Source organism: Hymenobacter sp. DG25B (genome assembly GCF_000801315.1).
In the GTDB taxonomy this organism is placed as follows: Bacteria; Bacteroidota; Bacteroidia; order Cytophagales; family Hymenobacteraceae; genus Hymenobacter.
Genome location: NZ_CP010054.1, coordinates 1608561 through 1665205, shown reverse-complemented (window position 1 = coordinate 1665205; position 56645 = coordinate 1608561). Strand labels below are relative to the sequence as shown.

The 56645-nt window shown below is 58.3% G+C and carries 52 protein-coding genes and 1 pseudogene (2 of these 53 cut by a window edge); 23 read left to right on the top strand and 30 right to left on the bottom strand.

What is annotated here, in order from left to right; translation table 11 throughout:
- The 3 genes and pseudogenes from PK28_RS07140 to PK28_RS07130 form a co-directional block, all read left to right on the top strand.
- A protein-coding gene (locus PK28_RS07140; protein WP_044512853.1) for a T9SS type A sorting domain-containing protein crosses the window boundary here: on the top strand, window positions 1-1603 show its 3' portion. Its footprint begins 95 nt before the window's first position; 1603 of the gene's 1698 nt are visible here — the last part of the coding sequence; its start codon lies beyond the left edge, outside the window; it ends in the stop codon at window positions 1601-1603.
- Window positions 1604-1721: 118 nt separating this feature from the next.
- Window positions 1722-3004 (top strand): annotated as a pseudogene (gene dctA, locus PK28_RS07135) (C4-dicarboxylate transporter DctA).
- Window positions 3005-3071: 67 nt separating this feature from the next.
- Window positions 3072-3620, top strand: a complete 549-nt coding sequence (locus PK28_RS07130) for a hypothetical protein (protein WP_044512851.1) — start codon at window positions 3072-3074, stop codon at window positions 3618-3620.
- A 117-nt stretch (window positions 3621-3737) separates the two neighbouring features.
- Here PK28_RS07130 and PK28_RS07125 read toward each other — a convergent pair whose 3' ends face one another.
- Window positions 3738-4199 (bottom strand): energy transducer TonB, encoded by a 462-nt coding sequence (locus PK28_RS07125; RefSeq protein WP_082017003.1) that lies wholly within the window; start codon window positions 4197-4199, stop codon window positions 3738-3740.
- Between the two features lie 189 nt (window positions 4200-4388).
- Between PK28_RS07125 and PK28_RS07120 the strand changes: the two genes are divergently transcribed.
- Together PK28_RS07120 and PK28_RS07115 are read left to right on the top strand one after the other, a co-directional pair.
- On the top strand, window positions 4389-4685 hold the full coding sequence (locus PK28_RS07120; protein ID WP_048825708.1) for a hypothetical protein: 297 nt from the start codon (window positions 4389-4391) through the stop codon (window positions 4683-4685).
- A 204-nt stretch (window positions 4686-4889) separates the two neighbouring features.
- Window positions 4890-5138 carry a hypothetical protein gene (locus PK28_RS07115; RefSeq protein WP_044512846.1) on the top strand — a complete coding sequence of 83 codons (249 nt, stop codon included), beginning with the start codon at window positions 4890-4892 and terminating at the stop codon, window positions 5136-5138.
- A gap of 69 nt (window positions 5139-5207) precedes the next feature.
- Here the strand turns inward: PK28_RS07115 and paaN are convergent, their stop codons facing one another.
- Window positions 5208-6875, bottom strand: a complete 1668-nt coding sequence (gene paaN / locus PK28_RS07110; protein ID WP_044512844.1) for a phenylacetic acid degradation protein PaaN — start codon at window positions 6873-6875, stop codon at window positions 5208-5210.
- 132 nt (window positions 6876-7007) lie between these two features.
- On the opposite strand from paaN, the gene PK28_RS07105 reads away from it, so the two are divergent.
- The gene (locus tag PK28_RS07105) at window positions 7008-9869 is read left to right on the top strand and encodes a S8/S53 family peptidase (protein WP_082017002.1); all 2862 of its coding nucleotides are present in this window, start codon (window positions 7008-7010) and stop codon (window positions 9867-9869) included.
- A gap of 6 nt (window positions 9870-9875) precedes the next feature.
- Here PK28_RS07105 and PK28_RS07100 read toward each other — a convergent pair whose 3' ends face one another.
- Complete coding sequence (locus tag PK28_RS07100; protein ID WP_044512841.1) at window positions 9876-11171, bottom strand: Y-family DNA polymerase; 1296 nt, start codon at window positions 11169-11171, stop codon at window positions 9876-9878.
- Window positions 11172-11184: 13 nt separating this feature from the next.
- Complete coding sequence (locus PK28_RS07095) at window positions 11185-11625, bottom strand: LexA family protein (RefSeq protein WP_044512839.1); 441 nt, start codon at window positions 11623-11625, stop codon at window positions 11185-11187.
- Window positions 11626-11844: 219 nt separating this feature from the next.
- Here PK28_RS07095 and PK28_RS07090 point away from each other — a divergent pair, with 219 nt between their 5' ends.
- Window positions 11845-12093, top strand: coding sequence for a hypothetical protein (locus PK28_RS07090; RefSeq protein ID WP_044512834.1), 249 nt, complete (start codon window positions 11845-11847; stop codon window positions 12091-12093).
- 109 nt (window positions 12094-12202) lie between these two features.
- Here the strand turns inward: PK28_RS07090 and PK28_RS07085 are convergent, their stop codons facing one another.
- A complete protein-coding gene (locus tag PK28_RS07085) occupies window positions 12203-12892 on the bottom strand; it encodes a TIGR02117 family protein (RefSeq protein ID WP_044512831.1) in 690 nt (229 codons plus the stop codon).
- Between the two features lie 61 nt (window positions 12893-12953).
- Entirely contained in the window at window positions 12954-13487 is a 534-nt protein-coding gene (locus PK28_RS07080; protein ID WP_044512828.1) for a metal-dependent hydrolase, read from the bottom strand.
- 57 nt (window positions 13488-13544) lie between these two features.
- Between PK28_RS07080 and PK28_RS07075 the strand changes: the two genes are divergently transcribed.
- Window positions 13545-13973 carry a hypothetical protein gene (locus tag PK28_RS07075; protein WP_197070489.1) on the top strand — a complete coding sequence of 143 codons (429 nt, stop codon included), beginning with the start codon at window positions 13545-13547 and terminating at the stop codon, window positions 13971-13973.
- A 36-nt stretch (window positions 13974-14009) separates the two neighbouring features.
- Here PK28_RS07075 and PK28_RS07070 read toward each other — a convergent pair whose 3' ends face one another.
- Both PK28_RS07070 and PK28_RS07065 read right to left on the bottom strand, forming a co-directional pair.
- The gene (locus PK28_RS07070; RefSeq protein ID WP_044516501.1) at window positions 14010-14564 is read right to left on the bottom strand and encodes a cupin domain-containing protein; all 555 of its coding nucleotides are present in this window, start codon (window positions 14562-14564) and stop codon (window positions 14010-14012) included.
- Between the two features lie 180 nt (window positions 14565-14744).
- Window positions 14745-17027: an aconitate hydratase gene (locus PK28_RS07065; RefSeq protein WP_044512823.1), complete on the bottom strand. Its 2283-nt coding sequence runs from the start codon at window positions 17025-17027 to the stop codon at window positions 14745-14747.
- 216 nt (window positions 17028-17243) lie between these two features.
- Here PK28_RS07065 and PK28_RS07060 point away from each other — a divergent pair, with 216 nt between their 5' ends.
- Window positions 17244-18545 carry a TlpA family protein disulfide reductase gene (locus tag PK28_RS07060; RefSeq protein WP_082017001.1) on the top strand — a complete coding sequence of 434 codons (1302 nt, stop codon included), beginning with the start codon at window positions 17244-17246 and terminating at the stop codon, window positions 18543-18545.
- Window positions 18546-19017: 472 nt separating this feature from the next.
- Window positions 19018-19887 (top strand): universal stress protein, encoded by an 870-nt coding sequence (locus tag PK28_RS07055; RefSeq protein ID WP_156126287.1) that lies wholly within the window; start codon window positions 19018-19020, stop codon window positions 19885-19887.
- Window positions 19888-19939: 52 nt separating this feature from the next.
- On the opposite strand, the gene PK28_RS07050 is transcribed toward PK28_RS07055, so the two are convergent.
- Window positions 19940-20509 carry a GNAT family N-acetyltransferase gene (locus tag PK28_RS07050; RefSeq protein WP_044512817.1) on the bottom strand — a complete coding sequence of 190 codons (570 nt, stop codon included), beginning with the start codon at window positions 20507-20509 and terminating at the stop codon, window positions 19940-19942.
- Between the two features lie 123 nt (window positions 20510-20632).
- Between PK28_RS07050 and PK28_RS07045 the strand changes: the two genes are divergently transcribed.
- Complete coding sequence (locus tag PK28_RS07045; RefSeq protein WP_044516495.1) at window positions 20633-21757, top strand: MBL fold metallo-hydrolase; 1125 nt, start codon at window positions 20633-20635, stop codon at window positions 21755-21757.
- 75 nt (window positions 21758-21832) lie between these two features.
- Here the strand turns inward: PK28_RS07045 and PK28_RS07040 are convergent, their stop codons facing one another.
- Genes PK28_RS07040 through PK28_RS07025 form a run of 4 tightly spaced genes read right to left on the bottom strand, consistent with a single transcriptional unit; the run spans window position 21833 to window position 26591 of the window.
- Window positions 21833-23218: a cytochrome P450 gene (locus PK28_RS07040; protein WP_044512816.1), complete on the bottom strand. Its 1386-nt coding sequence runs from the start codon at window positions 23216-23218 to the stop codon at window positions 21833-21835.
- Window positions 23219-23229: 11 nt separating this feature from the next.
- On the bottom strand, window positions 23230-24282 hold the full coding sequence (locus PK28_RS07035; protein WP_044512813.1) for a UDP-glucose--hexose-1-phosphate uridylyltransferase: 1053 nt from the start codon (window positions 24280-24282) through the stop codon (window positions 23230-23232).
- A 27-nt stretch (window positions 24283-24309) separates the two neighbouring features.
- A complete protein-coding gene (galK, locus tag PK28_RS07030) occupies window positions 24310-25503 on the bottom strand; it encodes a galactokinase (RefSeq protein WP_044512811.1) in 1194 nt (397 codons plus the stop codon).
- Between the two features lie 41 nt (window positions 25504-25544).
- Window positions 25545-26591 carry an aldose epimerase family protein gene (locus PK28_RS07025; protein WP_231576233.1) on the bottom strand — a complete coding sequence of 349 codons (1047 nt, stop codon included), beginning with the start codon at window positions 26589-26591 and terminating at the stop codon, window positions 25545-25547.
- A 437-nt stretch (window positions 26592-27028) separates the two neighbouring features.
- On the opposite strand from PK28_RS07025, the gene PK28_RS07020 reads away from it, so the two are divergent.
- Entirely contained in the window at window positions 27029-27340 is a 312-nt protein-coding gene (locus tag PK28_RS07020; RefSeq protein ID WP_044512806.1) for a hypothetical protein, read from the top strand.
- A gap of 142 nt (window positions 27341-27482) precedes the next feature.
- Here PK28_RS07020 and PK28_RS07015 read toward each other — a convergent pair whose 3' ends face one another.
- Window positions 27483-28463, bottom strand: coding sequence for a polyprenyl synthetase family protein (locus PK28_RS07015; protein ID WP_044512803.1), 981 nt, complete (start codon window positions 28461-28463; stop codon window positions 27483-27485).
- 123 nt (window positions 28464-28586) lie between these two features.
- On the opposite strand from PK28_RS07015, the gene PK28_RS07010 reads away from it, so the two are divergent.
- The 3 genes from PK28_RS07010 to PK28_RS07000 all read left to right on the top strand — a co-directional run bounded on the left by PK28_RS07010 (window position 28587) and on the right by PK28_RS07000 (window position 31295).
- Window positions 28587-29474 (top strand): alpha/beta hydrolase family protein, encoded by an 888-nt coding sequence (locus PK28_RS07010; protein ID WP_044512801.1) that lies wholly within the window; start codon window positions 28587-28589, stop codon window positions 29472-29474.
- Window positions 29475-29731: 257 nt separating this feature from the next.
- Window positions 29732-30217, top strand: coding sequence for a 2-amino-4-hydroxy-6-hydroxymethyldihydropteridine diphosphokinase (gene folK / locus PK28_RS07005; RefSeq protein WP_044512799.1), 486 nt, complete (start codon window positions 29732-29734; stop codon window positions 30215-30217).
- A gap of 142 nt (window positions 30218-30359) precedes the next feature.
- Window positions 30360-31295 carry a sodium:calcium antiporter gene (locus PK28_RS07000; RefSeq protein WP_071885093.1) on the top strand — a complete coding sequence of 312 codons (936 nt, stop codon included), beginning with the start codon at window positions 30360-30362 and terminating at the stop codon, window positions 31293-31295.
- 65 nt (window positions 31296-31360) lie between these two features.
- Here the strand turns inward: PK28_RS07000 and fabD are convergent, their stop codons facing one another.
- The 3 genes from fabD to PK28_RS06985 all read right to left on the bottom strand — a co-directional run bounded on the left by fabD (window position 31361) and on the right by PK28_RS06985 (window position 35639).
- Window positions 31361-32248 (bottom strand): ACP S-malonyltransferase, encoded by an 888-nt coding sequence (gene fabD, locus PK28_RS06995; RefSeq protein ID WP_044512793.1) that lies wholly within the window; start codon window positions 32246-32248, stop codon window positions 31361-31363.
- A gap of 119 nt (window positions 32249-32367) precedes the next feature.
- The gene (locus tag PK28_RS06990; protein ID WP_156126286.1) at window positions 32368-32676 is read right to left on the bottom strand and encodes a hypothetical protein; all 309 of its coding nucleotides are present in this window, start codon (window positions 32674-32676) and stop codon (window positions 32368-32370) included.
- 71 nt (window positions 32677-32747) lie between these two features.
- On the bottom strand, window positions 32748-35639 hold the full coding sequence (locus PK28_RS06985) for a T9SS type B sorting domain-containing protein (RefSeq protein ID WP_048825704.1): 2892 nt from the start codon (window positions 35637-35639) through the stop codon (window positions 32748-32750).
- A gap of 227 nt (window positions 35640-35866) precedes the next feature.
- Between PK28_RS06985 and PK28_RS06980 the strand changes: the two genes are divergently transcribed.
- The 8 genes from PK28_RS06980 to PK28_RS20385 all read left to right on the top strand — a co-directional run bounded on the left by PK28_RS06980 (window position 35867) and on the right by PK28_RS20385 (window position 42870).
- Complete coding sequence (locus PK28_RS06980) at window positions 35867-36634, top strand: succinate dehydrogenase cytochrome b subunit (protein ID WP_044512789.1); 768 nt, start codon at window positions 35867-35869, stop codon at window positions 36632-36634.
- 44 nt (window positions 36635-36678) lie between these two features.
- The gene (locus PK28_RS06975) at window positions 36679-38613 is read left to right on the top strand and encodes a fumarate reductase/succinate dehydrogenase flavoprotein subunit (protein ID WP_044512786.1); all 1935 of its coding nucleotides are present in this window, start codon (window positions 36679-36681) and stop codon (window positions 38611-38613) included.
- Window positions 38614-38737: 124 nt separating this feature from the next.
- Window positions 38738-39493, top strand: coding sequence for a succinate dehydrogenase/fumarate reductase iron-sulfur subunit (locus PK28_RS06970; protein ID WP_044512783.1), 756 nt, complete (start codon window positions 38738-38740; stop codon window positions 39491-39493).
- Window positions 39494-39610: 117 nt separating this feature from the next.
- Window positions 39611-40138, top strand: coding sequence for an NADPH-dependent FMN reductase (locus PK28_RS06965; RefSeq protein ID WP_044512780.1), 528 nt, complete (start codon window positions 39611-39613; stop codon window positions 40136-40138).
- A 58-nt stretch (window positions 40139-40196) separates the two neighbouring features.
- Entirely contained in the window at window positions 40197-40577 is a 381-nt protein-coding gene (locus PK28_RS06960; RefSeq protein WP_044512778.1) for a hypothetical protein, read from the top strand.
- 103 nt (window positions 40578-40680) lie between these two features.
- Window positions 40681-41433 (top strand): MbnP family protein, encoded by a 753-nt coding sequence (locus PK28_RS06955; RefSeq protein ID WP_044512775.1) that lies wholly within the window; start codon window positions 40681-40683, stop codon window positions 41431-41433.
- A gap of 3 nt (window positions 41434-41436) precedes the next feature.
- Window positions 41437-42465, top strand: coding sequence for a hypothetical protein (locus PK28_RS06950; RefSeq protein WP_156126285.1), 1029 nt, complete (start codon window positions 41437-41439; stop codon window positions 42463-42465).
- Between the two features lie 240 nt (window positions 42466-42705).
- Entirely contained in the window at window positions 42706-42870 is a 165-nt protein-coding gene (locus PK28_RS20385) for a hypothetical protein (RefSeq protein ID WP_156126284.1), read from the top strand.
- Window positions 42871-42936: 66 nt separating this feature from the next.
- Here PK28_RS20385 and PK28_RS06945 read toward each other — a convergent pair whose 3' ends face one another.
- The 13 genes from PK28_RS06945 to mraY form a co-directional block, all read right to left on the bottom strand.
- The gene (locus tag PK28_RS06945; RefSeq protein WP_044512771.1) at window positions 42937-44271 is read right to left on the bottom strand and encodes a sensor histidine kinase; all 1335 of its coding nucleotides are present in this window, start codon (window positions 44269-44271) and stop codon (window positions 42937-42939) included.
- Window positions 44272-44277: 6 nt separating this feature from the next.
- Complete coding sequence (locus PK28_RS06940; protein WP_044512769.1) at window positions 44278-44952, bottom strand: response regulator transcription factor; 675 nt, start codon at window positions 44950-44952, stop codon at window positions 44278-44280.
- A gap of 14 nt (window positions 44953-44966) precedes the next feature.
- Window positions 44967-45827 (bottom strand): hypothetical protein, encoded by an 861-nt coding sequence (locus tag PK28_RS06935; protein ID WP_044512767.1) that lies wholly within the window; start codon window positions 45825-45827, stop codon window positions 44967-44969.
- Window positions 45828-45942: 115 nt separating this feature from the next.
- Window positions 45943-46239, bottom strand: a complete 297-nt coding sequence (locus PK28_RS06930; protein WP_044512763.1) for a hypothetical protein — start codon at window positions 46237-46239, stop codon at window positions 45943-45945.
- Window positions 46240-46314: 75 nt separating this feature from the next.
- Complete coding sequence (locus PK28_RS06925; RefSeq protein WP_044512759.1) at window positions 46315-46791, bottom strand: hypothetical protein; 477 nt, start codon at window positions 46789-46791, stop codon at window positions 46315-46317.
- A 180-nt stretch (window positions 46792-46971) separates the two neighbouring features.
- Entirely contained in the window at window positions 46972-48489 is a 1518-nt protein-coding gene (ftsZ, locus tag PK28_RS06920; protein WP_044512756.1) for a cell division protein FtsZ, read from the bottom strand.
- 129 nt (window positions 48490-48618) lie between these two features.
- The gene (gene ftsA / locus PK28_RS06915; RefSeq protein WP_044512752.1) at window positions 48619-49974 is read right to left on the bottom strand and encodes a cell division protein FtsA; all 1356 of its coding nucleotides are present in this window, start codon (window positions 49972-49974) and stop codon (window positions 48619-48621) included.
- 86 nt (window positions 49975-50060) lie between these two features.
- The gene (locus tag PK28_RS06910) at window positions 50061-50774 is read right to left on the bottom strand and encodes a cell division protein FtsQ/DivIB (RefSeq protein WP_231576232.1); all 714 of its coding nucleotides are present in this window, start codon (window positions 50772-50774) and stop codon (window positions 50061-50063) included.
- Between the two features lie 34 nt (window positions 50775-50808).
- The gene (gene murC, locus PK28_RS06905; RefSeq protein WP_044512745.1) at window positions 50809-52233 is read right to left on the bottom strand and encodes a UDP-N-acetylmuramate--L-alanine ligase; all 1425 of its coding nucleotides are present in this window, start codon (window positions 52231-52233) and stop codon (window positions 50809-50811) included.
- On the bottom strand, window positions 52230-53366 hold the full coding sequence (murG, locus tag PK28_RS06900; protein ID WP_044512742.1) for an undecaprenyldiphospho-muramoylpentapeptide beta-N-acetylglucosaminyltransferase: 1137 nt from the start codon (window positions 53364-53366) through the stop codon (window positions 52230-52232). The genes murC and murG overlap by 4 nt, the downstream gene beginning before the upstream one ends.
- A gap of 47 nt (window positions 53367-53413) precedes the next feature.
- On the bottom strand, window positions 53414-54592 hold the full coding sequence (locus PK28_RS06895; protein WP_044512740.1) for an FtsW/RodA/SpoVE family cell cycle protein: 1179 nt from the start codon (window positions 54590-54592) through the stop codon (window positions 53414-53416).
- 55 nt (window positions 54593-54647) lie between these two features.
- Window positions 54648-56012 (bottom strand): UDP-N-acetylmuramoyl-L-alanine--D-glutamate ligase, encoded by a 1365-nt coding sequence (gene murD / locus PK28_RS06890; protein WP_044512738.1) that lies wholly within the window; start codon window positions 56010-56012, stop codon window positions 54648-54650.
- A gap of 1 nt (window position 56013) precedes the next feature.
- Window positions 56014-56645, bottom strand: partial view of a phospho-N-acetylmuramoyl-pentapeptide-transferase gene (gene mraY, locus PK28_RS06885; protein ID WP_044512736.1) — the 3' portion only. Its footprint extends 589 nt past the window's final position; 632 of the gene's 1221 nt are visible here — the last part of the coding sequence; its start codon lies off the right edge, out of view; it ends in the stop codon at window positions 56014-56016.

Genomic DNA, 56645 nt, shown 5'->3' with positions numbered 1-56645 from the left:
CCTGCTAAGCTTGATAGTTTTCTCCTCCATTACCGCCTCAGCCCAGATTTTAGGTACTTACTGTGATGGTGACCCATCAGACTGGGCTAATTTCCAGACTACGTATCCCATTCATGGCTATAAGCTGGATTCAGCAAATGCAGCTAGCAACGTCGACAACCAGTTTACGCAGGGCTCTAAAGATGGCAGCACCATTGCTTCCTGGCGCTGGAGCTTGGGCAATGCCAATGCCAAAGGCGACATTACGAATGCCGGCGCTGTGTTAACAGGAACCGGTAACTGCATCCTGCGCTTCTTTGGCGACCGTACCTCCGATAATGGCGACGCCTCTATTGGCTTTTGGTTTTTTAAGAGTGATGTCAGTACAAATTCTAATGGCACCTTTAGTGGCGTCCACACGAATGGGGACTTGCTGATTCTGAGCGACTTCACCTCCGGAGGTACCAAGCCTACTATTAAGGTGTATGAATGGCAGAATGGCAAGCTCGTGTTGCAGTCGGCCTCGTCCGATAACTATTGTGCTGATGTAAACCACTCCAAAGCTGATGTGCCGGCAGGATTTACCTACAAGGCCAGCAACGGGGATACTTTTTATGCTCCCAACCTATTCTATGAAGGCGCCATTGACCTTTGCGCCCTGGACATTTCTACCTGTTTTGCGGCCTTCATGGTTGAAACCCGCAACTCGCAGTCCATCACGGCTTCGCTCCAGGATTTTGCCCTGGGCGGTTTTAACGCAACGCCTGCCAGGCCAGCAGCTACCGTAGATCAGCCCACTTGCTCAGTAGCCACCGGTACAGTGTATGTTACCGCTCCGATAGCCGGTTATACTTATACTCTTACCGGTCCCAGCCCCGCCACTACCACCCGCACTACCAGCGCTGCTCCCTTTAGCTTCACTGGCGTGGCCCCAGGTACTTACGGCCTCACCGCCTCGCAAGGTGACTGCGTCTCAGGTTCCACATCAGTAGTGGTGAATGCACAGCCATCAAATCCTGCCAGACCTGTTGTAACAATTCAGGATGCCCTCATCTGCGGAACAAACACTACACCTACTGTAACGGTATCCTGCCCGGTAGTAGGTAAGTACATCTTAACGCAAACTGGTCAAACTGCTCAGACATTCACCTATACTGGTTCAAATGGCCCGGTTGTATTCACCGTTGTGCCTGGCTTAGGCGGCTTTAGTATTACCGTCACTACGGGTATTACCACTGCGGATCCTGCCGGTTGCACATCACCTGCTACCAATTGCACCAACTATACTTCGAACTCCTGCCCAACACTTGTTCCCTTGGCACCAGCCGGTGAAGCCAAAATTTCCGCTCCGACTGAGCAGCGCAGCATTCGCACTGAGGCCTACCCCAACCCCACGGGCCGGGATGCTACCATCAACTTCTCGGTTCCGCGCAGCGGCCATGTAAAGGTAGAGCTCTACAACGCCATGGGAAGCCGCGTAGCTACCATCTTCGATGGCGAGGCCAAAGGCGGGGTGAATAACTCTATTCTGCTGAGAGGCGCCCAACTGCCCACCGGCACTTACTACTACAAGGTAATGGCCGATGGTAAAACCAAGTCCAACCGCATCAGCTTAGTTAAATAAGGCTTTCCGTTAATACATATGCAAAAAGGCCTACCCAAACGGGTAGGCCTTTTTTGTATGCCGCTGGCCAGCACCACTGCCACACGGTGTAGGGCTTTTTACCTACTTTGCCGCCCGCATGAAGCACCTCTCCCGCAACCTTACTTTTCAGGTACTCACGGCCATTGCGCTGGGCATTCTGGTAGGGGCGCTGTTCCCCACCGTGGGCGCGGCGCTCAAGCCCATCGGCGACGTTTTTATCAGCCTGATAAAGATGCTGATTGCGCCCATCATCTTCCTCACGGTGGTGCTGGGTATTGGCAGCATTGGCAACCTGAAAAAGTGGGCCGGGTGGGCGGCAAGGCGCTGCTTTATTTTGAGCTGATTACCACGCTGGCCCTGGTCATTGGGGTGGTGGCGGCCAACCTGGTGCAGCCCGGCGCGGGCATTGATACCAGCCAGGTAGCTGCTAAGGCCGCCGAAACCCAGCAGTACAGTGAAAAGGCTACGCAAATGGATTGGGTGGCCTTTTTCACCCACATTATACCGGAGAATCTGGTGGGCGCTTTTACCGGCGGCGACGTGCTGCAGGTGCTGCTGGTGGCCGTGCTGTTTGGGTTTGCGCTTTCCCGCGTGAGCTACACCGTAAGCGGGCCGCTCATGGCCACTTTTGAACGCCTGAGCCACGTGCTGTTCGGCATGCTGGCCATGATTATGAAGCTGGCCCCGCTGGGCGCTTTCGGGGGCATGGCTTACACCATTGGCAAATACGGCCTGCACACGCTGCTGCCCCTGGCCAAGCTGATGGGCGCCGTGTACCTGACCATGGCTTTGTTCATTTTTGGCGTTCTGGGCACGGTGGCGCGCTACTACCAATTCAGTTTGTGGCGGCTGCTGGGCTTCATTAAGGAAGAGCTGCTGATTGTGCTGGGCACGTCGTCGTCGGAGTCGGCGCTGCCGCGGCTGATTGACAAGCTGGAGGCGTACGGCTGTTCCCGCTCCGTGGCGGGGCTGGTTATTCCTACGGGGTATTCCTTTAACCTGGATGGCACTACCATTTACCTCTCCATGGCCAGCATCTTTCTGGCGCAGGCATTTCATATTCCGCTCACACTGGGGCAGCAGCTCACTATTATTGGTATTCTGATGCTGACCAGCAAGGGCGCGGCCGGCGTTACGGGCTCGGGGTTTGTGGTGCTGGCCTCCACACTGGCGGCCACCAAAGTTATTCCGGTAGAAGGCATGGCCCTGCTGCTGGGCGTAGACCGGTTTATGTCGGAGGCGCGGGCCATTACCAACATCATCGGCAATGCGGTGGCCACGGTGGTCGTCGCCAAAAGCGAAAAGGAGTTTGATGAAGTGAAGAACCGCGCCGCGCTGGCCGGGCGGGTACACGCCGAGTCGGACGTGCTAGTGAGTTAACAAGGCCCTTTTGCCGGGAACTTGTGTGGGGCTGCTCAGCGTAACATATAGTCCATCTAACTCCCCTATGCCCGCTCTCTCGCCCGACCTGCGCAAAGCCCTGCTCAACCTGCCTCAGAAAGAAAAAGACCAGCTCCTTACGCGCCTGGTAGCTCAGGACGCCGTGCTCACCGAGCAGCTGGCCTTCCGTCTGCTGGAAGGCGACGATGCCCTGGAAGAGCGCCGCCACCGCCTGCGCACGCAGGTAGACGACCCCGTGCGCGGCTACCACCAAACCCCCAACGACCTGCTGGTGGTAGTGCGCCAGCTGCAGGCCCGCCTTACTTACCACACCAAAATTACCGGCGACCTAATGGGTGAAGTGGAACTGAGCGTGCGGCTGCTGATCAACGTATTCCGGCACCAGCCCGCCGCGGTAGCGCGCCTGCACGGGCCCACCCAGCCGCTGCTCACCCATTTGGCCCGGCGCACTCAGGAAGCCTTGAAACAGACCGCCAAACTGCACGAAGACTACCTGGTGGAGCTGGCCCCGGCCGTGGATGAGCTGCTGCAGCACCTGTATCAGTCGGCGGCGGCCCCGCTGGCCCGGGAGCTGGGGATACCGGTGAAATGGTGAGATGGTATTCCGGTGAGGTGGTGAGATAGTGAGATGGTGAGTTTGTTGTTCAATACGCGCGGTTTGCGCAAGCGGAACGTCAAACTCACCATCTCACTATGTCACCACCTCACCCCCTTAATTCATGGCCCGGAAGGTAATAGGCATGGTATAGCTTACCCACACGGCTTTGCCTTTAATAGTGCCCGGCGTCCACCAGGGCATAATACGCACCAGGCGCAGTGCTTCTTCATCCAGGCCATAGCCCAGGCCCTTTATTACCTGCGCGTCGCGGATGCGGCCTTTATCATCTACCACAAACCGGACGTGGACCTTGCCGGAAATGCCTTGGGCAAGGGCTTTTTCGGGATACTGGGCCTTGTCCCGGATAAACTGCTGAAAGCCCGCCTCGCCGCCCGTAAAAGTGGGCATCTGATCGGCCAGCAGATACACCACGGGGGCGGCGGCTGGCTGGGCGGCTTCTTCGGGCGGCGCCAACGGCGTGTTGGTAGCCAGCGTCACCATCTGTTTTGATTTCTGAGCGCGCAGCTTCCCGACAAAGCACAGCAGTAGTAAGAGCAGAATAGTAGACCGATTCATACGCCCAGGTGGTTGGTTTAGAGACGGGGCAAAGCTAGAAGCCAACTCCGGGGCGGGCGTTACCGGGAAATTATGGTTGTGTTGCGCTTAAGTTGGCCGGCATTCAGGCATCTTTTCCACCGCAAATACAGTACGTGCAGTAACGGTCCATATTCTGCTGCCATGTCTTATCCGCCCTCCCCCAGCCATATGCGCGTACCCGAAAACCTCTCCGACGCCGACCTGCGCCAGGCGCTGGAAGAGCTGAACGGCAAGATCAAAACCCTGCGCAACCGCGCCCACGCCACCACCGCCAACTCTCCCCACACCTACCACGAGCATATTGCCGCTCTGGAGGTGAAACGGGCCAAGCTGGCGGCGCAGCTGGGTCCCACCCCGAACTCCGGCACCACTGCTCCGGCCACCAACGATACCGACCGGAGCACCTGGGACGAAATCTGGCGCGGCATAGAAAACCTGCGCGACGATTTGCGCCATATCATCTAGTAAACCCGCTGGTTTTCAGCTAAAAAGCCTCTGCTCTTCCGTGGAAGAGCAGAGGCTTTTTTATTTGCAATGCACTGACAATCAGAAATAATACAAAATAATGAATACTAAAAAAGCGAGCCAAACAACATCTTTTCTGCCTGCATATCAGTACAAAGTCTAACTATCCGCCACTGTCGGCGCTCCATTTAACTTCCCACTGCTATGCGTTATACCGCTTACTCCCTCCTGGCCGGAATGCTCTTATTGGGCGCTTCCTGCACGCAGGATAAAGTCCTGCAGAACCCCCGCAACTACGCCACCGACTCACCGCCGCGGCGGGATAACAATAAAGCAAAATCTAAGAAAGACCCCGTTACCATTGGGTTGGGGCTTGATCTGAATGCCAAGAACCCGCAGAAGTTTAAAACCGTGAAATCCCCCCACAAATACAAGTATGGGAAAGGCAACTAGCGCTATTCTCCAGCAACAAAAAGGCCCTGACTTAACAGTCAGGGCCTTTTTTGATTAGCACCAGCTATATTACACTACCGGCTCGCGGAAGCCCACCCAGGTGAAGCGCTTAATCACGAACTCGGGGTTGGTGAAGGAGGCGTTGCCGGCGGGGTTGCCGCCCGTTACGTGGAAGTCGGAGAAGCCCGCGTTCTGGTTCACGTAGATGCCGCCGGTGAGGTTGAAGCTGACGGGCGTACCGGCCAGGCTCATCTCATCCATAATCTGCTCCTTTATCTCGGGGTCGGTGGTGTAGGCGCCGCAGGAAATAGCGCCGTGCTCCTTAGCCAGCTTCGCGGCCAGGTGGATGCTTTCCTGGGTGTCTTTGGTCTTAATCACCAGCATGATAGGCCCAAACAACTCCTGGCTGAACTGCTCCACTTTATCAGAAGTCGTTTCGTGGATGCTGGGCGAGCAGGTGCGCGCGTTCTGGAACATGGGGTTGTCTACCGAGCCATGGGCCAGCACTTTGCGTCCACCATCGAGGCTGAGCTGCTCCACCCGCTCCTGCGTGGCCGGGTTCTGAATGGCGCCAAACACGTGCGGCCCCACTTTGGGGTTGGTAGCCAGGCCGGTTACGGCGCCGGCCAGCTTCTGTACCACCTCCTCGTAAGGCACCAGCTGGTCGCCTACTTTCACGCCGGCGGCCGGCACAAAGAAGTTCTGCGGGGCCGTGCACATCTGCCCGGAGTACAAACTCACGGAGAAGGCCAGGTTCTGGGCCACCTTGTCCAGGTCGTCGCAGCTATCCAGGATAATGCTGTTCACGCCGGTTTTCTCGGTGAAGACAGTTTTACCCTTCAGGCTTTCGATATAATCGCCAAACTGCGAGCCGCCGGTATAGTCAATCAGCTTCACAGCCGGGTTTTCGGCCAGGTCCTTCGTAATGAGACGGTCGTTGGCATCTACGGCCAGCTGGCAGATGTTGGGGTTCAGGCCGTGCTCTTTCAGCACTTTCTGCACTTCGGCCACCACAATAGCAATGGGCAGCACGGCTTTGGGGTGCGGCTTAATGATAACCGGGTTGCCGGTTACCAGGGAGGCAAACATGCCGGGCACCGTGTTCCAGGTAGGGAACGTAGAGCAGCCAATAACCAGGGCTACGCCCTTGGGCACGGCGCGCCAGGTTTTGTGCAGGGTGAGGTTGTATTTGCCCATGGGCTTCTCCCAGCGGGTTTCCTCGGGAAAGCGGGTCTGCTCCTCGTAACCGGCGGCAATGGCCTCCAGGGCGCGGTCGGCGGCATGCGGGCCGCTGGCCTGGAACGACATCATATAGGCCTGGCCCGTGGTGTGCATGGTGGCGTAGGCAATTTCAAAGAAGCGCTGGCGCATGCCGTCCAGGCTTTCCGTGAGCAGGGCCGCACGCTGGGCGGGCTTCAGCTTGCGCCACTCCGTAAAAGCGGCTTCGGCGCGCTGCACCAGGGTTTCCGGGGCAAAGTATGGGTAGGTGATGCCTAGCGGCTGCTGCTCGTAGGGCGACTCCTCCTGGCCTACCCACTGCTCGGGCTCCTCTTGCAGCAGCTCAGTAAAGCGCTGGCCGCGCAGGGCCTGGAACTTCTCCCGGCCCTGCTGGTCGGCATCGGCCCCGTAGATTTCGGGGGAAGGGTTTTCGGGAAATGCGGCGAAGAACGTGCGGCCGTGGAGGGCCTTCACGGCCGTGTCGAGGGTAGCTTGGTGTTTGCGGGTGGTTTCCGTCATAATACAGGTGGGAAGAGGCAGGAAATAGATTGGTCGGGTGGTTTACCGGGTTGGTCGAAAACCCCGTATAGCAGACGCAAAGTACTGCTCCGAAAGGTTAAATTTACAAATCCCCCCGAACCTGCCCCGCTTATGTTCCCACCGCTACGCTTACTATTGCTGGTCCTGTTGCTGGGCGGTGGCTTATTGGCCCCCATGGCCGCCCCGGCGCAGCCGGCCCGCCTGGGCCCCACTACCCAGCCGGGGGTATGTGTAGTGCGCCTGAAAGCACCCGCCAGCGCCCGGGGTATGGTCCCCGCTGACCTGCTCCAGAGTTCCCCGGTGCAGAAAGCCCTGCAGCAGTTGGGCGCCACCCAGCCCCGGCAAAAATACCCGAAGGCCCTGCTCCCCCGCGCCGGGCAGACCCGGGGCGTAGACCTGCGCCAGATTTACCAGATGCGCTATCCAGCCGGGGTGCCGTTTGAGAAAGTGCGCCAACAGCTGCTGCAAACCGGCGCTTTTGAGTACGTGGAGCCGCTGTACCAGCGCCAGCCCCTGTACCAGCCCAACGACCCCTTTGCCGACTCTACCCGGACCGCTAATCCTCGGCAGTACTACCTGAAAAATATCCGAGCCTACCGGGCTTGGGATTTTTCCAAGGGCGACTCTACCATCGTCATCGGCATTTCGGATACCGGCACGCGTTTCACGCACCAGGACCTGAAAGGCAAGGAACAGCGCAACTACGCCGACCCTATCGATGGCATCGACAACGACAAGGATGGCTACGTGGACAACTTCCGCGGCTGGGACCTGGCCGATAACGATAACGACCCTACCGCGGATAATCTGCCCGGCTATGGGCACGGCACCCTGGTAGCCGGCGTGGCCGCCGCCCGCACCGATAATGGCCGGGGTATTGCCGGCATGGGCTTCCAGTGCAAATACCTGCCCCTGAAAGTATACCCCAGCACGCCCACCGGCTTTTTTGCGGGCTTTGAGTCCATCGTATACGCCGCCGACCACGGCTGCCAGGTGCTGAATCTTTCCTGGGGTGATGTAGGCGGCCGCTCCCAGTACGAGCAGGATATTATTACCTACGCGGCCGTGAACCGCAACATGGTGATTGTAGCCGCCGCCGGTAACACCAACGCCGACCTCGACTTCTACCCGGCCAGCTACGACCATGTTATTTCCGTATCCGGCTCCGATGTAAATGACCGCAAGGGTAAGAACATTTCTTACAGCTACTTCGTGGACCTCACCGCCCCCAGCGAAGCCATCCTTACCACCAGCTTCGACCATGATAGTGCTTATTCTTCCGGCGTCTGGGGGTCCTCATTTGCGGCCCCGTTAGTAGCGGGGGCGGCCGCTTTGGTGCGCCTGCGCTTTCCGCAGTACACCGCCGAGCAGGTGGCCGCCCAGCTGCGTCAAACTACCGACTCCTTATATACCATCACTAGCAACGCCGTTTACCGCCATAAGCTGGGCACTGGCCGCCTGAACGTGGCCCGTGCGCTGACTCTCACTGACCGCCGCGAGGCCCGCGTAATGCGGGAGGACTACCTCCCGGTCCGCTCCTACTTTCAGCCGGGCGACACCGTGCGCCTCACCGTGCAGGTACAGAGTCTGCTGAACCCCATTACGGGCCTTTCGGTCAGCCTCACGTCTCTTTCGCCGTACCTTACGGTGCGGAACCAGACCTTTCCTGTCCCCGCTCTTAATACCCTGGCGGTGACCTCTAATGCGGAAAACCCGTTTGAGCTGATTATCAGCCCGGAAACACCCATGGCTACTACGGCAGTATTGCGTTATCATTTTGTGGGTGATAATGGCTATCAGGATGATCAGTACCTTAAAATAGTACTAAACCCCGGCTACGTCACCCTCACGGCCGGCGACCTGGACCTGAGCCTGACCAGCCAGGGCAATATTGGTTACGAAGCAACCGACCCTTCCTTGGGCGACGGGGTGATGTACCGCACCAAGCTTCCGATGCTCTCCATCGGAGGGCTGGTGGTGGCTACCTCGGCCCGTCGGGTATCAGACCGGCTGCCCAACGCGCAGAATAAAATAAACACGGATTTTACGGTCGTTAGCGCTGTGCAGCTGTTGCAGGCCCCACGCCGCGCCACCGAGGAAGCCACCGGCGTATTTGCTGATACCCTGCAAAATACACGGCCCGCTACCCGGACCGGCGTGCGGGTACGGCAGCACGCCTACGCCTGGGCCGAGCCTACTGAGCGGCGTAATTTTATCGTGCTGGAATATCGGCTGACCAACATCACGCCTGATACGCTGAAGCCCCTGCATGCTGGTTTGTATATGGATTGGGACCTGCTGCCCAACCCGGCCGGCAACGAGGCGGCCTGGGACGAGGAGCGCCGCCTGGGCTATGTAACCGAGCGCAAGAACCCGAAGCATTACGCCGGCGTAACCCTGCTGCGGGGCGGGGCACCGTCCTTCTATGCCGCCGACAATGCGGCCCCGGCGGATTCGGCAGTGCGTATTTATAACGGGTTTAGTGATGCCGAGAAGTTTCGGATGCTGGCAACCGGCACCCGCAACCGCGCAGCCGGCCAAACCTCCACCGGCGCCGATGTGTCCTATATGCTGGGCGCCAAAATACCCCAGCTGGCCCCCGGCGACTCGGTTATGGTAGCGTTTGCGGTGCTGGCAGCCGGCACGCTGGATAGCCTGCTGACCACCGGCAACACCGCCCAGGACTGGTACAACACCCTGGCCCTACCGGTACAGCCGGCGCAGGCCACGCTATGGCAGCTGTTCCCCAACCCCACTACGGGCCTGCTGTATGTGTCGGTTCCGGCTGGGTTTGCGGCGGAGCGGGTAATCGTGCTGGACGGGGTGGGGCGCGTGGTGCGGCAGCAAAGCTGGCCGGCGCACCAGACCAACGCTACCCTCCAACTGCAGGGCTTGAAGCCAGGGGTTTACATTGTACAGCTACAAGGTAAGGAGGCGTTGCTCACGCGCAAAGTATTGGTAACCCAACCATAGTCTGGGTTAGCCAACCGTCCAAAGCTCATCCCAGCTGGTAGTGAAGGCCGGAGAGCGGCGGGCCTGCCGCCCGCCCCAGACCTGCCGGCTTTGGGCAGTGCCTGCTGCGGCCAGCTGCACCATGCTGCGCCCAAAACGCTGGTTTAGCCCGTCCAGGGTAGCCATCAGCTGCTGGCGCTGCTCCTGGTCTTTGGCGGAGGCCCCGAATAAATCCAGCTGTGCACACCCGGCCGGCTCCAGCCCACTCAATAGCACCCCAGCTCGCTGGTAGGCTACGCCCGCCTGTCGCAGCTGGCGCAGCGCACGCAGGGCGGTTTTGGTAAGGGCAGCGGTATCATTAGTAGCCGTAGTGAGGGGTAGCACCAGGGTTTGGGTGTGCGGCCCGCCAGCCGTAAACCGGTTTGTACCCAGAATAATGGTGAGCAGATGCGCCGACAGCCCTTGCCGGCGAAGGCGCTCGGCGGCCCGCTCCACAAACATAGCCATGGCCTCGGCCAGCGGCCCCAGCCCGGTTTGCGGCCGACCAAAAGAGCGGGTACAGGTTACGCTGTGGCGCACCGGGGCAGCAGTGGCCTCTTCTCCCCCGCCGGCATGCAGCGCCAGGCACACTTCGCCGCGCAGCTCCCGCCAGAGGCGCACGCCCACTACCCCGCCCAGGTGCCGCCGGGCCCAGGCTTCGGGCATAGCCACTAAATCGGCGGCGGTCTGAATGTTCTGGGCCAGCAGCTTGGGCGCGTAGCGGCGGCCAATGCCCCATATCTTCTCTACCGGCGTAGCGGCCAGGGCCGCGGCGCGCTGCTCGGGCGTGTTCAGCACCAGCACCCCCGTAGAGGTATGGCGGGCTAAACGATTGGCCAGCTTAGCCAGGGTTTTGGTGGGCGCTACGCCCACACAGACCGGAATACCGGTTTGCTGGCGCACGGCGGCGCGCACGGCCGCAGCACAGTCGGCCAGATCCGGGAACAGATAGAGCTGCCCGCTCAGGTCCAGAAACGACTCATCAATGGAATACACTTCTACCTCGGGCGAAAACTGGGTCAGCACCTGCGTGACGCGCCGGCTCATATCACCATAGAGCGGATAATTGGAGGAAAATACCTCTACATGGTGCTCCTGCAGCCGGGCCCGCGCCTGATAGTATGGCTCGCCCATTGCAAACCCCAGGTTCTTGGCTTCGTCGGAGCGGGCTATCAGGCAGCCGTCGTTGTTGCTGAGCACTACCACGGGCACGCCCTCCAGCTGCGGCTGAAATACCCGCTCGCAGGACACATAGAAGTTGTTGCAATCAACCAGAGCAAACATAGGCCAGGAAAACTCAGCAGGTGGGTGGCAGGGCGTGAATGACGTGCGTGACTACCCCGCGCACGGTAAAGCTCATGTCGCCGGTTATTTCCACGTTTTGGTAGTGGGCATTGGCGGGCTCCAGCCACAAGCGCGGGCCCTCCTGCCGCAGGCGCTTAATGGTATACTCGCCCTCTACCACGGCTACTACCACGTGCCCGTCGCGGGGCGTGAGTGCGCGGTCAATGGCAATCAGGTCGCCATCATGAATGCCGGCTTCCAGCATGGAGTTGCCGCGCACCCGGGCCAGAAAGGTGGCGGCCGGGTGCCGGAACAGGTGGCGGTTTAGGTCGAGGGGCGGGTCGAGGTGGTCGTCGGCGGGAGAAGGGAAACCCGCCGAAAGCGTGCTGCCAATGACCGGCAGCTGTAGCGGCCAGGGCTTATCGGGCAAACGGTATAGATGCAGCAGACTCATGCCGGGGTAGGTTAATGCTTGACGGCTGCTATTTACTAATTAATTTAGCAAATCCACAAATCACCCGGTTTCGTATGTAAAGACTTATCAATTATCCATGCAATGCCAAAATTTTATAAGTTCTATTAAAACCACATTAAAAGCATTATTTAACCCGAAAAATCATATAAAAATTTAGGCTAAACTTTTTAGTTATCTCAAATATCTGTATCTTTGGATATGTCGAAAGTAAAGCTTCCCGTTCCGCTTCCGGTCCAGCAGTTTGCCCGCTGCGTAGATGCCACTCGTCGTCCTGCTAACTATGTGGGCGAGTGGCCAGAGGATGGCCGGGTTTACCCGGTTCGTACCTTACCCAACGCCCACACCGGCCAGCCCCAGGTGCATATCCTCGGGTTTTATGTGGAGGCGCCGTATGGTGCTTTTGCCGCCCGGCGCTTTGAGCCCGTGGCCGATGTGTGGCTGAATTAACCGGTTAGTCGTTTTCGCCCACCCCTTATTCCCGGCTGTAGTCTGCTTTCCCGGCAGCTACAGTCGGGCTTTTTATTTCCTTTTAGTCCACCAGCCTGTGCTGCTGGCTCTAGCGGCCGTACTGGTAGAAAATGCCGGTATCGGCGGGCGTCCAGAGGCTGGCTTTCTGGCCGCTGGCTTTCAGGGCGTCGTTGGCCCAGGTGTTGCAGGTATAGAACAGGTTGTAGGTGCGGCGGGCGTCGTAGAAGGTATCGTTCAGGCCGTAGTTGTGGCCCTCAATGTGCTGCACCCGTCCGGCCGCATCGTAGGCGAAACTGTCTTTGATGAAGGTAATCAGGCGGCTGTACTCCTCGGGCGTCAGATAGATTTTAACGCACTTGTCGTTTTCTGTGGGCTGGTGGTAATAGGTGGTGTGCATGGCCGAGGTGCCCAGCCAGAACATGGCCTTAAAGGCTGTGCTTACTTTGAGCTGCGACCAGGTGGGCGTATCCAGGTAAAAGCCCTTGTCGCCCCAACCAAAGCCCAGGTAGTTCATGGTGGTGTCGGCGGCGGGCGTATCGGCGTAGGGCAGCAGCTCGCTCCAGTCTATCTGAGCGGTGCGCACGGGCACTACAATATCGGTATGCACGCCGTTGGAGAGAATATACGCCTCAATGGCGCCCTCAGAGGGCTGGCTCTGCTGGCCAACTGGCACCATGGAAAGCGCCGCAGACCCCACCAGATATACGGCCAAAGCCCCAAATATTCCGCCACCCGCCCAGGCGGCACTTTTCAAAACAGTCTTCAGGGCGTTTGGCATAGAAAGCAAAAAGGTAAAGCAAAAAGGTAGCCCTCATACGTAAACGGGGCGGGAAGTTGCTTTAGCGGGCAGAACGGCGCCGGGTAAGCGCGGCAGCCAGCACCAACCCGGTGGGCAGCCATAGCCACCGCAGCTCACTCAGTAAAGTAGCCGCGCCGCGCCCGGAAAAGAAGCCCCCACCTACCGGCGAGACGCGCACGGGCCGCCAGGGCCAGAAAAATCGCTCCCCGCCGAATGGCGCCAGCAAAGCCACCCCCAGGCCGCCATTGGTAAGCATATCCAGCAACGGGTGCGAAACCGTTGCGGCTACAAACCAGCCCGTCAGGGCCACCCGGCTCCACCCACCGCGCCAGCGCCCCGGCGTTAGCCAGGTTAGACAAATGCCCACCAGTACCGCGAAAACCACTGAGTGCGTGAAGCCCCGATGCCCCCACATGCTGGCGTAGGCAATGCCCAGCTTAAAGGTAATAGCATCGAAATCCGGCAGGATGGCCGCCAGGGCCGTGAGCCACCAAAAGCCGGCGGGTTGCCGGGCGGTAGTCAGGCTGCGGCCCAAGCCAACGGCAACGGCCGCATGCGTGAAAATAGTAGGCATAGCAACCCGCAAATAGGCACAGGGGCTTTACATTTGAAAGTCTTTTTTCCAGTAACAATGCCCGCCCATCTTCCTGAATCCGACTACCGAATTCCGGCCTCGTACCGGCGCATGGAGAACATGCACATCGTCTTTTGGCTCCTGAAAGATGTAAGCTGGTGCATGGTCTGGAAACCCCTGGGCCTGCTCATGATTGCGCCGACGCTGGTTATTGCCGTGGTTATAGCCTGGCGCACCCGCCACGTGGCCTCGGAGTGGGCGCACAACGTGGCCATCGTGCTCTGGATAGCCGCCAACTCCTACTGGATGATCAGTGAGTTCTTCGGCTTTGACACCCAGCTGTTTGCGCCCGGCATTACGGGCAAGCACCTGGCGCTGGTGCCCTTTGTGGCGGGGTTGCTGATATTAGCCTATTATTACTTGGTGCAACGGCCCCGACATACCCGCCAGCAACAGGCAGTGCTCACGCGCGAGCAGGTTCGGTAACACTTGGAGCTATAGTTTACCCCATTTCTGAAATACTTAATCAGGCGTTACCGGCGGGCCCAGCACCTGCATTTCGTGCGCCGCAAAAAGGCGGGCAAGCTCCTCGGCAGTAGGCGTATGATCCAGAGCGGCCATAGCCACAAAGAACTCCTCCAGCTTGCCGGCGGGTTGCAGGGTAACGGTCATTTTTCCCCGCTCACTTAGCTGAATCCAGGAGTGTGGCACCTTGCGGGGCAAAAAGATACTATCCCCGGCCGCCAGCCGGAATTTATCTTCGCCTACCTGGAAAAAGTAATTCCCTTCCAGCACGTAGAATACTTCATCCTGCAACGGATGCACGTGCAATGGCGTGCCCCGCCCCTGCGACTGGCTGGTTTGCTCAAAAATGGCCAGCGCGCCATTGGTATCCTTACCCGATACTTTCACATCAATAAGGTTGGCGTTGACGCCCTTCAGCAGAATGTGCCCGTGCAGGCGCCCTTCTCCGGCTTTGGCTTTAAACCCTTTAGCCCTGTTCTGGCCCCAGGCAAACCCAGTTGTCAGAAAAGGCAGGCCTGCAGCGGAGGCGAGAATGAATTTTCTTCTTTTCATACGGCAAGGGCTATACAGTACCAGATGCTTGAATACCAGCCCGGCCCCTCGCGGAAAGGGCGCAGAGCCTACTTCCCCGGCGCATTGCGGTAAGCCTTCCTGAATATAGAGAAAAGGCAATGAAAAAGGCCGCTTTCCTTAACAGGAAAGCGGCCTTTTTACTTAGCGGCAATTAGGTCATTACACCGCCATGCCCGATTCTTTCAAACGAATCAGGTTCAGCGCGGAGCCGGCTTTAAACCACTCAATCTGACCTTCGTTGTACGTGTGGTTCAGGGTGATGAGGTCGGTGTCGCCGTCTTCGTGGTGCAGGCGGGCCTGCAGGGGCTTGCCGGGCTGGAAGTCCGTCAGGCCGATGATGTCGATGGTGTCGCCTTCCTCAACCAGGTCGTAGTCGGCCTTGTTGGCGAAGGTGAGGCCCAGCATACCCTGCTTCTTCAGGTTAGTCTCGTGAATCCGGGCAAACGACTTCACAATGATGGCGCGCACACCCAGGTGGCGGGGCTCCATGGCGGCGTGCTCCCGCGAAGAGCCTTCGCCGTAGTTCTCATCGCCCACTACTACCGTTCCAATGCCCATCGACTTGTAGTTACGGGCCGCCTGAGGAACGGTGGTGTAGGTAACACCCTGCGAAACATAGTCGCGCACCTTGTTGGCTTCGCCGTTGAAGCAGTTGGTGGCGCCAATGAGCATGTTATTGGAGATGTTGTCCAGGTGGCCGCGGTATTTCAGCCACGGGCCGGCCATGGAAATATGGTCGGTGGTGCACTTACCCTGGGCTTTGATGAGCAGGCGCAAACCCATGAGGTCAGTGCCTTCCCAGGCCTTGAAGGGCTCCAGCAGCTCCAGGCGGTCAGAAGAAGGATCTACCACTACCTGCACACCCGAGCCATCGGCTACGGGGGCCTGGAAGCCGGCATCTTCTACGGCGTAGCCCTGGGGTGGCATTTCCACGCCGCGGGGCTCGTCCAGCTTCACCTGCTGGCCGTCTTTGGTCGTCAGCGTGTCGGTGAGGGGGTTGAAGGTCAAATCACCAGCAATAGCGAAGGCCGTTACGATTTCGGGCGAGGCCACGAAAGCGTGCGTGTTCGGGTTGCCGTCGTTGCGCTTGGCGAAGTTGCGGTTGAACGAGGTGATGATGGAGTTCTTGCGCTTGGGGTCGTCGGTGTGGCGGGCCCACTGGCCGATGCACGGACCGCAGGCATTGGCCAGCACCACGCCGCCCATCTGAGCGAAGGTGTCCAGCAAACCGTCGCGCTGCACGGTGTAGCGCACCAGCTCCGAGCCGGGTGTTACGGTGAACTCCGCGTTTACGGCCAGGCCTTTATCTACAGCCTGCTTGGCAATGCTGGCGGCGCGGGTAATGTCTTCGTAGGAAGAGTTGGTGCACGATCCAATCAGACCCACTTCCAGTTTCTCGGGCCAGCCGTGCTCACGCACTGCGGCTGCAAACTGGGAGATAGGCCAGGCAGCGTCCGGCGTGAAAGGGCCGTTTACGTGGGGCTCCAGCTCATCCAGGTTAATTTCGATCAGCTGATCGTAATACTTGGAAGGGTCAGCGAATACCTCGTCATCGGCGCGTAGGTGCTGGGCTACGCCGGCAGCCAGGTCGGCAATTTCGCCGCGGCTGGTACCGCGCAGGTACGTGGCCATGCTTTCATCATAGGCAAATACCGAGGTGGTAGCGCCAATTTCAGCACCCATGTTGCAGATGGTAGCCTTGCCGGTGCACGACATGCTCTCGGCGCCGTCGCCGAAGTATTCTACGATAGCGCCGGTGCCACCTTTCACGGTCAGGATGCCAGCTACTTTCAGGATAACGTCTTTGGCCGAGGTCCAGCCGCTCATCTTACCGGTGAGCTTTACGCCAATTACTTTGGGGAATTTCAGTTCCCAGGCCATGCCGGCCATTACGTCCACGGCATCGGCACCGCCTACGCCAATAGCCACCATACCCAGACCACCCGCGTTGGGCGTGTGGGAGTCGGTACCAATCATCATACCGCCGGGGAAGGCGTAATTCTCGAGTACTACCTGGTGAATAATACCGGCGCCAGGCTTCCAGAAGCCGATGCCGTATTTGTTGGAAACCGAAGCCAGGAAGTCATAAACTTCCTTGTTTTCGGCGTTGGCCACGGCCAGGTCTTCGGCGGCACCGTTCTGGGCCTGAATGAGGTGGTCACAATGCACGGTGCTGGGCACGGCTACTTTAGGCTTGCCGGCCTGCATGAATTGCAACAGCGCCATCTGGGCCGTAGCATCCTGCATAGCAACACGGTCGGGGGCGAAATCGACGTAGGAAACGCCCCGCTCGAAGGCCTGAGTTACCTGGCCACCGTAGAGGTGAGCGTACAGAATTTTCTCAGTCAAAGTGAGCGGGCGGCCAACAGCAGCGCGGGCGGCCTCAATGCGCGCGCCCATGCCGGCGTACACGGCCTGAATCATTTCTAAGTCAAACGCCATAACGAAAAGGGAAAAAGTGTAGAGGGAAAGCGCCCCCGAAAGGGTACGCAAATATAGGTAACGACCGTTGCGTAGCCCAAAACTTTCGCAGCTTTGACTTTAAGCCGCGGTGCGCCCCACAAAGTTGGCGTTACGGGCTACATTTGGCCTTCCTATTTAAACTAACGGAACCCCTCCGTAGTTTAGCCCCGAACTTAACATTCTAACTTTTTTCCTATGCCCGTAGCCTTCTCTCTTCGTAAGGCCGTAGCCGGGGCCGGACTCGCGCTGGCCGCGGTGGCCTGTCAGTCCAATTCCACCACCTCCACTGAAAACCAGACGCCCGCCAAACCCGAGGCCGGCACAACTACCGGCACCCCGCCTACCTTAAGCAATGGCAAGTGGCGTGGCGTGCTCTCCACGCAGGGCCAGCAGATTCCTTTCCTGTTTGAAGTTTCGCAGAGCGGCGGCAAGCCTGTTGTAACGCTGCGCAACGGCGAAGAAAAGCTGAAGCTGGACGAAATTACCACCGCCGGCGACTCCATGACCATCCGCCTGGGTGTGTTTGATGCTGCGCTGGTAGTGCGTCAGGATGGTGCCGACAAGCTGAAAGGTGCCTGGGTAAAGTACGATGGCAAAGAGCCCTACCGTGTGGCGTTTTCAGCGGAAAAAGGCGGGAGCAAGCTATTTAATACTACCGGTAAAGCAGAGTCTTTTGACGGCACCTGGAACGTAACCTTTAAAGGGGATGATGGGGACACTTACCCGGCCGTGGGCATCTTCAAGCAAAGCGGAAACGATGTAACCGGGACTTTCCTGACCTCTACCGGCGACTACCGCTACCTGGCTGGCCAGGCCGACGGCAATAAGCTACAGGTTACTACTTTCGATGGCAGCCACGGTTTCCTGTTCTCCGCCGAGAAGCAGCCAAATGGTACACTGAAAGGCGACTTCTACTCCGGCAAATCCGGCCACGAAACCTGGACGGCTACGCTGGACCCCAACGCCAAGCTGCCCGACGCCAACGCCATGACCGGTATGAAGCCCGGCCAGAAGCGCCTCGACTTCAAATTCCCAAACATCTTCGAAGGCGGCAGCATCTCCCCCACCGACCCCAAGTACAAAGGCAAAGTGGTGGTGGTGCAAATCCTGGGTTCGTGGTGCCCCAACTGCATGGACGAAACCAACTTCCTGGCGCCCTGGTACGAAAAGAACAAGCAGCGCGGCGTCGAAATCATCGGCCTGGGCTACGAGCGTACCCCCGATCAAAAAGTAGCTTCGCAGAAGCTCTTGAAGATGCGCCAGCGGATGAATATTGGCTACGATATTGCCGTGGCTGGTGAGGCATCGGCCGCCGAAGCCAGCAAATCGTTGCCACAGTTGGCCAAGGTGCTGGCCTTCCCCACCACCATTTTCCTCGATAAGAAAGGCGAAGTGCGCAAGATTCACACGGGCTTCTCCGGCCCCGGCACCGGCAAGTACTACCAGCAGGAAATCGACGAATTCAACGCTACTATTGATAAGCTGCTGGCAGAGTAATTCCTTCGTCTTAGATTTATCAAAAAAGCCTGTTTCCGATTGGAAGCGGGCTTTTTTCTTGACTAAAGCCTATAACTCTCAGGCATGTGGTGCTTACAGCCAGGGCCCGGCGTAGGCTGAGGTTGTAGTGACACACCCAATCAACTGTCATCCAGAGCTTGGCGAAGGACCTTATGCCAGTTGAACAACCACGGAAACAACGACTCTTGCTTGCGTGATAAGGTCCCTCGCGAAGCTCAGGATGACAGGTAAATTGAGCGTGGTGCTTAGCAGCTACAGGGTTAAGCACCACGCTATTCTGCCGTTCAGCAGAACACCAAAAGTGCTTTTGAAACGACCTGATTTTTAGGCTGCCATTTGCCCTACCCACCACCTGATATTTTGCAGGATTCGGGCTGATATCTGTCATGGGCGGTGCTTGCCGGCCGCCTTTACTTCGGGTTGTATTCCACGCTTTGTGCTCTCCTTCCCCATGAAGAACATCCTCGTTGCCACCGATTTTTCCAAGCAGGCGCACCATGCCTTTGAGGCGGCTTTGCAGCTGGCCCGCCGGGCCGGCGGCTCGGTTACGCTGCTCCACGTAGTAGAGACTCCCGAGCCGGCCACGGCTGGTTTCAGTACCTATGGCGGCCCCGTAAACAGCGACCAGCCCACGCCCGCCGCCGGCATGGACGAGCTGTTCACCCTGAAGCGCCTGAAGGCCACCCGCCAGCGCATGCAGCGCCTGCAGGCCGAAGCTGCCCACCTGGCTCCCGGTGTGCCCGTGCATGATACGGCCGCCGTAGCGGAGTTTCCGGAAGCCGTGGCCCGACTGATTCAGGAGCGGCAGATTGACTTGCTGGTGGTAGGCCCCCAGGAACACGATACGCTGGAGCGCTTTTTTGCCAGCACTCATACCGAGCAGCTGATTCGGCAGGCCACCTGTCCGGTGCTGGCCGTGAAGCACGCGCCCGGCGAGTTTGAGCTGCGCACTATTGTGTTTGCCGTGGATTTTGCGGCCGAAGCGGATGCCGCCGTACCCGGGCTGCGCCAACTGCTGCAGCTCTACCCGGCCGCCCGCCTGCTGCTGCTGCACGTGGTAAATGATGAGTTTGAACGCCCCGACCTGCTGGCCCGCCTGCAGGAGTTTGCCCTGCGGCATCAGCTGCCGCAAGCCGAGCCGGTACTCTTTGAAGCCGGCCGCCCCACGCGCGGTATTCAGCAGTTTGCCTGGCAGCAACAGGCTGATTTAGTGATACTGCCCACCCGCGGGCGTTCTGCTTTCAGCCGGCTGTTTGTGGGTAGCGTGGCCGAGGCGGTAGCTACGGAAGCAGCCTGCCCGGTGCTTACTTTCCACGTATAGAGAGAGTAGCAAAACAGCGCCCGTCCACCGTTGTGGGCGGGCGCTGTTGCGTTTACAACGTGCCGGGTCGGGCCCTTTCCAGCAGCACGATTTCCTCGCCGTGGTACAGCGCACGGGCGTATTCCTGGTAGCCAAACTTATGGGCCAGGCGCAGGGAGGCATCATTACCGGGGTCGATGATGCAGGTGGTGCGCGGCGCGGGCAGATGCTCATCGGCCCAGGCCAAGGCGGCCTGCAGGGCCTGGCTGGCGTAGCCGCGCCCGTGCAGCCGCGGTGCCAGCACCCACCCGGCTTCGGGCGTGCCTTTAATGGAGGGCGTCAGGTCGCGCTGCACATCAAAAAAGCCCACCGTACCCACAAAGCGGCCGGTGGCTTTTTCCTCTATTGACCAGGAGCCGTAGCCCAGCATGGCCCAGTGGCCCATGTGGGAGAGCATGCGGCGCCACACGTCTTCCTCAGCATGAGGCTTTCCGCCCAGAAAGCGGTAAAAATCGGGGTCCTGGTGCATGGCGGTGCCCTCCGGGAGGTCGGTAGGCCGGGGGCCGCGCAGGAGTAAATCGGGGGTTTCCAGCAACGGCACCACAGATACCGGAGCCGACAGTAGGGAGAGTGGTAGGGACATGCGGCAAATTAGCAAAACCCTGCAATGCGTAACATGCGGCATTATCCGGCGGGCATCGTAAAGTATTTCCCGTATTATGGCGACTACCTCTCCCAAAGCATCTCCTTTCCCGAAGTATACCTTATGAGAAAATCATTACGCTATATCGGGCGGCTATTGGGTGGCCTGGTGGTGGTTCTGCTAGTGGTGGGCGTGGCATTTGCCAACCTGAGTCCGGAGTTTGGCGGCAAGCCCACTAAAGCCCAACTGGCCGCCTATGCGCAGTCGGGCCACTATCGGGAGGGAGAGTTTCGGAACCTGGTACCCACCACGCTCATGACGGGCGGCAGCACTTTCTCTGCCCTGTGGCGCTTTCTATTCAGCAAACAGCCTAATACCACGCCGGCTGCTCCCCTGCCCATGCGGCCGCTGGATTCCCTGAGCGTCACGCAAAAAGCAGCAGAGACCCTGCGCGTTACCTGGTTTGGGCACTCCGCCAGCCTGGTAGAAATAGCCGGCCAGAATATATTGCTGGACCCCATGCTGAGCGTGCGCATGGGCCCCGTGCACTGGGCTACCCCCAGGCGTTACAATCCCATTCTGCCCATCACGGCCGAGCAGCTGCCGCCTATTGCCGCCGTGCTGATTTCCCACGACCACTACGACCACCTCGACTACCAAAGTATTCTGCGGCTGAAGGAAAAAGTGGCGCATTTCTACGTGCCCCTGGGCGTGGGCGCCCACCTGCTGGCCTGGGGCGTAGCGCCCGAAAAGATTCAGGAAATGGACTGGAACGACTCCGTGCGTCTGCCCGGCCTGACTATCATCAGCATGCCAGCCCGCCACTTTTCCGGCCGCGGCCTCACCAACCGCAACTCCACTTCCTGGAGCTCTTGGGTGATAAAATCGGCCACCAAGCGGGTGTTTTACAGCGGCGACGGTGGCTACGGCCCGCACTTTCAAACCATTGGCGCTAAGTACGGGCCGTTTGATCTGGCCCTGATGGAATGCGGGCAGTACGATAAGCAATGGGCCGAAATTCATATGATGCCGGAGCAAACCGTGCAGGCCGCCCTGGATGTGCGGGCCCGGGTGCTGATGCCGGTGCACTGGGGCGCTTTCACGGAAGCACATCATCCCTGGAATGAGCCCGTTACTAGTGCCGTTCTGGCAGCCACTCACCTTCAATTGCCCATCACCACTCCACAGCTGGGTCAGCCCATAATTATAGATGGCAGCCCATTGCCGCAGGAGCATTGGTGGCAGTAAATCTTTGTCATTCCGAGCACAGCGAGGAATCTGGGTAATGGGTATTCAGATTCCTCGCTGTGCTCGGAATGACAACTACACCGACAGGAAGCGCAGCACCATACCGTGCGGGGGCCGAAGCGTAATCAAAGGCACGGGCACTGAGGCAGTATTCGGAGGCAATTCTAAGGTAAAGTGACGCAGGGTCTCCAGTACTACCAGCTGAATTTCGGTGAGGGCAAAGTGATTGCCGATGCACAGGCGCGGGCCCGCCCCGAACGGCAGGTAGCCATAAGCCGGCACCGGGGGCTGGGCATGGGGCGCAAACCGCTCGGGCCGAAATTCATTCGGCGCCGACCACAGCTGCGGGTGGCGGTGCAGGCCATAGAGGTAGACGGAAAACAGCGTGCCCTTAGGGATGCGCTGCCCCTGATACTCGTCTTCTTCCTGGGCCACGCGGTCCACAATCCAGGCGGGCGGGTACAGCCGCATGGTTTCCTGAATTACCTGCAGAGAGTATGGCAAACGGGACAGCTCATCGAAAGCAGGTGGCCGATTGGCAAGGCCAGCGGCCTGCAATTCCTCGCGCAACTTTACTGCTTCCTGAGGGTGCGTCGCCAGCAAATAAAACAACCAGCTGAGCGCATTGGCGGAGGTTTCGTGGCCGGCCAGCAGCAGGATGTTGGCTTCATCCAGAAGCCGGTCTTCGGTCATGGGCTCACCGGTGTCTTCATAGCGGGCGTCGAGCAGCATTTGCAGCAGGTCGTCGTGCGTTTGGCTGTTCGGGGCGGCTTGGCGCCGACGGATGTAGCCGCGCACCAGCTCGCGCAGCTCCTGGCTTAGCGCATCGTGGTAGCGGTAGCTGCCGGTGAGGTGCCACCACGGCCGCAAGTAAGGCTGCCGGATGGTGCGCACGTAAAACGCCTGAATCTGGGTGAGGATATCTGAGAGCCGCTCCCGCTCCGCCTCGCTCATGCCGGTGCCAAACGTGGCCTGGGAAATAATGCGGAAGGCCACGCGCGTCATGGCTTCGTGAATATCTAGCAAAGCCGGCCCGGCGGCCGTGCGCGTGCGCAGCTCCTGAGTCCATTCCTCGGCGGCGGCCTGCATCAGGCGCGTGAGGCCGGCCAGACGCTGGCGGTGAAAGCCGGGCTGAATGAGGCGGCGCTGCCGCAGCCAGTCGGCGCCCTCGTTGGTGAGCAGCCCGCGCCCGATGTACCGGATAAGGCCGTGCGTGAGGTCAGACTTGAGGTAGCGGCGGTGGTTTTTCTGCAGAATGTGCTGAGCCAGGACCGGGTCGCGGGTGACGATGATGGGCCGCACGCCGCCCAGGTGCATCCCCACCGTGTCGCCGTGGTGGGCGTGGGCCCGGTCGAGGTTGCCGATAGGGTCGCGGGCCATAGCCACGGAGGACAGCAGCGTGCGCCAGCGCGGCACCCACGGGAATGGTTTGGCGGCAGTATCGGAAGCTTGCGTATCCATCGGCAAAAGCCCTAGACTGCTGCCTGCTTGTAATGCACTTCCGACATATCCCGCAGCCGCCCGGCACTGAACTCGGGCGTAATATCCCGCTGTGGGTCGCCGAGCATTTCGTAGCCTACCATAAACTTGCGCACGGTGGCGGAGCGCAGCAGCGGTGGGAAGAAATGCATGTGCAGGTGCCACTCCGGATGCTCCTGCCCATCAGTGGGGCGCTGGTGCAGCCCCGCCGAATACGGGAAGGAAATCTGGAACAGGTTATCGTAGCGAATGGTGAGGCGGCGCAGGATATCGGCCAGCGCCTCCCGCTCCTCATCCGTGAGCTGCGTAATATCCTGCACGGGGCGGCGGGCAATCAGCAGGGTTTCAAAGGGCCACATGGCCCAATACGGTACCAGCACCACAAAATGCTCATTCTCCAGCACCACGCGCTCCTGCTTTTCCAGCTCCAGGGCCAGATAAGCCGACAGCAGCGTGCGCTGGTGCTCCTGGAAATAGGCCAGCTGCTGCTCCCCTTCTTTGGCCGGCTCCATGGGCACGGTGCGTTGGGCCCAGATCTGCCCGTGCGGGTGCGGGTTCGAGCAGCCCATCATCTGGCCTTTGTTCTCGAAGATCTGCACGTAGTTGATATCGGGGCGGGTGCCCAGGGTGCGGAACTCCTCCACCCATAGATCCACCACTTTGCGGATGGCGGGCGTGGTCATTTCCGGCAGGGTTAAATCATGCCGCGGCGAGAAGCAGATGACCCGACAGATACCCGATTCCGCTTCGGCCCGCAGCAAGCCGCCTTCGTTGATGCTGCCCATCGGTACCTTCTCCTGCAGGGCCGCAAAATCATTAGTAAATACGAAGGTGGCATCGTAGGCGGGGTTGATTTCGCCGTTGGCGCGCGTGTTGCCGGGGCAGAGGTAGCAGCCGGGGTCGTAGGCGGGGCGGTGCTCCTGCTCGGGGGCTTCCTGCTGCCCCTGCCAGGGCCGCTTGGAGCGGTGCGGAGATACCAGAATCCATTCGCCCTTCAAGGCATTGAACCGGCGGTGCGGGTGTTCAGCAGTATCGAAACCAGACATAGCAATCAGATAAAAAGCGGCCAGGAATTAAGCTTTGGGGGCCATTAGGCCTACTCCATCTACAATGGTAGCCTGGTAGATTTCCAGCGGCAGGCCCAGCTGCTGCTGATAGGCGGCGGTCATGTGTTGGATAAAGGATTCTACCTGCTCCGCGGCTACCAGGTTAATGGTGCAGCCGCCAAAGCCGCCGCCCATCATGCGGGCGCCATATACGCCGCGGTGGGTGCGGGCCGCCTCCACCAGTACGTCCAGCTCCCGGCAGCTTACCTCGTACTTATCACGCAGCCCGGCGTGGGAGCCATACATTTCCTGGCCGAAGGACTTCATATCCCCCGCCTCCAGGTGCTGGCAGGCCCGCACTACCCGCTCGTTTTCCTCCACCACGTACGAGCAGCGCCGGTATACCACGTCCCCCAGCTCCTGGCGGTGCGCTTCTACTTGCGCCAGCGTGGCATCGCGCAGGCTGCTGATGTTGGGGTAATGACTGCGCAGTATTTTGACGCCCTGCTCGCACTCCTGCCGGCGCAGGTTGTATTCGGAGCTGGCCAGGGAGTGCTTCACCCCGGAGTTGCACAGCACAATGCGGTTGGTGGTGGTATCGAAGGGGAAATAAGCGTATTCCAGGGAGCGGCAGTCCAGGCGCACCACGTGGTTGGCCTGCCCGAAGAGACTGGCAAACTGGTCCATGAGGCCGCACATTACTTTGGCGTACTCATGCTCCGCTTTCTGGGCCATGTGCGCCAGCTCCATGCGCTCCAAGCCTAAGTTCAGCAAGTGATTTAAGGCGAATGCCATACCGCATTCCACCGCCGCCGAAGACGACATACCCGCCCCAATGGGAATGGTGCCACCAAACACACAATCAAACCCCTCCAGCGGCAGGTTGCGCTTTTGCAGCTGCGCCACCACGCCCAGAATATAGTTGGCCCAGGCATGATCCGAAGGCTGCACGGCATCCAGCGGCACGCTCAGGGTTTCCTGTAAATCATGCGACACCAGGTTAATGGTGCGGCTACCGTTCAGGCGCACGGCAAAGTAGATGGCATGGTCAACGGCGGCGGGCAGCACAAAGCCGTTGTTGTAATCGGTATGCTCGCCAATGAGGTTTACCCGGCCGGGGGCCCGCACTAACAGTGGCTCTCCACTGAAACGCTGCCGGAAATCGGTGGCTACACTTTCCGGAGTGGTAGAAAACAGGTGGGCGGAGGTAGATGGATGCATAGCAGAAGTAGTAGAAAAGGCCCCGGCCGTAACGTTGTTGGCTAGGAACGAGTCCCAAACTGGTAGATAGTCGTTGATTTAAATACTTCTCCGGGCCTGAGAATGGTGCTGGGAAACGAGGGTTGGTTGGGCGAATCGGGGAAGTGCTGGGTTTCCAGGCAGAAGCCCGCGTGCTTTCGGTACACCTGCCCGCCTTTGCCGGCTAAGGAGCCATCCAGGAAATTGCCCGTGTAAAATTGGATGCCCGGCTCGGTGGTGCGTACTTCCATGGTGCGGCCCGTGGTGGGCTCGTAGACCTGCGCGGCCAGGTGCAAACCAGCGGGGTTATTCAGTACCCAGTTGTGGTCGTAGCCGCCGGGTACCTGCCCAATTCGTGCGCCAATGGGGTGGGGCGTGGTAAAATCAAACGAAGTGTTTTTTACAGGGCGTAGCTCGCCGGTGGGAATCAGGCCGGCATCCACTACGGTGTAGCGGTCGGCGGGAATCGTGACTTCGTGGCCCAGGATGTCGCCCTGCCCGCGCAGGTTGAAGTAGGCGTGGTTAGTCAAATTAACCGGCGTGGCTTTATCCGTTGTGGCAGTATAGTCGATGGTCAGCGCATCGTCCGCCGTCAGCGTGTAGACCACCGTTACGTTCAGATTGCCCGGGTAGCCTTCCTCCCCGTCCGGGCTGCGGTATGTGAGTTTCAGGATCTGGCCATCGGCTGAAGTGCCCGGCTGCGCCTGCCACACCACTTTATCGAAACCCTTTTTACCCCCGTGCAGGTGGTTTTCCCCGTTGTTGGTGGCCAGCGTATAGGTCTTCCCGTCCAGCATGAATTTGCCTTTGCCGATGCGGTTGCCGTAGCGGCCAATAAGCGCCCCGAAATACGGACCCGCCTTCAAATACTCGGGGCTCTGGTAACCGCTCACGTTATCGAAGCCCAGCACCACGTCGCCCAGCTGGCCGGCTTTATCGGGCACCAGCAGGCGGGTGATGATGCCCCCGTAGTTGCTGATGCTTACCTGCACCCCGTGTGCGTTGGTCAGCGTAAAGAGCTGCACTTCCGTGTCATCTGTAGTGGTACCAAAAGAGGAAGCAATGGGCACGGCGGATAGGTTAGGATGACAATTAATAGCAATAAGGGCAATTTCTGCGGTTGCCAGCGCCTTTTAATGCGGAAGCCAGCATCTTCTACTACGGCAGCTATACCGGGGAGTTTGTGATGCTGCTTCCCGCAGAGTCTTAAATAAAGCAGCTTCTTTCTGAGTGCCAATCTGATAACCCGCATCCGCCTACCACACAATTTTGGCATAGTTGTCTGATAGTTTCCTACTCCTACCGGCCGGCACCGTTGGTTATCTGAACAACTACCTGATTTACGCTCTTTTAGCTGCTTGTCTTGCCCAATCAGTTTGGTCAACACCATCAGGGCCGGGGCCGGGTTTGGGGCGGGCAGCACAACCCCAGCCCACCTACTACGCGTAGAGCTTTCAGGCCCTTGCGGCTCACGTATACTTCTCTACAACCAAACTCCCGGTTCCCTATGTGGATTCAGCAGAAACCCAACACCCCCGCTCCGCTTGACGAGCTGCAGGGCCGCACCGTCGGATTGAAATTCGCGTGCAACAAGTGCCACACCGAAGTATTCACCGACCTGATTGGCATTCCCGCCCCCGACCTGCTGGCCAACTCCATGGAAGATGACGGGCAGTTCGAGAAAGAGGAAGTGAAATGCCCCGGCTGCAACATGACCCACCAAATCACGGTGAAAAGCAACTTTGATGGCGTGAGCTTTGATGTTTCGGATGTGGAAAACGGCAGCGTTTCCTACCAGGTAGCCGAACCGGAAGCCTAAAGCACGAATTCATCGGACCTTTAGACCGATTCCCTTACAAGCAAAAAGCCCCGCAGACTGCGGGGCTTTTTGCTTTTGTTTTGGTCGAAAAGAATGAAGCGTTACATCGAAAATCGGCTGCACAATTCGACGCAGCCGAGGGCTACATTTCCCGCTCAATGGTGTAGTTAATCAGCTGTTCCAGGGAGGTGCGGGAGGGCGACGCGGGGAAGGTGCGCAGAATGGTGAGGGCCTCGTCGCGGTAGCGCTGCATGGTTTGAATGGCGTATTCCAGGCCGCCGGTCTGGCGCACAAACTCAATGACCTGCTGCACCCGGTCTTTGCGGCCGTCGTTGTTTTTCACGTTGTAAATCACGCGGCGCTTGGTCAGCCAGTCGGCCTGCTGCAGGGAGTAGATGAGGGGCAGCGTCATCTTCTTCTCCTTAATATCGATGCCTACTGGCTTGCCGATTTCCGCCGTACCGTAGTCGAACAGGTCGTCCTTAATCTGAAAGGCAATGCCCACTTTCTCGCCGAAAAGGCGGGCCCGCTCCACGGTTTCCTTGTCGGCCCCGGCTGAGGAGGCACCCACGGCGCAGCAGGAAGCAATGAGGGAAGCCGTTTTCTGGCGGATAATCTCAAAATACACGTCCTCGGTGATATCGAGGCGGCGGGCTTTTTCAATCTGCAGCAGCTCGCCTTCGCTCAGCTCGCGCACGGCGTTGCTCACAATCTTGAGCAGGTCGAAGTCGTCATTATTAAGGGCCAGCAGCAGGCCGCGGGAAAGCAGGTAGTCGCCTACCAGCACCGCAATTTTGTTTTTCCAGAGGGCATTTACCGAAAAAAAGCCCCGGCGGTAGTTGCTCTCATCCACTACATCATCGTGCACCAAGGTGGCCGTGTGCAGCAACTCAATGAGGGCCGCACCTCGGAAAGTGGCATCGGGCAGAGGGTCGCCGCCACTGATTTTGGCCGTAAAGAACACAAACATGGGCCTGATCTGCTTGCCCTTGCGCTTCACAATGTACCCCATGATTTTATCCAGCAGCAGCTGCCGGGTTTGCATGGACGCCCGGAATTTCTTCTCGAATTCCGCCATTTCGGCCGCAATAGGGGCCTGTATCTGGTCCAGCGTTATAGTCATGCGGGTATTTTGACACAGCAATGATACGCCCCGCACGGGGCGTTTCCTAACCTTACACCACCCGGGCCGGTTTTTGCGGTGTACTTTCGTACTCTTCGCCTGCTGTCTGTTATTTTAGAGACCATGAGTGCTGCCCCAACCCCCACCCGGCCCGTGCGTCTGGATTTTATCCTGACCGCCCCGCACCACACCCGCCCCTTTGCCGCCGATGCCCGCTACGTGCCTACCGGCAAGCCCAAGCCCGTGGTGGTATTTGTACATGGTTTTAAGGGGTTTAAAGACTGGGGCCACTTTAACGTGCTGGCCGATTACTTTGCCCAACAGGGCTTTGTATTTGTGAAGCTGGACCTCTCCCACAACGGCATTGTGGTGGGCGGCTCCGGCGACCTGGAAGACATGGACGCCTTCGGCCGCAACAACTTTTCCCTGGAGCTGGACGACATTGGTGCCCTGCTGGACCTGCTCTTCGACCCCGAAAAAACCCCGCTGCCCGCCCCGGAAACCGACCTCGACTGCCTGGCGCTGGTGGGCCACAGCCGGGGCGGCGGCCTGGTGCTGCTGAAAACGGCCGAAGACCTGCGCGTGAAAGCCGTGGTAGGCTGGGCTGCCATCAGCAATGTAAATCCCGGCTGGCCGGAGCCCATGATGCAGCAATGGGAGAAGCAGGGCGTGCTGCACGTAGAAAACAGCCGCACCGGCCAGCAAATGCCGCTTTATTACCAGATTGTGGAGGACTTCCATACCAACCGCCTCCGCCTGGATATTCCGCACAACGTACGCCGCAAGCTGCGCCACCGCCCTCTGCTCATCATTCACGGCGACCAGGACGAAACCGTGCCCGTAGAGCGCGCCCACGAGTTGAAAACCCTGAAAAAGGACGCCGAGCTGCTCATTCTGCCCAACGTGCAGCACAACCTGGGCGGCGCCCACCCCTGGCAGTCCGAAGATTTGCCCACCGAAACCCAACAAGCTGCCGAAGCCACCGTGGAGTTTCTGCGCCGGGTACTTTAAAGAAGTTACTAAGCGTAGCCAGAGCCAGGAAACTAAAGCCAGAGCTAGTTTCCCTCCTTAGATAAAGAGGGCCTAAGGGTGATTGACCGTCGTTACTGCGCTCGACATGACGGGCTTGGGAAACCTCGACATGACGGTCCTGATAAACAACAATTATCAACCACCCCTCCTTAACTAAGGCGGGGAGCTAGCGCTGGCTTCTAGTTCTGGTGAAACTATCTTTACCCCTCTCCACACCCTGAATTACCTGTAAGCTTTTGCCCACTGCCTACCTCCTGCTCGGCTCCAACCTCGGCGACCGGGCCGCTACCCTCCGCGAAGCCGTGCGGCAGCTGCACAGCAGTGCCGGCCCCGTAACCGCCACCTCCAGCCTCTACGAAACTGCCCCCTGGGGCCTCTCCAACCAGCCCGCTTACCTGAATCAGGTAGTGCAGCTCAGCACTTCCCTCACACCCAAACAGCTTTTAGCCGCCTGTCTGCAAACCGAGCGGCTAGCTGGCCGCACCCGCCGCATCCGCTGGGACGCCCGCACCCTGGATGTGGATATTCTGCTTTATGATGATGTGCTGCTGGCAACGCCGGAGCTTACTATTCCTCATCCCCGTTTACAGGAAAGACGCTTTGCGCTGGTGCCATTGGCTGAAATTGCGGCGGAGGTGATTCATCCGTTGTTGGGCAACACGGTGGCAGAGTTGCTGGCCATGTGTGCCGATGCGCTGGCGGTAGAGCGGTTTCCGGGGTAAAGCCAGCCTCACACTTCGGCTATTTTCCGGGGAGGGAATAACCTGTAATTCTCTACCTTAAAAGGCAGAAGTCGTACACCAGACCCTGCACAGCATACACGTGGTTGAGTGGCAGTAAGGCACCCGATTTATATATAATAGCATGTATATACTTCTGCTTACCGGAGGCTTGCTGGGCTTGTGGCTGGGAACGAAGTTTATAATTAGCGGCGCATTAGGCTTCGCCAAGCGCTTCAATCTCTCCCACTCCTTTGTTGGGCTAGGCATTCTGGCTATAGGCACCGATTTACCGGAGGTTTTTGTGACGTTGGAAGCCTCCTACTTTCAACTTAAGGGCATAGAATCTGCAGGCATCATTACCGGTAATGCCATTGGGAGCAGTTTGGGTAACACTACTATCGTACTGGGCATATCGGCACTGGTAGTTACGTTTAAGATGAGCCCGGGCGAGTGGTTGCGCAATGCCGTATTTTCCATTCTATCCATAGCTATATTAATTACCGTTGGGCTGGATGGGCATATTAACCGCGTAGAATCCGGCTGCCTGCTTCTCAGTTTTGGAGCCTATTACTACCTGCTTTTTCGCTATCAGAAACCCCGGTCCGCCGACAATGCTGCTACGCCGGATAAAAGCTTAACCATGCTGACGCTATTGCTGCTAAGCGGCGTCATTATCCTCACTTTTTCCTCTGATCTGGTAGTATCCAATGCTATACTGCTGGCTAAAACGTGGGGCCTGAGCCAGTCCTTTGTGGGCATAGCCATTGTGGGCCTAGGTACCAGCTTGCCTGAGTTGGCCGTTTCCGTGGGAGCCGCGTTGCGCAAGGAAATTGGGTTGTCGGTGGGCAATATTATTGGCAGCAATATCTTCAATAACCTCGTACTGATAGGGCTGGGCGGGCTCATAAAGCCAATTCATCTGGAGACTAACCTAGTCCGTTTTGACCTGCCTTTTCTATTGGCGGTTACTATTCTGGCCTTGTTCTATTTGCACACTAAAAGAGGCGTTTCCAGGCTGGAGGGCCTATCTTTAATCTTGATATACACGGGGTATCTGGCATTAAAAATCAGCCTATAGATGCTACTACATAAAAACAGCCCGCTGAAATTCAGCGGGCTGTTTTATTTTCCAAAACTGTACTACTAAACCGTAGCCGAGCTAACGGCCGCTTCCGGTGCAATTTTCTTCACTAGGCCCTGCAATACTTTACCAGGGCCGCACTCTACAAACTCCGTAGCGCCATCCTGTACCATGCGCTGCACACTCTGCGTCCAGCGGACGGGGGCCGTGAGCTGGCGTACCAGGTTTTCGCGGATTTCGTCGGGGTCGGTATGGGGGGCGGCGTCTACGTTCTGGTAGATGGGGCAAATGCCCGCCGAGAAAGTGGTTTTGGCAATGGCCTGGGCCAGCGCCGCTTCTGCTGACTGCATCAGCGGGGAGTGGAAAGCACCGCCTACAGGCAGCGGCAGGGCGCGCTTGGCCCCGGCCGCTTTCAGCTGCTCACAAGCCAGCTCTATGCCGCGCTGCGAACCGGATACTACCAGCTGGCCGGGGCAGTTGTAGTTGGCGGCCACTACTACGTTGCCACCCTCCGAAATCTCCTGGCAGATTCTGGCCGTAGTATCATCATCCAGCCCGAGGATGGCGGCCATGGTGCCGGGCTGCTCCTGGCAGGCGGCCTGCATGGCCTGGGCGCGCTGGGCTACCAGGCGCAGGGCATCTTCAAACTTAAGCACCTTGGCCGCTACCAGCGCCGAAAACTCGCCCAGGGAGTGCCCCGCTACCATGGCGGGCTGCAGATTGGGCACCACGGCGGCCAGCGCCACAGAGTGCAGGAAAATGGCGGGCTGCGTAACGTCGGTGCGGCGCAGGTCTTCCTCGGAGCCCGAGAACATGATGTCGGTGAGAGAGAATCCCAGGATTTCGTTGGCCTGGTCCATCAGGCGCTTGGCTGCGGCGTGCTGCTCGTACAGCTCGCGGCCCATGCCGCTGAACTGGCTGCCCTGACCGGGAAAAATGACTGCTTTCACTAGTAGATTTTTTGGCGGGGTGGATAAATAAAACAAGGATGCCGGCCTACGGAGGTGGGCAGCATTGGGGCTGCAAGCTGCACAAAATGGCCGGCCCCGGCAAAACCAGGGCGGCGCGGTTACTTCACGGGGCGGGTGCTTACCTGGCCGGTGGTTTTGCTTACCTCAAAGGCAGCGCGGTTGGGCATACGGCCGGCCCAGTCGGTGCGGGGCACCAGTACCTGCCACTGCGGGCCGGCATCTACCACGCTGGCGGAGTCTACTACAAACAGGCTGGCGTTGGGCTGCGCCAGCACATAGCGCCGCACGGCGCTCAGGGCATCGGCCTGGCTATAGGAGGTTTGGGCGGGCGTGGTGGGCGGAGTCTTTGGTTGACAGCCAGCCAGGCCGACCAGCAAACTACCCGCGAGAATCAGGGACTTTATCATAGACTCAAAGTAAAAAGAAGAGGAGCGGCTGGCAGGCCTCCGCTCCTTTTCATCATCCATAAATTAAAAGCTTACCGGGTTATCTGCACCCAGCCTTTGTAGGTTTTCTTGGTGCCGGCAAAGTCAGCAAACTCCACTTCTGCCTGATAGAAATACAGGCCATCTACCACGCGTGAGCTGGGGTTGTTATTGCCTTCCTTCACGGTTTTGTTGGTGCCGTTCCACTCAATCAGCGGGTTCTGGTCGCTCTCGTACACTTTCACGCCCCAGCGGTTGAAGGCCGTGAACCTGGTGCGCCGGATGGGGCTGGCCAGCTTAGGCCGGAAGGTGTCGTTCTTACCGTCGCCGTTGGGTGTGAAGATGTTGGGCAGCAGGAAGAACAGGCAGGCATCGTGGCAGGCAATGTTGCTGGGCGCGCTCACCAGGCTTAGCTCCCGGGCCACGGCCACCACGTAGTAGCACGCGGCCGAGGTTTCCAGGTTGGCGTGCACGTAGCTGGTGGCCTGCGTGGAGTCAATGAGGCGGAAGTCGGCGGGGTTGGTGCTTTGCGTGGGGCTGTAGTAAATCCGGTAGTAGGAAATGTTGGTGTTGCAGCCCGGGGTGCTGGTATCTACCGTCCAGGAGAGGCGGTTGCTGTAGGGCTTGCTGCCGTTGGGGAAGAATGGCAGGGCCGCCAGACTGTCGCAGTTGATGTCCAGTAGCGTGAGCACGGGCGGTGTTAGCAGGCACTTCTCCTGGCTTTTGTTCAGCAGGGGGCCAATCCGGAATTCCTTGTACTCCCCATCCGTTTCTACATAATAGCAGTAGAGCAGGCCACTTTTGAAGACCTGACCGGCCGCCAGCAGGTCGGTATAGGTGCCAGAGCTGGCCCCGCCCGGTACCGTGGCAATCTGCACGTAGTTGTTGGCGCAGGGGTCGCGGCGGAAGATACGGGTGGGCCGGGCGGTGTTATCCCAGGGCACATTGAAGTTCCAGTTCAGCACAATGCCGTCGTTAGCTGTGGTAGCGGCCGCTTCCAGCCGCACCGAAGAAGCCGCGGCCGGCCGCTCGTGTACAATGCTGTCCTGCGCCGTAGTGCCGCTCTTGTGGGTAAACTCGATGCGGTAGGTAAAGGCTTTATCCGTGGTGTTCAGATTATTATCCACGTATACGGTATCGTTCAGGTTGGTAAAGCTCTTCACCAGACCAAACGTGTTGGAAGCCGGGCTTAAGCCTTCGGCGCGGTAGAGGTTGTAGCCCACTGGCGGCACAAAGCCTCCCGTAATGGTAGGCTTGGTCCAGATAACCTTAATGGCGCCGGCGGCCTTATCTGTTTTCTCTACCGTAACATTGGTCAGCAGAATGGGGCGGCCGTTCAGTACCAGGCAGGTTTCTTCGGAGGCCAGGCTTTTGCCGCCGGCCGGCAGCGGAAACTCGGCATAAATGCGGTAGCAGTACGTTTTGCCCCGCGCCAGACCTTTGCCATTGTCATTATCCACAAACGAGGTTTGGTTGGCGGCCACCGAGCCCACCTGCACATAGCCCGCCGACGCCGGAATGCCCGGGTTGCAGGTATCCAGCTGGAAGTCGGCGGAGCCTTCGCGCCGGAAGATCAGAATGCGGCTGGCGTTCTGGCACTCGTACAGGTTCCAGGTGAGGTTAATAGCGCTGGACTGGCCCGTGGCTTTCAGGTTTTGGGGCGGTGGCCCCACTACCGTAATGCGCCACACCCGCTCGTCAATCAGGGGCGTTTCGCCGTCGGCGGGTACGTCTACGGCCCGGAACAGCACCTGGTACGGCAGGCGGGCTACATCGGCGCAGGTAGTGAGCCAGCGGAAGCGGCCCGTAGCCGGGTTGTTGCGGCGGGTTTGCTCAAACTGTGCCCGGAACGTCTTTTTCTCTTCCGGGGCAGCAATGGGAATGCGGGAAAACAGGCCACCGAAAGCGGTAAGGTCGATGGGGTTGCCGTCGGGGTCAGTGGCCCGGATGGCGCCCCGCACGGAGTCGCCGGCTACCACGCAGATGTCGCGCGGGATTTCCAGAATGGGCCGCTGGTTCTTGGTGGGGTTTACAATGATCTGCATGTCACGAATCACTTCCCCAATCAGGCGCCGCCCACCGGCAGTGCGCCGCCACTCTTCCACAATAATCACCACGTTATACAAACCGGCCACGCTGGGCGAGTTCCACACCAGCTGGCCGGTTATGGCATCAATGGTAAAGGTGGCCGGGCCGCCAATGGTAGGCGGCGGGTTGCCGGCTGGAAAAGCCACCTGCTTGCCGTTTGGCGATACGCTCTGCGCGTTGGGGTACGCATAATTGGGTACCACCACCGGGCGCGGGATATTGCCGGTGCTGACGGCGCCGGCCACATCCCCTACCACATATTGGCTGGGGGCCAGCCGATAGGCCAGGCTGTCGCCATCCTCATCCGAAGCAGCCGGGTTGTGCAGGAACACCTGGTTGGGCGTAGCAAAGTCGATGGGCGGCGCGTTGAGCACCGGCGAGTGGTTCACGCCCAGCACCGGATCAATGGTAATGCGGGTACCGATGTAAAACGACAGGTCTTTGGAATTGCTCATGTTGGCAATGCCTCCCTGGCGCAGCTCGCCCACAAAACTCACCACGTAGCTTTTGGGGGCGTTGTAGGTGTGCTCGAAATAATAAACGTTCCGGTAAATATTGTTTCCCAGGAAGGTGCGGCTGGACCTGACAATAGCATTTACGCCACTGAAGGTGCCATCCCCAAAGAAAATGGTTTCGGTATCGTCGGTGTCGGCGCCAGAGGTGGGGTCCGTGTACAGCACCATCTTAAAGAATACCCGCCGGGGGTCCCGGTTGGCAGTGGTATCGGTTTTGGCCTGAATATCACCGGCGCGAATGTGCGTGGCCTGGGCATCAAAGCTTAAAAGGGCCGCCAGTAGCAGGAGTATAGCAAATAGGTGTCGGGAAGGCCTCCAACCGGTGGGTAGTAGTTGCATCATGTCAATTGCCCTAACGGGTAGTTGGACTCCAAGAAAGAAGATCAGGATTATTACGTCCGAAACCTAACAAAATTGTGGGAAGGCAGGTTATCCTTGCACTTCGCCCCGCGCGTGTTACGGGAACAGGCAAGGATAGATGCAAACGTTAGCGGTGAATTGTTTCGTACCGGGTTGGCTCCTACCTTTGGCCAATACAACCGACCTACCCAAACCCTTCAGTAGCTTCTATGAGTTGGATTAGTAAAACGTTTTCCAGCAGCATTGGTCGCAAGATCATCATGTCCCTTACGGGCCTGTTTTTGTGCTCTTTTCTACTCGTGCACCTGCTTATCAATTTGCAGATGCTGCGCCACGATGGCGGCAACTCTTTTAATTTCTGGGCCGAGTTTATGGGTACCAATCCCGTTATCCGGTTCATGGAAATTGTGTTGATGCTGGGCCTGCTCATTCACATCTACCAGGGCCTGGCACTGGCGGTAAAAAACAAGAAAGCGCGCGGCACCCAAGCTTACGTGGTAAACCACTCCGAGCAAAACTCGCAGTGGGCCTCCCGCAACATGGCCCTGCTGGGTACGCTACTGCTGATTTTCCTGATTGTACACCTGATGAACTTCTGGATTCGCTCGCGGTTTGATGCCATGGGCGGCCTGGCCGAAGTAAAGGTTCCTAACCTCGACCACCCCGTGGGCGACCTGTATTCAGTAGCGGCAGCTTCGTTTAAAATTCCATGGTACGTGGCGCTGTACGCCCTGGCGCAGATTGCACTGGGCTACCACCTGTGGCACGGCTTCAAGAGCGGCTTCCAGACCCTGGGCCTCAACCACCGCAAATACACGCCGGCTATTAAGGCCACTGGTTATGCCTTCGCGGTAGTGGTGTCGTTGCTTTTCGCCGTCATTCCTGTGGTTATGTTCTTCAGCGACGCCTACCAGCCCCGCCCGGCCACCGGCAATACGGTTGAGGAATCGTTAGGGGCTCAGCCTGAGGCGCGCTAGCCCATGTTCTCACGTATTTGCTTCATTTCAAAACCTTCTCATCCATGATACTGGATTCCAAAATTCCCGAAGGGCCATTGGCCGAAAAGTGGGAGAAGCATAAGTTCAACGTAAAGCTCGTGAACCCCGCCAACAAGCGGAAGTACGACATTATTGTGGTAGGCACGGGCCTGGCCGGCGCTTCGGCGGCCGCTTCGCTGGCTGAGCTGGGCTACAACGTAAAGGCTTTCACGTATCACGACTCGCCCCGCCGCGCGCACTCCATTGCTGCGCAGGGGGGTATCAACGCTGCCAAAAACTACCAGAACGACGGCGACTCCGTGTACCGTTTGTTCTACGACACCGTGAAAGGTGGTGACTACCGCGCCCGCGAAGCCAACGTGTACCGGCTGGCGCAGGTATCGGTTAACATCATCGACCAGTGCGTGGCCCAGGGCGTACCCTTCGCCCGGGAGTACGGCGGACTGCTGGCCAACCGTTCCTTTGGGGGGGCGCAGGTAAGCCGCACGTTTTACGCCCGCGGCCAGACCGGGCAGCAGCTGCTGCTGGGTGCCTACTCGGCCCTCTCCCGCCAGATTGCTTATGGCAAGGTGAAGATGTATACCCGCTCGGAAATGCTGGATCTGGTGATGGTGGACGGCAAGGCGGCCGGCATCATTACCCGCAACCTGATTACGGGCGAGATTGAAAAGCATGCGGCCCACGCCGTGGTGCTGGCTACGGGCGGCTACGGCAACGTATTCTACCTGAGCACCAACGCCAAGTACTGCAACGCCACCGCCGCGTGGCGGGCCCACAAAAAGGGCGCCTACTTCGCCAACCCCTGCTTTACCCAGATTCACCCCACCTGCATTCCCGTATCCGGCGACTACCAGTCCAAGCTCACGCTGATGTCGGAGTCCTTGCGGAACGATGGCCGCGTATGGGTGCCCAAGACCGTAGAAATGGCCCAGCGCCTGCGCGCCGGCCAGATTCGGGTGCAGGATATTCCCGAGGGAGAGCGTGACTACTTCCTGGAGCGCAAGTACCCTGCTTTCGGTAACCTGGTACCGCGCGACGTGGCCTCGCGCAACGCCAAGCAGATGTGCGACGAAGGTCGTGGCGTAGGCTCCTCGGGCCTGGCCGTGTACCTGGATTTCGCCGAAATTATTCAGCGCACCGGCGCTGATGCGGTAGCCCAGAAATACGGCAACCTGTTCGATATGTACGCCAAGATTACCGGCGAAAACCCCTACGAGCAGCCCATGCGCATTTACCCCGCCGTGCACTATACCATGGGCGGCCTGTGGGTAGATTACAACCTGCAAACCACCATTCCCGGCCTGTACGCTACCGGCGAGTGCAACTTCTCCGACCACGGCGCCAACCGTCTCGGCGCTTCAGCCCTGATGCAGGGCCTGGCCGATGGCTACTTCGTGATTCCCTACACCATTGGGGATGCCCTGGCCCAAACGCCGCCCAAGCCGGTTACCACCGAGCACCCTGCATTTGCGGAGGCGGAAGCCGGCGTGCGGGAGCGGGTGGCCAAGCTGCTCAGCATCAACGGCACGCGCACGCCCGATGACTTCCACAAGGCCCTGGGCCATATTATGTGGGAGTACTGCGGCATGGCCCGCACGGCCGAAGGCCTGCAGCATGCGAAAGCCGAAATTCAGAAGCTGCGCCACGAGTTCTGGAGCGACCTGAAGCTGGTAGGCACCGAAACCGAAATGAACCAGGCACTGGAGAAAGCCGGCCGAGTAGCCGACTTCCTGGAGCTGGGCGAGCTGATGGTGGACGACGCCCTGGACCGCAACGAAAGCTGCGGCGGCCACTTCCGCGAGGAATACCAGACGCCCGAAGGCGAAGCCCTGCGCGACGATGAGAACTACGCTTACGTAGCTGCCTGGCAGTTCGTGGGAGAGAATCAGCCGGAAATCCTGAACAAGGAAGAGCTGAAGTTCGAAAACGTGAAGCTCACCCAGCGCAGCTACAAGTAAGGTTTTAGAGCTTAGGAACTTAGGGCTTAGCTTGTGGCCCTACTTCTTTGCTCTAAACCCTAATTCTCTAAGACCTAAGACCTCCCCAAATACAATGGCCGGAAGTAACCCTAACGCCAAACCGATGAACCTCACGCTGAAAGTGTGGCGGCAGAAAAACCGCAACGCCGACGGCGGCATTGTCGACTACCAGGTAAAAGACATTTCCCCGGATATGTCGTTCCTGGAGATGTTGGATGTGCTGAATGAAGACCTGCTGCGCAAGGGCGAGGACCCGGTAGCCTTCGACCATGACTGCCGCGAAGGCATCTGTGGCTCCTGCGACCTGTTCATTAACGGCCGCCCCCACGGGCCGGAGAAAGGCACCACCACCTGCCAGCTGCACATGCGCAAGTTCTCCGATGGCGACACCATTACCATTGAGCCCTGGCGCGCCAGCTCCTTCCCCGTCAACAAAGACCTGAGCGTGGACCGCTCTGCCTTTGACCGCATCATTCAGGCGGGCGGCTACGTGAGCATCAACACCGGCGGCACCCCCGACGGCAACGAAATTCCGATTCCGAAGGACATTGCCGACCGCGCGTTTGAGGCGGCTACCTGCATTGGCTGCGGCGCCTGCGTAGCGGCCTGCAAAAATGCTTCGGCCATGCTGTTCGTTTCCGCCAAGGTAAGCCAGCTGGCTTTGCTGCCCCAGGGCAAGGTGGAGCGCAAGACCCGCGTGGAAAACATGGTAGCTCAGATGGACAAGGAAGGCTTCGGCGCCTGCACTAACATCGGCTCGTGCGCGGCAGAGTGCCCGGTGGGCATCTCGCTCGAAAACATTGCCATGCTGAACCGCGAATTCCTGGCGGCCAAAGCCACCTCGAATAACCTTGCCTAAGGTTTAGCGGTTGAGTTAATAGAAAAAGCGAATCGGGCAGCCGGTTCGCTTTTTTGTTGCTTTCCCGTCCGCACCGGAAGCTTTTACCGGCACCTTATCAAGCTATACTTCCCCCGCATGATTACCATCGTTTCCGGCACCAACCGTCCCAACTCCCGCGCCCGGCGCGTGGCCAATCTATATGCCGGAATATTGACGGAGCTGGGGGCCGAATGCCAGATCCTGGACCTGGTACACCTGCCCGCCGACTTTGTGCTGACGGCGCTGTATGAAAATGCCGGACAGCACGCGCATTTCAACCAGCTGGCGCGGCTGGCCGAGGAAGCCGAGAAGCTGGTATTTGTGGTGCCGGAGTATAACTGCTCCTTCCCGGGCGTGCTGAAGGCTTTTATTGATGGCCTGCCCTACCCCGCCGGCATCCGGGGCAAGAAAGCCGCCCTCATTGGGCTGTCGGCTGGTACGCAGGGCGGTATCCTGGCCCTCAACCACCTAACCGATATTCTCATGTATCTGGGCACCACCGTGTTGCCCACGCGCGTGCGCCTACCCGGCATTGATGCCCACCTGACGGAGGCCGGGGAGCTGCATCATACGCTGTTTCTGCAGCTGCTCCGGGAGCAGGCAGAGCAGCTGGTGGCCTGGTAAATAAAACGGGTATTTCAGCCGGCTAACGCTTACATTTACGGGCCTTTCTGCCTGCCCCGTGCAACGTTTTTTAGCCCTTTTTCTTTGCCTGCTGCTGTTACTTCAGACGTTCAGTCGGGAGCTGCTGGTACTGGACTACCAGGTGCATAAAGAACGAATTACGCAGCTCTTTTGCGTAAATAAGACCCGGCCAACCCTGCACTGCAATGGCAAATGCCACCTGATGAAGCAGCTGCGGCAGGCTTCCGATGCCAGCGGCAAAGCCCCGGTTTCGGGGTTCGCAAAAATAAAGTATGACGTGCTGCTGCCAGCTGGCAGTCTGGTGCCCACGCCGGCAGCGTTATATCCTGCCGTCGCCCGGTTTGCCCTGCGGCAGACCATGCCCTACACCTTCACCCTGGCGCATGGCATCTTCCATCCTCCCTCGTTTTTAGGCTAGTACTTGTATTGTGATGCCTCCGGTTAGAGGTTTCCTGGTATGGTATGCCCGGCGCATTCCTGCCCCTGCTTTATTATTTTGCTGATATATACGCTTTGTAGTGATGAAATACTGCAACCTTCTTTTTCTGATTGCCGCCTCCCTGTTCATGGGCTGCTCCGCAGATAACGAGGCCCAGCCCGGGCCCGGCACCCTTACCATTGAAATAGAGCACGTAGTAGGCACCGAGCCGCTCGTGGTGTTTGACGCCATCTACCACACGCCCGCCGGCGACGAGTTTACGGTGTGGAAGCTCAAATACTACCTCTCCAACTTTACCCTGCGCAAAGCCGACGGCACCACTTACAAAGTACCGGAGAGCTACTACCTGGTTAATGCCTTTGATCCGGAAAGCCGGGAAATCACCCTGGAAAACATTCCGGCCGGCAACTATACCTCTCTGGATTTCATGATTGGCGTAGATAGTGCCCGCACCGTTTCGGGCGTGCAAACCGGCCCCATTGACCCCGAACATGAAATGTACTGGGGTGAGGAGTCGGGTTACGTGTTTCTGAAGATGGAAGGCACCTCTCCGCAGGCGCCGAATGGGCGACTGGCTTTCCATGTAGGCGGTTACCAGGAACCCAACAATGCGCTTCGTACTATTTCGCCCTCTCTGCATGGGGCCACGCTGCAGATACGCCAGGACCGCACGCCGGCCGTGCACCTGCAGGCTGATGTGATGAGCCTGTTTACCGGGCCAAACCCCATTCGCTTCGGCGACCTGGCAGGTATGAAAGTCGGGCCGTATGCTATGAAAATGGCCGATAATTACGCCGCCGGCATGATGACTGTGGAGCACGTTCACGCCAACTAAGCTATGCGTCCTTCATTGGCTTACCGCCTATTGGCGGTACTGGCGCTGTGGCTCCTGGCCCTGGCTCCCACCCGTGCCTGCGACCTGTGCGGCTGCTTTATGGGCATTACGCCCTACGATAACCAAAGCAGCCTTTCTCTGATGCACCGCTACCGCGCCTTCAATGGCTATCAGGAGTTGGGGCAGCAGCACCGCTTCTTCCCTACGGGTGCCCGTCCATTTTTTCCGGGCTCGCTCCAGCGTGATACCGGCTATAAGCACGACCACGACGGCAGTCCCACTGACTACGAAGTCTTTCGGGTGGTAGAGCTGCGGGCCAAATACTTTCTGGCTCAGCGCCTGGAGCTGAATGCTTTTGTGCCTTACGCCATGAATACCTCGTATGCCAGTGGTCAGGAACTGACGCTTTCCGGCCTGGGCGACGTGACGGTTTTTGCGGGCTACCACGTATTGCGCGCCATTGAAACGGCCGGCGTGCAAAGCCGCCTGATTTTGGGCGGCGGGGCCAAGCTCCCTACCGGCGACTACCAGCGCCGCAACCCGCTGGGCCGCCGCTACCCTACCCTCACGCAGCCCGGCACCGGCACTACCGATGCCTTCCTGTACCTGAACTACATTGGCAGCTTTCACAATCTGGGGCTGAGTTTAAACACCAGCTACCGGCGCGCTACCCGCAACCGCTTTGCCGAAAGCACCGCGCCCAGCACCAGCACCTTCGCCAACCTGTTCTACCGGCTTCCCTTAAAAGGCAACTGGCAGTTGTACCCCTCGGCCCAGTTTTTTTACGAGAAAACCAAAGGTGAAATGTTTGAGGGACACCTTACCGGGGAGCACGCCATGAATAACGCCTTGCTGGGCCCGGGACTGGATATATACTACAAGAACCTCTCGCTGAATGCCAGCGCGCAGCTGCCCGTGTATACCGCCCGCACCGACCACCCCGCCAGCGCCGGCCGCCTGGTAATGGCCGTTGGCTACAGTTTCAAGCAGACAAAATACCTGATCAAAGGCGGTAACTCCATCGTGCTCTAACTTATCTACTCTCCGAAGTGGCGAAGCCCAGGCCCCGTAAATATACGTTTTGGTTATGACGTGTTTTACCGGAGTGGGGCCTTCGCCACTTCTGCCGGCAGTGGTTTTATACTATCTAAACAAACCCCAACACTACAGCACTTTGTATATTTAATTAGCTAGTTTATATATAGTTACCGCAAGCAGGTATTTCCTTCAGCCCAGCAACTTCCCTTCTGTGAGGCCGTATCAGGCCTTATTATGAAACGCTACTTTTACACTTTGCTGTTGCTGGCCCCTTTGTTAGGTTCCTGCACCCGCTCGGTTGTACGGCCGCTCAGCATGGATCGGGAAATGGCTTCCCCCCGCTACCTGACTGCCCTCACCGACACCACGGCGACAAGCACCGCCGCTTCGCTTCGCTAATTTGTTCCACATTCATAAAAAAAGCCGTCTGGACTTCTCCAGGCGGCTTTTCTGTTTATATCCCCATTACCGAAAGGGCGCGGCGGGCGGCGGAAAGCGTAAGGTAAACGAGCTGCCCAAGCCTTCAATGGAATTTACTTCGATTTGAATGCGGTGCAGATCAGCAATGGTTTTGACGAGGGAAAGCCCCAGGCCGTAGCTTTCTACATCGGCTGAATTGGCTTTATGAAAGCGCGCAAACAGCTGGGGCAGAAAATCCCGGGCAATGCCCAGGCCGGTATCCCGGATTTCCAGCGAATAGCCCTCCCCGGCCAGCCGGCCTACCAGAAATATCTCGCCCTGCGGCCGGTTATACTTCACGGCATTGTTCACCAGGTTAAAAAGCATGGTAAACAGCAGGCCCCGGTTTACGCCCACCAGGGTAAAGTCGCCGGTTAACTGCTGATGCAGGCGCAGTTCGTGCAGGGCCAGGCGGTCCTGAATTTCCTCGCTTACCTCGGTCACCAGCGCGGCTATTGATACGGTGTCTTCGCGTTCAAACTGCTCGTTCTCAATTTTGGAAATCAGCAGCAACGACTTGATAATGGAGCGCAGCCGGTGCACCGTGCGTTGCGACTCCACTATTTTCAATAGGTTTTCATCCGACAGGCTTTCGTCGGCCAGCATATTATCGAAGCGGTATTGCAGCACCGCCAGCGGCGTGAGCAACTCGTGGGAAGCATCGGCAATAAAGCGGCGCTCCTTCACAAACGACTCCCGAATGGTGACCATCATCTCCCGAATGCTTTCATCCAGGTAGCGGAAGTCGTCGGTGGTGGTGGGCACGGGCTCCAGGTTAAAGGAGGCCGGGTTGTGCACGTTCTTCAGCCGCCGATGAATAATAGTGCCCAGCGGCTCCAGCAGGTAGCGGAAAAAAGCCAGGTCGGCCAGGGTGGTGAGCAGGCCTACCACCACCAGCAGGTAAAGGGCATAGCGGCGGAAGTTGGCCTCCGTTTCGCCAATGCTGCCCACGCTGCGGCCAATTTCGAGCAGATAATTCTTGCCGCCCAGTGGAAAGGAATAGCTCAGTACCCGGTAGTCCACAATTTCGTCTTCCACAGCCCGCCGCGAATTCTCGATGGTGTTGATGCGCGGGCCGGGCTGAATCTGCTCCAGGGAGATAAACTCTTCTTTCAGCAGGTTATAGCTGCCGTAGGTTTCGGGGCTACTCTCATTCAGGAACGCAGAAATACCGTTACGTTGAATGATTTTGAGCACTTTTTCCTTTTTCTGGGCCAGCCGGTCATCCGTAGTAAGCAAAGCCAGCCGGCTCATTACCGGGGGCAGCACGCCCACGAGCAACAGCACAATCAGCACCCGGGACAGGGCATTAAACAGCGAGAATTTGGAGCGCAGCTTCATGGTAGGCTACAGCGAAAAGCGGTAGCCCAGGCCCCGCACGGTTTCCAGCCAGGGCAGCTCCGAGTAGCGCGCCAGCTTTTTGCGCAGATTTTTGATGTGCGCATCAATGTAGTTGGATTCGTAGCCATCCTCGGGTAGGTTGCCCCAGATGTGTTCCGTGAGCTGCAGGCGCGTGAGCACGCGGTTTTTGTGCAGCACCAGGTAGCTCAGCAAATCAAATTCCTTTACCGACAGCGTTACTTCCTGGCCCTGGTGCAGCAGCCGGCGGCTCTGCACATCCAGCGCAAAATCTCCAAACTGAATCAGGGGTTTAGCTACGCCGAAGCGGCGGCGCGTAATGGCGTGCATGCGGGACAGCAGTTCGGGCAGAGAAAAGGGTTTGGCCAGATAATCATCGGCGCCCAGATCCAGCCCCCGGATCCGGTCGGCTACCTCGCCGCGGGCCGTTAGCACGATGATGGCGGCCGTAATCCCCTGGGCTTTTGCTTCGGTGAGCAGGTCGAGGCCGTCATAATCGGGCAGGCCCAGGTCCAGCAGTACAAAGTCGTAAGTATTCACGGCCAGCAGCTCAGATGCCTCCCGGCCGGTGCGGGCCACTTCGCACTGAAAATTCTGCTGATACAGGAAAAAAGCCAACTCCTTGGCCAGGCTCCGCTCATCCTCCACAATCAAAACATTCATGAGGCAGAACCCACTTAAAACGTCACGTAAACACTTCCGGAGAAGATGGACAAAGGCTTGGAAGTATCATCGGCCAGCGTATGTACCGGGTGCAGGTAGCGCCAGGCGGCCTCTACCGATACCTTGCCTAGGGAGTAGGTTACGGGCACGCGCAACTCATAATTCAGCAGGGAAAACCGGGTGCCGGTGGTGGTTACCGTAGTGCCAGTGCCACCAGGGCGACCTTTGCCTTTGCGGTTTAGCTGCTGCTCTATGCTGGTCGTGACAAAGGACTGCGTGCCGGCCATAACGCTGGCCCGCGGCTCAAAGGAAAGAATGCCCTTCGTTGATAAGGCATTGTCAATCTCAAAATAGCGGGAGTTATCCAGCACCAGAAAGAAATCCTGGGCCTCGCCAAATACATAATCCGCATTCAGCCGGGTATACAGAAAGCCCCAGTCCACCCCGGCGTAGCCATCCAGGGAGTTGGAAACCGCCGATTTTAGCAACGGGCTGTCAGGCGAAAAGAAGAAGTGCGAATAGCTCAAAGATCCATCCAGGCGCTGGGTAAAATCCCAATCCCAGCCAATGGAAAGGTCGGTTTCATCCCGCAGCGTAGTGGTGGAAAACAAGTCGTAATTAAGCGCCGATATCCATACACCGGAAGGGGCTTTGTAGGTCAGGTCGGTGGTCCAGTACGGGAATTTTTCGGCCTGGGAGCGGCCGAAAAAGGTGGAATTGCTGTAGGCCCCTACGCCCACCGTGAAGCTGCGCTGCTTGGCAACAGCCGTTGTATCGGTGGCAGTAGCGGCGGCTACCTCCGGCAGGCATACCAGCAGGAGCAGGCATATGCCGCCCAGCGTCCCGGCTATTCCCCTACTTAAAAATGCAGCCATAAAGAGAAAGAAAGCAACCAGGTAACTGAAAAGGCAGATTACTGAAAACCGAGCCCGATGAAAGTGCCCTCAACAGCACCCACATCAGACCCGGTTTTCGGAACGGCCATATGGACTAATGATTTCTACCCCGCGGCCCTACCGGTCGGCCAGCGCCGGCCGGCCTACCTGGCCGGCTGATGCGCGGCGCCCGGGCACTACGGCCCCGCGCTGAGCGCATGGCCCCGTCTATCCGCTCCGGCTTACGCTGCCGGGCGGCCGGAGCTACGGCTTTCACCGGCAGCTCGTCGGGGGCTTTGGCCGCTGGTATAGTGCCTTGCTCCTGCCGGGCTGCTCCGGCGGCGGGTGCCGTTTGAGCAAGCGCGCTGGAAGCGCCACTCAGCAGAAGAGCAAGCAACAGATAGAGTTTCATGGCAGAAAGTGGAACACTGGTGTATGCTGACAAAGGTAACTGCCAGCGAGTTCCGGCTGGCAGACCCGGGAATTCTTACTTCTGCTTGTGTGCACCGACCGCATGGCCAGTTTCCGGGCGGGTACGGCCCTCGTGTTTGGGAGCACGGGCAGAACGGTGCTTAGCACCATTTGCTTTGTGCTCGGCTTTGCGGGCCGAACGGGCAGCGCGGCGGTCCGCATTTTTAGCTGCCTGCTCCTCATTCTGGCGCTTAGCGCTGGCTACGGCACTCACGGCCGCACCTTTATCGGCACCGGTCAGCTCCGTGCTCTGCGCTACGGTCTGCACCGCCTGGTCATGGTTGTCGGCTTTCACTTTGTCACCCTCATCCGAGTCTTTGCCTTCATGTTCGGGCTTGTGCGCCTTCTTGGCTTTCTTCTCCTTCTTAGGCTTAGGCGTCTCAGTGCGTGGTTTTGGAGCGTCATCACCCTGCGTGGGGGTGGCGGGTGCCTGCTGGGCAAAAAGAGCTACGGAATAAAAGGCAGCAACGGCGGTAAGCAATACTTTTTTCATGGTGGTCGGAGGGTTAGGGTGATGATATGATTCAAACTTACCCGCCCAACATGAAAATAAGATGATAATCAGAAGAACCTCCTTTTAGAGCTTATCAGCACCTGCCTAACTGGTATAAACACAAGAGAGCCGCCCGGGGATGCAGGCGGCTCTCTTATAGAAAAATGCTAAGAACCAGGCTTAGTCCACGTTATCGTGCAGGAAGCGGTTGTCGCCCAGCAGTTCGTTATCGTCAGAAAGGTTGAAGCGCGAGATGTTCCGCTCACTGGAAGGCACCACGTTTTCCAGCTTTACCTGACGGCGCAGATAGGCGGGAGTTTCCAGCTGATCTTTAATCACCTCATTGCTCAGGCCATTACTCAGCTCCTGCAAACGACGGCGGCGCTCATCAATGCGGGCATCCTGCTGAGGAGCACGAACCGGCGAAGCAGCTACCGGCTCCGGCTGCTGATACACCACAGGCTCCGACATGGGCGTAGAAGGCGCGGCTACCGGCGGCACATAAGCAGCCGGCGAGGTTTCCAGATCAAAGGTCACCTTTGGCGGCTCCGGCGTTACGGGAGCCGTTTCTACCACGGGCGTAGCGGCAACCGGGGTACCAAACGTAGGCACCATAGGCGAGGTAACCGACGCGTCCTGACGGTCCTTATCGAAGATGTTAATCTGCGGGTCGGGCGTCAGCTCAGTTGGCTCGCTGCGGTGCGCGCTGAACTGCGTGTTGATGTTGTGCGTGTCGCGGGCAAAGCCGGTGGCAATAACCGTTACGCGGATGCTCTGGCCCAGCGTAGAGTCGATGCCGTGACCGAAGATAACTTCCGCGTCCTGACCTGCTTTGTCCTGAATGTACTCTGTAATTTCCGTGAGTTCATCCATTTCCAGCTCGGCCTGATCACCAGACATAATGGAAAGCAGGATTTTCTGCGCCCCGTGAATGTCGGTGTTGTTGAGCAGTGGCGAAGCCAGCGCCTCCTCGGCCGAGCGACGGGCGCGGTTTTCACCTTCCGTGATGCTCGAGCCCATTACGGCGGCCCCGCTGTCCTTCATCACCGTTTTCACGTCTTCAAAGTCAACGTTGACTTCGCTCGTTACGGTAATGATTTCGGCAATAGATTTGGCGGCCGTGCTCAGCACGTTATCAGCTTTGGCGAAGGCGGCGCGGATGGGCAGATTGCCGAAAATCTCGCGCAGCTTATCGTTAAGAATTACCAAAACGGTGTCGCAGTTGTCGCTCAGCTCCCGGATACCATGCTCGGCCTGCTGGCGCTTCTTCTTGCCTTCGAAAAGGAAAGGAGCGGTTACAATGCCTACCGTCAGAATACCCAGCTCCTTGGCTACTTTGGCAATAACGGGGGCCGCACCGGTTCCGGTACCTCCACCCATACCCGCCGTAATGAACACCATTTTGGTGCCATTGCTCAGCAGCTCCCGGATCTGCTCCCGGCTTTCAATGGCCGCCTGCTTGCCCCGCTCAGGGTTTGCGCCGGCCCCAAGGCCTTCCGTTAAATCTACCCCGATCTGCAGCTTGTTGGGCACAGATGAACTGTGCAGCGCCTGCTTATCGGTGTTGCAGATAACGAATTCCACGTCCTTAATGCCCTGGCTGAACATGTGGTTCACGGCGTTGGAACCGCCGCCACCCACGCCAATCACCTTAATGATGGATTTGGATTGAGAAGGAATATCGAATTTAAAATCCATGACTTTTTAATTATGAATTATGAATGCTGAATTATGAATTGATTGGCTGATCAGCTGCCGGGCGTTCTAATGCCTTTTTTGCTGACCGGCCAACTCAGAATTCATAATCCATAATTCAGAATTAGCCTTCTAGTACTGTTTGTCGTCAAAGTCATCAATCAGCAGACCTTTGGTGCGGCTGATGATGTCCTGGAAGAACCGGCCTGCTCCCGAAGGCTTCTTGGGGGCGGCGGGCTGCTGGTTTTGCGTGGCCGCGGCCGAAACCGCCGGGCGCGACTCCTGCACCGGACGGTACTGCTCCTCTTCGGCCGTGCTGCGGTTCTGCCGCTCGTCCAGGGAACGGTAACCGGACAGCACCAGACCCACGGTAGTAGCATACAGCGGCGACTTTACCGCCTCAATCTTGCTCTTGCCGAGGTGCTCATTGGGGTAGCCAATGCGCGTATCCAGACCGGTTACGTACTCCGTGAGCTGCACCAGGTTCTGCAGCTGCGAGCCACCGCCCGTCAGCACAATACCAGCGGCCAGCTTGTCGGCGTGGCCCGTGCGCTGAATCTCAGCATACACCAACTCAATGATTTCCTCCATGCGGGCCTCAATGATGTAGGCCAGGTTCTTGAGGGAAATTTCCTTGGGCGCCCGGTCGCGCAGACCGGGGATGCTTACAATTTCATTCTCGGAGGCTTCCTCGGCAATGGCTTTGCCGAACTTCACCTTCAGCTGCTCCGCCTGATTCTGCATCACCAGGCAGCCCTGCTTGATGTCAGAAGTCACGATGTTGCCACCGAAGGGCAGCACCGCCGCGTGGCGGATAATACCATCCTTGAAAATAGCGAGGTCAGTAGTGCCGCCGCCAATATCAATCAGGGCTACCCCGGCTTCCTTCTCTTCTTCCGACAGCACCGACATGCTGGACGCCAGCGGCTCCAGAATGAGGTGGTCAATTTCCAGGCCGGCCTTCGTCACACATTTGTTAATGTTGTTGATGGCCGTGCTCTGGGCGGTGATGATGTGGAAATTACCCTCCAAGCGTACACCCGACATCCCCACCGGATCCATGATATTTTCCTCATAATCCACCTTGTAATCCTGGGGCATTACGTGAATAATCTCAGAGCCGGGCGGGGTTACCAGCCGGTACATATCGTTGGTCAGACGGTTCACGTCCTCCACGGTAATTTCGCTGTCGGCGGTTGCCCGCGTGATGCTGCCGTTGTGCTGCAGGCTCTTGATGTGCTGTCCGGCAATACCCACGTTTACCACGCCGATGTTGATGCCGGATTGCTCCTCTGCCTGGCGGATGGCCTTTTTAATGGCATCCACGGTTTTATCGATGTTCGACACAATGCCACGCACTACGCCTTCCGACACGGCTTTGCCCATGCCCAGGATTTCCAGCTTGCCAAACTCGTTTCTGCGCCCTACCAGAGCACAGATTTTGGTGGTACCAATGTCGAGGCCGACTACAATCTTATCGTGTTGCATGGGACTGGGGCGAGTGATGTTGAAGGAGAGAAGGTGGGGATATTCTGCAAAAAACGCCTTTTATAGGCGTATGCGCAAGCTTTTGCTTACTCACAAATAATTTGATCTTTGAATTCAACGTTGACGCGGTGGTACGTATCCCAGCCCAATACAGGGGGTATCTGACGGTAAAATACCATTAGTTTCGCAAATTTTTCCGAAATATTCTCGGGAAAGCCAAATTCTACACGCTGGTCGCCTACTTGCTGGGTAAACGATAGTTTGCCATTGGGGCCAATAAATACTTCGGCTACCTGCGCCCGCCAGAACGGATGCTCATCAATAAACCGGAGGAAGTCCAAATATCTATGACCAGTGGAATCCTGAAAAAATGCAGCTTGGAGTGGTTGGCCTCCCTGCCGGGCTATGGGCACCACGCGCGCCGTGAACAGCCCGGACAGCGGCAGGCGGCTGCCAGTATTATCAATGTAGCTATCCTGGCGGGTATCGGGGTGCACTAAACGGGCAATGGGGCGGTTCTGACGCACATCGGCGTGCAAATTTCCAGCCAGGTCTCGGTACACCTGGGCATCTTTTACGAAGCTATGGGCTTTGAGACGCGCTTCCAGGCCCTTGAGGTTGAGGTCCTCGGGGCGGGCGCCTTCCAGGCGCTGGTTGCCGTTGCGCGTCAGTAGTGCTGTCACTTCCTGCTCGCTGATAAAATAGTTATTGAACTCATTACCAATGGTAACTATGACATTGCTAACAGGGCGTTGGGCTTGCCGCACACCGGCAAACACGGCCAGCGCTGTGAACAGCACAAGGCAACCCGTAGCGAAAAATAAGTTATTTACTTTACGCTTCAACTCCATTCCATCGAATATTTAAAATATTCTTTAATCGAGGCACCAATTGGTCGATGTCGCCGGCCCCAACGGTGGCCAGCACGTCAAAATCATTGTCTACTTCGGCGGCGGCCAGCACCTGTTCCTTGGTTTGCAACGACTTACGGGGAGCGGTAATCCTGGACAAAATCATTTCCGACGTAACGCCGGGAAGCGGCAGCTCTCGGGCCGGGTAAATATCCAGCAGCACTACTTCATCGGCCAGGCTCAGGCTTTCCGCAAAGCCATCCACGAAGTCGCGGGTGCGGGTGAACAGGTGCGGCTGGAAGATAACGCGCAGCGTTTTACCGGGGTACAGGGCGCGCATGGAGCGCAGAAACGCCTCAATCTCCCGGGGGTGGTGGGCGTAGTCGTCCACGTAACCATGCTCGGGCGTGGTCACCACAAACTCAAAGCGGCGCTTTACGCCCCGGTAGGCCGCCACGGCTTCCCGCAGGACATCAGGCTGTACGCCTTCCAGCTGGGCCACGCAGGTGGCGGCCAGCATATTTTCCACGTTGTGGAAGCCGGGAACCGCCAGCTGCAGACCCGTTACGGTACCCGTGGGCCCGTGCAGGTCAAAGTGAAACTGATGGCCTTGCGCCGTGATGTTGGCAGCCCAGAGTTCCGGCCCCTCCTCTGGTGTGAGGCCGTAGCGGATGACACTAACCCCGACGGGAGCCGCGTCTGCCACGCTGGGGTCAGCAGTGTGGTTGATGATGAGCGTGCCGCCGGGCTGAATCTGGCCCACAAACTGGCGGAAGGATTCTACCAGCGCTTCCTTGTCGCCGTAAATATCGAGGTGGTCGGCATCGGTGCTCGTCACAATGGCTACGGTGGGGTGCAGCGTCAGGAAAGACCGGTCGTACTCATCGGCTTCTACCACTACCGGGGCGCTGGTGTCGGTAGCGCGGGGCAGTAACAGGTTAGAGCCCAGGTTTACCGAAATGCCTCCCAGAAACGCCGCGCAGTCTACGCCAGCGTGGTGCAGCAGGTGTGCTACCATGCTACTGGTGGTGGTTTTGCCGTGTGTACCGGCCACCGCAATGGTGGGCCGGCCGGCGGTAAGCAGACCCAGCACCTGGCTGCGCTTGCGGATATCGTAGCCCTGCTCCCGGAGCCAGGCCCACTCCTGGTGGTCTTTGGGAATAGCGGGCGTGAGGACCACCAGCGTCTGGGCGCGGTTTTCACGCACCACCGCGGGCAGGCTGCTCACGGCATCATCGTAGTGGATAAGAATACCTTCCGCCGTCAGCGCTTCAGTAAGTGGCGTGGGCGTCTTATCGTAGCCGGAAACCTGGTGGCCGTTGGCTTTAAACCAGCGCGCCAGCGCCGACATACCAATGCCACCAATACCCAGAAAATAGACGTAGGGAAACGCAGCTACCGGATTCATGGGCGGGATACTAGGGCTAAAAGTTGATCCACAATGGTCCCGGTTGCCTCGGGGTGTGCCAGTTGACGCACGTTGGTACTGAGCTGCTGCTGCCGGGCCTTATCCTGCAGCAAAGCCAGCGCTTCATTATATAAACGGCCGGGGGCTTCGGCATCGGAAACCAGCACGGCAGCATCGCGGCGCACCAGAGCCATGGCGTTTTTGGTTTGATGGTCTTCGGCCACGTTGGGCGAGGGCACCAGAATGCTCGGCTTGCCCGTGAGGCACAGCTCCGACACCGACAGCGCTCCGGCGCGGCTAATCACCACATCGGCCGCGGCGTAGGCCAGGTCCATGCGCTGAATGAATTCCAGGGCTTTCAGATTACTGTCGGCAAACGGCGCCGCCTGCTGCTCTGCCTCAGCAAAGTAGGTTTTGCCGGTTTGCCAGAGCAACTGCACGCCGGCTTCGCGCAGGCGCGGCAGCGCGGCGGCCGTAGACTGATTCAGGGTGCGGGCCCCCAGACTGCCGCCTATTACCAGCAGTACGGGCCGGGCCGGATCAAGGCCAAAGAATTTCAGGGCTTCTTCCCGATTACCGCTGGCAATTTCCGTGCGCACGGGGTTACCGGTTATCACCAGCTTCTCGGCCGGAAAAAATGACTCCATGCCTTCATACGCCACGCAGATTTTATTCACGCGGCGGGCCAGCAGCTTGTTTACCAGGCCGGCGTAGGAGTTTTGTTCCTGAATGAGCGTAGGAATGGCGCGGGAAGTAGCCGCCAGCAGCACGGGCGCCGAGGCGTAGCCCCCCACTCCTACCACGGCATCGGGCTTAAACTCTTCCAGCAGCTTGCCGGCCTTGCGCACCGAGCGAAACACGCGCACCGGAAACATCAGGTTTTTGGGCGTCAGGCGGCGCTGCAGACCCGTTACATCCAGGCCCACAATCTGGTAGCCAGCCTCGGGTACCCGCGTCATCTCCATGCGGCCGTTGGCACCCACAAACAGGATTTCCGCGTCGGGCTGGCGGCGGCGCACTTCGTTGGCAATGGCCACGGCCGGGAATATATGGCCACCCGTACCGCCTCCGCTAATGATAAGGCGGAGGGGCCCGGAAGTTGAGTTGGCGCTATGGTGCTTGGAATGCGGCATTTAATAAGTCAAGGCGACGTCTGAACCAGCAAGGTCAGGCGGTGAAATCAGGCGTAAGCGGTTTTCTTGGGTATGCGGACGGTGTCTTCGGGCTCGCCGGTCATGGGGCGGATTTCCCGCTCTCCCCGGCTCACGCTCAGAATGATACCAATGCTGATACCAGTAAAAATGAGGGAGGTACCACCCATACTCAGCAAAGGCAGCGGCAGACCGGTAATGGGGCCCAGCCCCACGGCCACGCCCATGTTTACCATGGCCTGCAGCACCAGACTAAAGCTCAGCCCCGCCGACAGCAACCCGCCAAAAGCGCCGTAGCTGTTCATCACCGTAATCAGCCCCCGATACAGGAAGGCCAGGTATAAAAACAGAACGATAACGCCGCCTACCAGGCCATATTCCTCGATGATAACGGCGTAAATAAAGTCGGAGTATGGGTGGGGCAGAATGTTGCGCTCTGTGCTTTTGCCGGGGCCTTTGCCGGTAATGCCACCCGTAGCAATGGCTATGTAGCTGTGCTCCAGCTGAAACGGCACAGGCTTGCTCTTATCCGTGAAGTTCTCGATGCGCGACTGCACCGTTTTAAAGCGCTGGCCCGTGGAAAGACCAATTCCGCCCACTACGGCGCCAATGGCAATCATCACGGCCATCTGCTTCAGCGGCACCCGACCCAGGAACATCAGCAGCAGGCAGGTGGCAAACAGCAGCAGCGCCGTGGAGGCGTTACTCATGATGATGATGCCGCAAATCAAACCTACCCACAGCATTACGGGGAGCAGCGTGGTTTTAAAGTCCTGCACGTGCTGCTGACGGCGGCTGAGCATGGAAGCCAGGTGCGCAATCAGCGCCAGCTTAGCCAGGTCAGAAGGCTGAAAAGTCTGGTTGATAACCGGAATCGTCAGCCAGCGGGAGGCCTCGTTGATGTTGGAACCCATGAAATAGGTGAAAATCAATAGCGGCACTGAAATCAGCAGGGCATACAGCGCCAGGCGCGAGTAGTGCCGGTAATCAATGCGGTGCGCCAGCCACATAAAGAACAGCCCCACGAAAATCAGGCCGGTGTGCTTCATGAGAAAGTACTCCGTGTTGCCGCCCATTTTCTTGTAGGCCAGCGTGCCGGTGGCCGAGTACACCACCGCAATGCTGATCAGCGAGAACAGAATAACAATGCCCCACAGGACCGGGTCGCCCTTCAGGTTATTGCGCAGCCAGTTGTTGATGATGTTCATGGGTTCGTTTAAAATCTGCTGTCAGCCGGAGCGGGCTCTGCCTGACATGTGGTCTTTACATCTCAGCGCTCATTTTTTCCACCGCCTGGGCAAATTGCCGGCCGCGGTCCTCGTAGTTTTTAAACAGATCGAAGGAGGCGCAGGCCGGGGAGAGCAGCACCACGTCGCCGGGCGCGGCCAGCTCGGCGGCGCGGCGCACGGCGGTGGCCACGCTTTGCGTTTCCTCCAGGTGCGGCACCACGGGGCCAAAAACGGTTTTCAGCTTTTCGTTGTCCACGCCCAGGCAAATCAGGGCCTTCACACGGGACTGGGCCAGCGGTACCAGGGAGGTGTAGTCGTTGCCTTTATCGGTGCCGCCCGCAATCCAGATAATGGGCTGATGGATGCCATCCAACGCATACCAGGCCGCTTCCACGTTGGTGGCTTTGGAGTCGTTGATGAACATGGCGCCGTTGATTTCGCCAACGGGCTGCAAGCGGTGGTCGGCGTTGCGGAAGGTACCCAGCGCTGCTTCAATCTGCTCGGGCTCCAGACCCGCCACCCGGGCGCACAGCACGGCAGCCAGCGTATTTTGCTTGTTATGCTGCCCAATTAGCGGTGAGGCAGCCGTGCTGATTTCCTGGCCACCAGTGGCTAGGCCGGGGTTCAGGTTGGTACACATCCGGTCTTCGGCCGTGTAATACGCCGCTAGGTGGTAGTCGTGGCGGTGGTGCAGGCTGAAAGGCAGCTGGTTGGTTTCGTAGAAAGCCGCGGCAAACTCCTGCTGAATTACCTCGTCATCGGCATTGTAAATGAAATACCCGTTGCTGTCCAGATTGCGGGCAATGCGCAGCTTGGCTTTCGCATAGTTTTCCAGCGAATAGCCGTAGCGGTCCAGGTGGTCGGGGGTGATGTTGAGCAGCACCGCCACCCAGGGCTGGAAGTCGTGGGTGTCATCGAGCTGGAAAGAGCTCAGCTCCACCACGTAGTACTCGTGCTTATCCTGAATAACCTGCTCGGCCAGCGAAAAGCCCACATTGCCCGCCAGGCCTACCTTCAGCCCGGCTTCTTTCAGCAGGTGATAGGTGAGCAGCGTGGTTGTGGTTTTGCCGTTGGTGCCCGTAATGCAGATGCATTTGGCTTTGGTATAGCGGCCGGCAAACTCAATTTCCGAGATAATGGGCGTCTTCTTCTCGCGCAGGGCCTGAATGACGGGCGCTTTCTCCGGAATACCGGGGCTTTTCACCACTTCATCCGCCGCCAGCACCCGCTCCAGGGTGTGCGTGCCTTCCTCGTAGGGAATGCCAGCCGCCATCAGCTTTTGCTTGTAGGGCAGCTGAATGGGGCCCCGGTCTGAGACAAACACGGTGTGGCCTTTGGCCTGCGCCAACAGGGCCGCCCCTACTCCACTCTCTGCCGCTCCGAGAATTACGATGTTCATATTAGCGCAGCTTCAGGGTTACGAGCGTGAGCACGGCCAGCATAATGCCCACAATCCAGAACCGGGACACAATTTTAGACTCGTGGTAGCCCAGCTTTTGGTAGTGGTGGTGCAGCGGTGACATGCGCAGCAAACGGCGGCCTTCGCCGTACTTGCGGCGGGTGTATTTGAAGTAGCCCACCTGCACCATTACCGACAGGTTTTCAATCAGGAAAATGCCGCACAGTACCGGAATCAGCAGCTCTTTGCGCACAATGAGGGCCAGCACCGCAATGATGCCGCCAATGGCCAAAGAGCCGGTGTCGCCCATAAATACCTGCGCCGGATAGCTGTTGTACCACAGGAAACCCACGCACGCCCCCACAAAGGCCGTACAGAAGATTACCAGCTCCCCGGAGTTGGGGATGTACATGATGTCGAGGTAATCAGCCAAAACCGAGTTACCGCTCACGAAGGCGAAAATGGCCAGCGTAATACCAATGATGGCCGAAGTTCCGGCCGCCAGCCCGTCGAGACCATCGGTGATGTTCGCGCCGTTGGATACGGCCGTGATAATCAGAATAACAATGGGAATGTAGAGGATGCTGTACAGCCCGTTGAAGTACGGGCCGGCGTAGCTGAACAGGTTGCCGT

What these genes read in the sequence shown, in the direction of transcription:
- PK28_RS06985 (WP_048825704.1), bottom strand. Translation starts at nt 35,639, where the DNA reads ATGATGCAACTACTACCCACCGGTTGGAGGCCTTCCCGACACCTATTT.
- PK28_RS07090 (WP_044512834.1), top strand. Translation starts at nt 11,845, where the DNA reads ATGTCGAAAGTAAAGCTTCCCGTTCCGCTTCCGGTCCAGCAGTTTGCC.
- PK28_RS06970 (WP_044512783.1), top strand. Translation starts at nt 38,738, where the DNA reads ATGAACCTCACGCTGAAAGTGTGGCGGCAGAAAAACCGCAACGCCGAC.
- PK28_RS07080 (WP_044512828.1), bottom strand. Translation starts at nt 13,487, where the DNA reads ATGCCTACTATTTTCACGCATGCGGCCGTTGCCGTTGGCTTGGGCCGC.
- PK28_RS07045 (WP_044516495.1), top strand. Translation starts at nt 20,633, where the DNA reads ATGAGAAAATCATTACGCTATATCGGGCGGCTATTGGGTGGCCTGGTG.
- PK28_RS07015 (WP_044512803.1), bottom strand. Translation starts at nt 28,463, where the DNA reads ATGACTATAACGCTGGACCAGATACAGGCCCCTATTGCGGCCGAAATG.
- PK28_RS07055 (WP_156126287.1), top strand. Translation starts at nt 19,018, where the DNA reads ATGAAGAACATCCTCGTTGCCACCGATTTTTCCAAGCAGGCGCACCAT.
- PK28_RS06990 (WP_156126286.1), bottom strand. Translation starts at nt 32,676, where the DNA reads ATGATAAAGTCCCTGATTCTCGCGGGTAGTTTGCTGGTCGGCCTGGCT.
- PK28_RS07130 (WP_044512851.1), top strand. Translation starts at nt 3,072, where the DNA reads ATGCCCGCTCTCTCGCCCGACCTGCGCAAAGCCCTGCTCAACCTGCCT.
- PK28_RS06950 (WP_156126285.1), top strand. Translation starts at nt 41,437, where the DNA reads ATGCGTCCTTCATTGGCTTACCGCCTATTGGCGGTACTGGCGCTGTGG.
- PK28_RS06895 (WP_044512740.1), bottom strand. Translation starts at nt 54,592, where the DNA reads ATGAACATCATCAACAACTGGCTGCGCAATAACCTGAAGGGCGACCCG.
- PK28_RS07100 (WP_044512841.1), bottom strand. Translation starts at nt 11,171, where the DNA reads ATGTTTGCTCTGGTTGATTGCAACAACTTCTATGTGTCCTGCGAGCGG.
- PK28_RS07000 (WP_071885093.1), top strand. Translation starts at nt 30,360, where the DNA reads ATGTATATACTTCTGCTTACCGGAGGCTTGCTGGGCTTGTGGCTGGGA.
- PK28_RS06965 (WP_044512780.1), top strand. Translation starts at nt 39,611, where the DNA reads ATGATTACCATCGTTTCCGGCACCAACCGTCCCAACTCCCGCGCCCGG.
- murG (WP_044512742.1), bottom strand. Translation starts at nt 53,366, where the DNA reads ATGCCGCATTCCAAGCACCATAGCGCCAACTCAACTTCCGGGCCCCTC.
- PK28_RS06955 (WP_044512775.1), top strand. Translation starts at nt 40,681, where the DNA reads ATGAAATACTGCAACCTTCTTTTTCTGATTGCCGCCTCCCTGTTCATG.
- PK28_RS20385 (WP_156126284.1), top strand. Translation starts at nt 42,706, where the DNA reads ATGAAACGCTACTTTTACACTTTGCTGTTGCTGGCCCCTTTGTTAGGT.
- murC (WP_044512745.1), bottom strand. Translation starts at nt 52,233, where the DNA reads ATGAATCCGGTAGCTGCGTTTCCCTACGTCTATTTTCTGGGTATTGGT.
- PK28_RS07060 (WP_082017001.1), top strand. Translation starts at nt 17,244, where the DNA reads ATGCCCGTAGCCTTCTCTCTTCGTAAGGCCGTAGCCGGGGCCGGACTC.
- PK28_RS07035 (WP_044512813.1), bottom strand. Translation starts at nt 24,282, where the DNA reads ATGTCTGGTTTCGATACTGCTGAACACCCGCACCGCCGGTTCAATGCC.
- PK28_RS07125 (WP_082017003.1), bottom strand. Translation starts at nt 4,199, where the DNA reads ATGAATCGGTCTACTATTCTGCTCTTACTACTGCTGTGCTTTGTCGGG.
- galK (WP_044512811.1), bottom strand. Translation starts at nt 25,503, where the DNA reads ATGCATCCATCTACCTCCGCCCACCTGTTTTCTACCACTCCGGAAAGT.
- PK28_RS06935 (WP_044512767.1), bottom strand. Translation starts at nt 45,827, where the DNA reads ATGGCTGCATTTTTAAGTAGGGGAATAGCCGGGACGCTGGGCGGCATA.
- PK28_RS06940 (WP_044512769.1), bottom strand. Translation starts at nt 44,952, where the DNA reads ATGAATGTTTTGATTGTGGAGGATGAGCGGAGCCTGGCCAAGGAGTTG.
- PK28_RS07095 (WP_044512839.1), bottom strand. Translation starts at nt 11,625, where the DNA reads ATGAGTCTGCTGCATCTATACCGTTTGCCCGATAAGCCCTGGCCGCTA.
- PK28_RS07050 (WP_044512817.1), bottom strand. Translation starts at nt 20,509, where the DNA reads ATGTCCCTACCACTCTCCCTACTGTCGGCTCCGGTATCTGTGGTGCCG.
- ftsA (WP_044512752.1), bottom strand. Translation starts at nt 49,974, where the DNA reads ATGCAACACGATAAGATTGTAGTCGGCCTCGACATTGGTACCACCAAA.
- PK28_RS07120 (WP_048825708.1), top strand. Translation starts at nt 4,389, where the DNA reads ATGCGCGTACCCGAAAACCTCTCCGACGCCGACCTGCGCCAGGCGCTG.
- paaN (WP_044512844.1), bottom strand. Translation starts at nt 6,875, where the DNA reads ATGACGGAAACCACCCGCAAACACCAAGCTACCCTCGACACGGCCGTG.
- PK28_RS06945 (WP_044512771.1), bottom strand. Translation starts at nt 44,271, where the DNA reads ATGAAGCTGCGCTCCAAATTCTCGCTGTTTAATGCCCTGTCCCGGGTG.
- PK28_RS07115 (WP_044512846.1), top strand. Translation starts at nt 4,890, where the DNA reads ATGCGTTATACCGCTTACTCCCTCCTGGCCGGAATGCTCTTATTGGGC.
- murD (WP_044512738.1), bottom strand. Translation starts at nt 56,012, where the DNA reads ATGAACATCGTAATTCTCGGAGCGGCAGAGAGTGGAGTAGGGGCGGCC.
- PK28_RS07020 (WP_044512806.1), top strand. Translation starts at nt 27,029, where the DNA reads ATGTGGATTCAGCAGAAACCCAACACCCCCGCTCCGCTTGACGAGCTG.
- PK28_RS06930 (WP_044512763.1), bottom strand. Translation starts at nt 46,239, where the DNA reads ATGAAACTCTATCTGTTGCTTGCTCTTCTGCTGAGTGGCGCTTCCAGC.
- PK28_RS07070 (WP_044516501.1), bottom strand. Translation starts at nt 14,564, where the DNA reads ATGAAAAGAAGAAAATTCATTCTCGCCTCCGCTGCAGGCCTGCCTTTT.
- PK28_RS06980 (WP_044512789.1), top strand. Translation starts at nt 35,867, where the DNA reads ATGAGTTGGATTAGTAAAACGTTTTCCAGCAGCATTGGTCGCAAGATC.
- PK28_RS07075 (WP_197070489.1), top strand. Translation starts at nt 13,545, where the DNA reads ATGCCCGCCCATCTTCCTGAATCCGACTACCGAATTCCGGCCTCGTAC.
- PK28_RS06925 (WP_044512759.1), bottom strand. Translation starts at nt 46,791, where the DNA reads ATGAAAAAAGTATTGCTTACCGCCGTTGCTGCCTTTTATTCCGTAGCT.
- PK28_RS07010 (WP_044512801.1), top strand. Translation starts at nt 28,587, where the DNA reads ATGAGTGCTGCCCCAACCCCCACCCGGCCCGTGCGTCTGGATTTTATC.
- PK28_RS07065 (WP_044512823.1), bottom strand. Translation starts at nt 17,027, where the DNA reads ATGGCGTTTGACTTAGAAATGATTCAGGCCGTGTACGCCGGCATGGGC.
- PK28_RS07085 (WP_044512831.1), bottom strand. Translation starts at nt 12,892, where the DNA reads ATGCCAAACGCCCTGAAGACTGTTTTGAAAAGTGCCGCCTGGGCGGGT.
- PK28_RS07040 (WP_044512816.1), bottom strand. Translation starts at nt 23,218, where the DNA reads ATGGATACGCAAGCTTCCGATACTGCCGCCAAACCATTCCCGTGGGTG.
- PK28_RS06975 (WP_044512786.1), top strand. Translation starts at nt 36,679, where the DNA reads ATGATACTGGATTCCAAAATTCCCGAAGGGCCATTGGCCGAAAAGTGG.
- PK28_RS07105 (WP_082017002.1), top strand. Translation starts at nt 7,008, where the DNA reads ATGTTCCCACCGCTACGCTTACTATTGCTGGTCCTGTTGCTGGGCGGT.
- ftsZ (WP_044512756.1), bottom strand. Translation starts at nt 48,489, where the DNA reads ATGGATTTTAAATTCGATATTCCTTCTCAATCCAAATCCATCATTAAG.